Origin of the sequence: Actinomadura meyerae (assembly GCF_900188445.1) — a bacterium.
Lineage (GTDB): Bacteria > Actinomycetota > Actinomycetes > Streptosporangiales > Streptosporangiaceae > Spirillospora > Spirillospora meyerae.
In genome coordinates this window covers 1-57,671 of the sequence record NZ_FZOR01000050.1, presented here as the reverse complement: position 1 = coordinate 57,671, position 57,671 = coordinate 1, and the positions used below count along the sequence as shown (strand labels likewise).

Here is a 57,671-nt window from a genome sequence, read left to right as displayed (position 1 = left end):
AGCTTTTTCGCGGCCATCTCCTGGAATCCGTCGGGGCCCATTACCGGGTGCATCTTTTCTGTCGCGCGGAGCCGACCTGGGAAGGGCCGCACATCGTCGGCAGCACGGTCTTCGACGATGTCTTCGACGTCCCGGCGCTGATCCGGGAGGCCGTGCGGCTCGCGGCCGCGGCCGAGGTGCGGGGCGTGGTCAGCTGGTCCGACGACCTCGCGGTGCCGGCCGCGTACGTCGCGGAGAGCCTGGACCTGCCCGGCGGGAAGCCGGAGATGGTCATCGCCTGCAGCGACAAGCACCTCACGCGGACCGCCCTGGCCGCGGCGAACGTGCCGCAGCCCCTCTCGATCGCCGTGTCGCGGACGGAGGAGGCGCTGCGGGCCGCAGAGCGGACCGGGTACCCGGCCGTGCTGAAACCCCGCGGCCTCGCCGGCAGCATCGGGATCGTCCGGGTGGACGACGCCGCCGGACTCGCGTCCTGGTTTCCCTGGTCGTCCACCGCGCGGGCGGCGGGGGCGCCGCGCTACGCGACGCCGGTGCTGGTCGAGGAGTACCTGGACGGGCCGGAGATCAGCATCGACTCGGTGGTGCACCGGGGCCGGGTGCAGCCGATCTACCTGGCCCGCAAGGTGGTCGGCTACGAGCCGTTCTTCGCCGAGCTCGGGCACTACGTGGACGGCGCCGACCCGCTGCTGGCCGATCTGCGGGTCATGCAGGTGCTCCAGGCCGCGCATTCGGCGCTCGGCTTCACCGAGGGCGTCACCTTCACGGAGATGCGGCTGACCCGCCGCGGCCCCAAGGTCATCGAGCTGAACGGACGGCTCGGCGGCGACCTGCTGTCGCTCCTCGGCCGGTACGCGACGGGGATCGATCCCGGGCTGGTGTCGGCCGCCGCGGCGTGCGGGCAGGCACCGGTCCTCGCCCCGGACCGGAAGCTCACCGCCGGCATCCGGTTCTTCCATCCCGAGCGCGACGACACCACGATCAGGTCGATCCGCTTCGACGAGGAACGGCTGCCGCCCGAGGTGGTGCGCGCGGTGACGCTCGCCGAGCCGGGGGAGACGGTGTCCCCGCCGTCCCGGGACATCCGGTACGGGCGGATCGCCTACGCCGTCGCGGTCTCCGGGTCGATCGACGAGTGCGCTCAGGTCCTGGACGAGGCGGAACGCCTGCTGCACGTGGAGACGGCCTGACCCCGGAGGGACCCCATGAAACCCACGTTCGGGCTCTACCTGCCGCAGGTCCGCCGGAGCTTCGCTGAACTGGCGACGCTGGCGGAGGCGGCGGAGGACCTCGGCTTCGAGGCGGTGTGGTTCATGGACCACCTCGCGCTGCCGGGCGTGCCGGGCGGGGCCCTGGAGGGGTGGACGGTCGCCACGGCGATCGCGGCGCGGACCAGCGTCGTGCGGGTGGGGCACCTGGTGCTCTGCGAGTCGTTCCGGAACCCGGTGCTGCTCGGCCGGATGGCGGTGACGCTCGACCAGATCAGCGGCGGGCGGCTCAACCTCGGGCTCGGCTGGGGCTCGTCGCCGTCCGAGCTGACCGGTCTGGGGTTCACCCCGGACCCGCCCGTAGTGCGGCGGGCGCGCCTGGCCGAGTTGCTGGACGTCCTCGACCTCGTCGTCGGCGGGCGGCCGGTCGACCACGCCGGCGCCTTCTTCACCGTCCGCGATCCGCAGGGCGGCCCGGCCGCCGTGCAGCCCCGCATCCCGCTGACCATCGGAGGCGTCGGCAAGGGGACGATGGCGCTGGCGCGCGAGCGGGCGGACTGGTGGAACTGCTGGGCCCCGGACACCGCGCGGCTCGGCGAGCTGATCCCGCAGGCCGGCCCGGCGCGCGTCTCGGCGAACTACGAGATCGCCTTCTCGCATCGCGCCGACGTCCCCGGCTTCGTGCTGACCGGGCCGCCCCGCGATCTCGCGCGGCGGCTGTGCGCCGACCGGGACCTCGGGGTGCGGCATTTCGTCGTCCAGATGGTCGATCCGGCCGGAGGCGTCGGGGATCTGCGCCGCTTCATGGACGAGGTCGCCCCCGCCGTCACGGGAGGGTGACCGCGGCGGTCCTCACGCCTTGCGGTTGTCGACCCACCGCGTCGTGCTGGAGCCGGGCGTGATCCCGGCGAACGCGGGGCTCTTCGCCACGCCGGCCGGCAGGGATCCGGGGTCCACGCCCGCGCCGACCTCGTCCCGCGGGGGGCCGATCCGGGCGGCATGCCGGGCGAGGGCCTCCAGGTCGAACCCGAAGACGCGGGCGGCGTTGCCCGCGAGCATCAGCTCCACCTCGTCCTGCGGCACGCCGGCGTAGGCCAGCCGGATGGCCTCCTCGCTGTAGGGGTAGGTCGCCTCGGTGTGCGGGTAGTCGCTGCCCCACATGATCCGGGAAACGCCGATCGACGACCGGATCGCGGTCTCGGACGGGTGCATGAAACTGGCCCCCGCGTAGCACTGGCGCCGCCAGTACTCGCTCGGCCGGAGCGTCAGGTTCCTGGCCACGGTGGCGCCGTGGCTGAGGTCGCCGCTACCGGACGCCGTGCGCATCGAGGCGACGAAGCCGTCCATGGCCCGGAGCGCGCCGGGGATCCAGCCGAGCCCCTCCTCGGTGAAGACGACGTTCAGCTCGGGGTGGCGTTCCAGCACGCCGCCGAGGATCAGGTGCCGCAGCGTGCGCTGGTCCCACCAGCGCAGCTCCAGCATGAACAGCACGTGGTCCTCGGGGCGGTCGCCCGCGCGGGGCGCGGCGCTGCCGCTGTGCACGTTGACGGGCAGCCCGGCCTCGACGCACGCGCGCCAGACGGGGTCGTAGTACTCGTGGTAGTACAGCGGCGGCAGCCCGGACCCGGGCGGGGTGCCGGGCAGCAGCAGCCCGCCCCGCAGGCCCGCCGCCGCGGCGCGCCTGATCTCGGCGACGGCCTCGCCGATGTCGTGCAGCATCACCTGGAAGACGCCCGCGCGGCGTCCCGGCGCGGCGGCGCAGAAGCCGGCCAGCCACCGGTTGTGGGCGCGCAGGCCCGCCCAGCGCCGGCGCAGGTCCTCGGCGCTCTCGGCGGCCTGCTGGCTGCCGAGCGAGGAGGCGGAGAAGAACGGCGGGATCGTGTTGGGGAACAGGACCTCGGCGACGACGCCGTCCTGCTCCAGCTCGCGCAGACGGCGGCCGGAGTCCCAGTTCCGGGTCCCGTCCTCGCCCTTGAGGTCCTCGTAGGGCACCTCGTACGAGGCCGCCCAGGCGTCGAACTCGTCCCGGTACGACGGGTCCAGGTAATCGCGGTACTCCAGGAGGTCCGCGCCGCCGTGGCAGTCCGCCGAGATCACCGTGTAGCGCGTCCGCTCGGCCATCGCGTCTCTCGCTCCGTTCTCGTGCTGCGGGGTGGCGACCGCGTGCGAGGGCGGACGCGCCGCCCCCGCACGCGGACCGGCTAGATCCTGGCGTAGCCGTAGCTGAGTGACGCCGCCTCGACGGGGTCGGCCGACTCCAGCCGCTCGGCGCCCTCGACGAGGGTGTCGTCCTCGTCGACGTTCCAGGACTGGTCGTTGATCGTCAGCTCGCGCATGTCTCTCCTCCTCTCCCGGGATGGTGGGGGTTCAGCGCGGTGCTTCCGCGCCGCCTTCCTGGAACCGGTGCCCGCACTCGGCGACGACGAAGTCCATGTGCGCGCCCGTCATGCCCTCGCCGAAGCCGAGGTGCAGCGTGCCGGCCCCTTCGTTGAGCTGGGAGTTGAGCTCCCAGTCCACCTGCGGGAGGAGGTTCATGTTGGTGCCGAGGCCGAGTTCGAGCGTGTGCCCCTCGTAGGAGGGGTTGGTCACGTCGACCACGGCGTCGGTGTAGTCCACGCCGCCGGCCCGCACCGCGGTGAGCACCCCGTCGGCGAGGTGCAGCTCGATCGGCCCGCGCGCGGTGATCTCCTCACGCAGGCGGGCGGCCCGGCGGATCCGCTCCTCGCCCTCCGGCCGGACGCGCGCGTCCCGGGCGACGAGCAGGCCGGACGCGACCGCCGTGCCGGCGATGTCGAAGGCTCCGCGCCAGTCGGTGGACGACGGAGCGGTGATGGAGAACTCGCAGAAGCTCGCCACGCTGACCCACTTGCCGGGGCCGATGCAGGGGTCGAGCCAGGCGTCGGCGCTGAGCCGGTCGGCCAGCGAGCAGGTGAGGTCGGTCCCGTTGCCCTCGAACACGAGCGCGCCGGGCTGCTCGGAGATGCTGCGCGCCCAGTAGCGGTTCCACTCGCAGGCCGCGCCGTAGTCGGTGGCGCGGACCATCCGGAGCGTGTACTCGGCCACCGGGAGGGACGGGTCGAAGCTGGCGATCGGGACCAGCAGCACCCGCATGCGGCGGAACAGCCTGCGGATCTCGCGGCTGACGAGCCGCCCGCGCAGGAGCAGGACGACGTTGGCGTCGTCCGGCAGGCTGGCCACGCCGTCGAGCGGCACGTCCCGCATTCCCAGCCCGGCCGCGTACCGGTTCAGTTCCGCATCGTCCGAGACGACGAATATCTCGCCTTCCGGAAAGACCTGGCGCAGATTGTGCCCGGTCTCTCCGGACTCCGCGTGCGAACCGATTTCAGGAGTCACCGACATGCCTTCGATCATAGAAAAGGCCCGCCATTTCAATAATCCCCGAAACCACTACTTCCGAGGGCTGTCCCATAAATGGGACGGTCGTGGTCAGTGCTGGCCGAGCGCTCCCTCCGCGCGCATCCGGCGCTCCACCCGGCCGAAGAGGGCGCTGCCGCCGGCCAGGCAGAGGCCCGACGTCGCGACCAGGGCGCACACCTCCACCGCCGGCGGGTAGAGGGAGTCGGCGCCGAGCGCGGCACGGCGGCTCAGGTCGATCGCCCAGGTGGTGGGGATGAGGTAGGAGACGGGGCGCAGCGCGTCCCAGAGCACCGCCACCGGGAACGTGACGCCGGCGAGGACGGTCACGACGTAGCCGAGGTTGTCGGTGAGACCGACGGCCTGCCGCCAGAGCAGCGACAGTGACGCGCTGACGAGCCCCATCCCGGCGAGGCCCGGCAGCAGGGCGGCGAACACCGGCAGGGCCAGCAGCGTCCCGGGCCCGTAGCGGGCGCCGGCGATCAGGCTCACCAGCACGGCCATCGCCACCCCGGCGATCAGGCTCAGCCCGGTCATGCAGGTCATCAGGCCGAGGACCAGGGCGCGGCGGCTCACCGGCATGGCCCATGTCTGCTCCAGTGTCCCGAGGCCCCGTTCCGACGCCATGGCCTGGGCGGGCCCCGACAGGACGGTGCCGGTGACGGTCGCCCCCACCAGGCCGGCGGACAGCCATCCGCCGAAGTCAGAGGTGCCGGTGAACTCGTCCATCCCCAGGGACCGGCCCTTGACGAGGAACGCGGTGCCGAGGAGCAGCACGGGCAGGACGAGCTGGTACAGGGGCATGAGCAGCATCGTGTTCAGCAGGGTCAGCGGATAGCGCCGCAGGACGCGCAGTTCCTTGCGCGCAACCGCCAGGAGGGCGCGTTGGTCCGGGCTCACCCCGCGGCCTCCGGCGCGAGCCTCCCGCGCACCAGCCGGACGACCGCGTCGCGCGCCGACTCCAGGAACAGGTGGCCGCCCGCCACGAGCCGGACCTCGAAGGCCCCCCGGGTGTAGTCGGCCCAGGCGGGCAGGAGGGCGGCGGACACGGAGGCGTCGTCGAACCCGCCGAGGACGGTGAACGGGCAGTCCAGCGGCTCTTCGGCCGGCGGCCGGTAGTTCTCGAACAGCGCGAAGTCGTCGCGCAGCTTGGGCAGGAAGACCTCCAGCAGCTCGGGTTCGCGGAGCAGGAGCGAACCGGCGTCGTAGGTGCGCAGGCGTTCGAGGAACGCCGCCTTCGGCAGGCTGTGGGCGGGCGGGTCCGGATCGGGACGGTTCGGGGGGCGTCCGGCGGACGGGAACAGCCGCACCGGCCCGGGCAGGCCCCGTGACCGCGCCCCGTAGGCCAGGGCCAGCGCGATGCTGGCGCCCATGCTGTGCCCGAACAGGGCGTAGGGCGCCGTGCGGAGCGCCGGGCCGAGCTCGTCGAGCAACTCCTCGACGAGGTCCTCCATGGAGCCGGGGAGGTCCTCGTCGAACCGGTTCTCCCTGCCGGGCAGCTGGACGGGCCAGACGTCGACGCCCGCCGCGGCGAGCTCGCGCACCCACGGGCGGTACGCCGTCGCGCCTCCCCCCGCGCACGGCAGGCACAGGAGCCGGACACGCGGCGCGCTCGCCGGCAGCGTGAAACGCGTCCACCGGCCCGGCGGCGCCACCGGCTCAGGCAACGCAGACCGCCTTGAGGAAGCGGTCGAACGCGTCGGGAGTGTCCAGTTCCAGCGGCCGGTCGCCGATGGCGGTGGCCGGGACCGGCACGCAGCCGAGTGTCCGGTACTCCTCCAGCCGTCCCGCGATGTCGCCAGCGTCCCCGGTGATCGCGATCGCGTCCGCCATCGCCCGGTCGATCTCGCCGGCCGCCAGCCGGTCCCCGAACCCGGACGCCTCGAACACGTGCCGGTACGACGGCATCATGGCGTACTGGGTGATGAGGCCCTCCAGGTCGGAGTACAGGTTCGGATGGTCGTCGGCCAGGTAGACCGGCACCTCCACGAGGACGGGCAGCGTCGCGGGGTCGCGGCCGATCCGCGCGCACGCCTCCTGGACCGCGGGCAGCACGTGCTCCTCGACGTAGCGGACGGGAGCGAGCCACAGCAGGAGGCCGTCGGCCAGCTCCGCCGCCAGCTCGATCATCTTCGGCCGCATCCCGCCGAGGAGGATCGGGACGTCGGCGCCGTGCCCGGTCACGTTGGAGGCGTGCGCGGTGTGGTGGCGTCCGACGAAGTCGGCCCGGCCCTCGCGGAGCAGGGTCCGGACGATGGTCAGGTACTCGCGCATCGCCGCGACCGGGGGGACGGGGGCGAGGCCGAGCACGAACTCGTTGATGAACGGGTGCCCCGCTCCGAGCCCGAGGGCGAACCGCCCCCCGGACAGGTCGGCCAGCGCGGACGCCGTCTGCGCCGCCTGGACCGGATGGCGGCCCGCCACCGGGGTGACCGCGGTCCCGATCCGCATCGAGCGGGTCGCCGCGGCGCACCCCGCGGCCACGAGGGTCGAGTCGTGGTTGTCGGGGACCTGGCTCAGCCACAGCTGCCCGGCCCCCGCCTCCTCGGCCATCCGCGCGCGGTCGGCGGTGGCGCGCAGCCCGTGCGCGCCGGGGCCGAGGAGCAGCGGGTTCGCCGCCGTCCGCAGCTCGTCCGCCGCGATGAAGGATCCCGTCATCGTCGCCACCTTTCCCGGACGCTCAGCGCGCGCCCTGCTCGTTCTCCACCAGTTCGGCCAGGGCGCGGACGGTGGGGCGGCGGAACAGCCGCGCCACCGTGATCTCCACGTCGAAGTGCTGCCGGACGCGCCAGGCGAGCTGCACGGCCATGAGCGAGTTGCCGCCGAGCTCGGCGAAGTCGTCGTCCAGGCCGATCTCCCGGATGCCGAAGGCGTCCGACCACAGGGCGGCGATCCGCTGCTGGAGCGGCGTCTCGGGCGCGACGTAGGGGGTGTCGAGGAGCCGTTCGCCCTGGGCGTCCGCCGTCGTCACCGCCGCGCCGTCGCCGAGCTCCCGTTCGAGCACGTCGCCGGTGAGGGACTCGACGCGGCGCAGGTTCGCCTCCAGCCCCTCCGGGCACACCACGAGGTGCGGTGCGGCGCCCCACGCCCCGAGCAGCGCCCGCAGCGCGTCCATGCCGGTGGCGGGGGTGATCATCCAGTCGGCGCGGTCCTGCCCCGCGCCGGGGGCGGGCGTGCCGGCGCCCGGCCCGTGCGCCGCGGGAGCGTCCTCGGCGGGGCCGTCCGCGAACGAGGCGGGGTCCACCCGCCGCAGCGCGTACTGCTCGATCTCCGCCAGCTCGGTGCCGTCCGGGGCCATGACCCGGATGTCCGCGGCGACGATCTCGCCCTCCGCGTCGTCGAGCTCGCGCACGTCGACGTGGAAGCGGGGCGGGAGCGGGGCGCGGACGAGGATGCGCCGGTAGCTCAGCGGCAGGTACTTGTTGCCCTTGCGGATGCCCTCGATGACCCGGGCGTTGGAGACCGCGTCGTCGAAGAGCCCGGGGTGCAGCGCGTACTGGCCGCACTCGGCGCGGAACTCCTCCGGCAGCGCGATGGTGCCGAGCTGCCTGCGCGTCCCGATGTCGACCCGCTCGACGCTGTACCAGTGGGGCCCGAAGTCGACGATGCCCCTGGACCGGAACTCCGGGGTGGGCTCGAAGCGGAAGTCGGCGCACTCCGCCCGGACGGCTTCGACGTCGTGCACGGGGGCCGGTGTCGCGGGCACCGTCCGCACCCGCGCCCGGACCCGTTCCGTCCAGGCGGACGGGTCGTCGGCGTCGGCGGGCGCGACCGTGAAGGAGACGTCGTGGAACCCGTCCTGCGCGGGACGCAGGGTGATCCGCATCTCCTGGTCGGTGCGGACCTCGATGGGGCCGAGGAACACCACGTCCGTCATCTCGACGTGCCGCTCCTCCGCGCCCGCGCCGAACGCCGCGACGGCCGCCGCCCGGATCATCTCCAGGCAGCCCGACCCGGGCATCAGCGGGATGTCGCCGACCCGGTGGTCGGTGAGCATCCAGTGCGAGTCGGGGCCGAGCACCGTGGAGAACACCACGTCGTCGGAGAGGTGGTCGTGCAGGCGCCGCCCGAGCAGCGGGTGGTCGGCGGGCTCGGACCACTTGCCGCCCCGCATCTCACGGAACACGTTCGGGGTGATGCGGGCGGCGTCCACGGCCATGCCGACGTCGCGCCAGGCGCCCCAGCTCACCGACAGGACCCGGGCGCCCGAGGCGGCGCGCCGGCGGGCGTAGGCGTCGAGGAAGTTGTTCGCGGCGCAGTAGTCGACCTGGCCGAAGTCGCCCACGACCGACGTGATCGAGGAGTACAGGACGGCGAAGTCGACGCCGTCGCCGAGGACGCGGTGCAGGGCGAGGGTCCCGGCGACCTTGGGGGCGAGGACCCGCCGGGCGGCCTCCCGGTCCCGGACGGCGAGCAGCCCGCCGCCCGCGACGCCGGCCGAGTGGAAGACGCCGTCGATGCGGCCGAACCGCCCGGTCGCCTCGGCGACCACCGCCGCGAGCGCGTCCTCGTCGGTCACGTCGCAGGACCGGGCCAGGACGGTCCCGCCCAGCTCCTCGATCTCCGCGAGGTCGCCGAGCAGCCGCCGGGTGGCCTCGTCCGTCCTGTCGTCGGCGAGGAGGGCGGGCCACGTCTCGCGCTCGGGCGGCGCGGTGCGGCCGAGCAGGACGAGGTTCGCCCGCACCGTCCGGGCGAGCTCGCGCGCTGTGGTGAGGCCGATGCCGCCGAGCCCGCCGGTGATGAGGTAGGTGCCGCCCTCGCGGAGGATGGCGGGCCGCTCCTCGGGGACCTCCACCGGGACGCCGGTGTACGACCACGCCCAGCGCTTCAGCCCGCGCCACGCGACCTGCCGGTCGGCGTCGTCGTCGCGCAGGCACTCGCGGAGCAGCCGGTCGGCGACGGCCTCGGCCGGCTGGCGGGACGGGGCGGCGAGGTCCACGCTGCGGCAGCCGACGTGCCGCAGTTCCCGGTTCATCAGGATGGCGGGGCCGAGCAGCGTCGCCTTGCCGGGCTCGTTCGCGCCCTCGCCCGAGACGTCCTGCATGTTGGTGCTGACGGCGACGATCCGCACGGGTTCGTCGGGGAGGCGGTCCTCCAGCGCCTGCGCCAGCAGGAGCAGCGCGTAGAAGCCGAGGTCGCAGGCTCGTTCGACGGCCTCGGGGGCGAGCGGGTCGGGTTCGGCGGCGGTGGCCGTCCAGCCGTGCACCACGCGGGTGGGGAACGCGCCGTCGCCGAGCGCGCCGAGGAGGGCCTCGTAGTCGTCCCGTTCGGTGGGACGCACCGTGAACCGGTCCGTGCCCGTCTCGGCGAACCCCGGCCCGGCCGTCACGCGGACGACACGCGCCCCCTCGGCCTCCAGGCGGTCCGCGAGATCCTCCACCGGCCCGGTGCCGGGGGTCAGCAGCAGCCACCGGGAGCCTTCCGGCACCGGGGGGATCTCCGCCGGGATCGGCCGTTCCGTCCAGACCGGGGCGTACACCGCGCGCTCCACCGGCAGGGCGCCCTCGTCCGGGTCCTCCGCGTCCGGGCTCGCCGTCCCCGCGGGGTCGGGGTCCAGCCAGTACCGGCGGCGCTCGAAGGGGTAGACCGGCAGCGGCACGCGGCGGCGGTCCCCGCCCGCGGCGCCGTCCCAGCCCACGGGGACGCCGGCGCTCCATAGCCGCCCCAGGGCCTCCAGGGCGAGGGTCTCGTCGTCGCCCTCGCCGAGCGGGTGCCGCATCGAGGTGGCGAGGACGGTCCGCGCACCGGGAAGGCACTGCCGCGCCGCGCCGGTGAGCGTGCGGCCCGGCCCCGCCTCCAGCAGGACGCGGTCCGCGCCGTCCGTCAGCGTCCGCACGCAGTCGGCGAAGCGGACGGCGCTGCGCAGGTGCCCGGCCCAGTAGCCGGGGTCGGTGGCCTGCTCGGCGGTGATCCAGGTGCCGGTGACGTTGGAGAGGAACGGGATCCGCGGCTCGTTCAGCCGCACGCGCGCGACGCGCTCCCGGAACGGTTCGACGATCGGGTCCATCATGCCGCTGTGGAAGGCGTGCGAGGTGACCAGCCGGCCGCATCGCACGCCCCAGGGCGCGAGCCGCTCCTCGAACGCGTCCACGGCGCCGTCCGGGCCCGCGACGACGGTCGCGCCGGGCCCGTTGACCGCGGCCACCTCGACGCCGCCGAGGAGCATCGGGACGACGAGGTGCTCGGGCAGCGGCACCGCCGCCATGGACCCGCGCGGCATGCCCTGCATCAGCTCGCCCCGCGCGGCGACGACCGCGACCGCGTCCTCGAGGGAGAGGACGCCCGCCAGGCAGGCGGCCGCGTACTCGCCGACGCTGTGCCCGAGGAGCGCGTCGGGCACGACCCCCCACGACGCGAACAGCCGCGCGACCGCGTACTCGACGGCGAAGAGGGCCGGCTGGGCGAGCCGCGTCTGCGCGAGCGCCTCGCCGGTGGCGCCCCCGTAGAGGAGATCGCGGAGGTCGGTGCCGATCAGGGGCTCCAGCATCTCGGCGCATTCGTCGATCACGGAGCGGAACACCCGCTGGGTCCGGTAGAGCCCCGCCCCCATCCCCGGGTACTGGGCGCCCTGGCCGGGGAAGAGGAGCGCCACGCCGCGCGCGTCCGGCGGGACGGGACGGGTGGACGCTGACGCGCCGGCCAGGTCCCGCAGGGCCGCGGCGGCGTCCTGCACGGTGGACGCGACCACGGTGCGGCGGTACGGGAATTCCCGGCGGCCGTGCTGGAGCGTCCACGCCACGTCCGGGAGGGGCGGCGGATCCGGCTCGCCGAGGTGTTCGGCGAGCCGCGCGGCCATCGCGGCCAGCGCGCCGCCCGTCCGCGCCGAGAGCGGGATCACCTGCGGGGAAGGGCGCTCCTCGGGGACGCGCGCGTCCTCCGGCGCCTCCTCCAGCACGATGTGCGCGTTCGTACCGCCGATGCCGAACGAACTCACCCCGGCGCGCCGCGGCCCCGTCCACGCCACCGGCTCGGTGTTGACGTAGAACGGGCCGGAGGTGAAGTCGATCGCCGGGTTCGGCTCCTGGAAGTGCAGCGTCGGCGGGATCGTGCCGTGGCGGACCGCCAGGCAGGCCTTGATGATCCCGGCGACTCCGGCCGCCGCGCCGAGATGCCCCACGTTGGTCTTCACCGAGCCGAGCGCGCAGTACTGCCGGCCGGCCGCCCCCGCCGCGCGGAACGCGTCGCTGAGCGCCGTCACCTCGATCGGGTCGCCGACGAGGGTGCCGGTGCCGTGCGCCTCGACGTACCCGATCGAGTCGGGCGGCACCTGCGCGACCGCGAGCGCCTCCATGATGAGCCGCGTCTGCCCCTCGACGCCCGGCGCGGTGTAGCCGGCGCGGTCGGCCCCGTCGTTGTTGATCGCGGAGCCGCGGATGACCGCGTACACGTGGTCGCCGTCGGCCCGGGCGTCCGCGAGCCGCTTCACCGCGAGAACGCCGACCCCGCTGCCGAAGATGGTCCCGGACGCCGCGGCGTCGAAGGCGCGGACGTGCCCGTCCGCCGAGCCGATCCCGCCGTCCACCCGCCAGTGCCCGCGCCCGTACGGCAGCCTGACGTCCACGGCGCCGACCAGGGCCATGTCGCACTCGCCCATCTGCAGCGACTGGCAGCCCAGGTGGATCGCGACCAGGGCCGTCGAGCACGCGGTCTGGACGGTGAAGCTCGGGCCCCGGAGGCCGAGCCGGTAGGAGACCGTGGTGGCCAGGTAGTCGGGCTCGGTGGCCGTCGCGACGCTCATGCCGCCGGCCGCGTCCACCGCCGCGGCGTTGCGCCGCACGAAGTCCGAGCCGTACCGGTACTCTCCGGCCCCGCCGAACACGCCGACGGTCCCCGCGTAGCGGCCGACGTCGTATCCGGCGTCCTCCAGCGCGCTGTGGCAGGTCTCCAGGAACAGCCTTCCCTGGGGATCGCGCAGTTCGGCGTCGCGCGCGGTGTAGCCGAAGAAGGCCGCGTCGAAGCCGTCCATGTCGTCGATCATCGGGCAGGCCTTGACGTAGTCCGGGTCCCTGATGATGCGCTCGGGAACGCCGGCGGCGCGCAGTTCGTCGTCGGTCAGGAAGCGGATCGCCTCGACGCCCTTGACGAGGTTGTCCCAGTATTCGCGGACGTTGTTCGCGCCGGGGAAGCGGCACGCCATCCCGACCACCGCGACGTCGTTCTCCCGAATGTCGTCGGCCATTTACCCGTCACCTTCCGTCCGGCGGGCGCGTGCCGCGCCGCGCAGTGCCCGCTGGCGCCCGCCCGGCGCGGGCCGGCGTGCTCTCCCGGCCTGGGGGGAAGCGTCGCCTCCGCCTGTCAGATAGCGGGCCATGGCTCTGATGTTCTGATGGCGGTAGAACGCGACGAGCGGTATCTCGCGTCCGAGTTCCGCGCTGAGGTCGGCGCGCACCTCGGCGATGGTCCGGGAGGTTCCACCGAAGTCGAAGAAGTTCACGTCGACCCCGATACCGCGTTTTTCCAAACGTTTCTCCCAGGCGTTCCGGACGAGGGCCAGCATCGCCGGCTCCACCTCGTGCACGCTCGGCGTCCCTTCTGTGGGCGACACGGTCGATACCACCACGCCCGGCGGCGGCCGGACCAGTCTCTTTTTGGAGGTCTGACCGGGTCTGACCTGGTCAGCGCTGTGCGTCTCGGCGATGCGGGGGCATCGGGCGAGCGCGCCCGAACAGGTCCGCCAGATGGTGGTCCGGCATCTTCGCGAGGTGCTCGCGCACCAGGGTCCGTGCCTCCTCCTTGTCGGCGCGGGGAATCTCGTCGAGCGTCGACAGGAAACCGCCCGCGGTGGCCAGTTCGTAGAACTCGTCGCGCAGCACGGAGCACAGCGCGGCGTCCTGGTACTCGCCGTCGAGGTAGAAGTAGTCCCGCAGTATTCCTTCGAGCGTCACGTTCCACTGGGTCAGCGCGGGAAGCGCGTGCTTGTTGTACAGGCCGAAGATGAATTCGACCCGGTGCGCGTTCTTCATATGAAACAGGTAGTTCAGCAGCAGGATGCTGGCCTCCGCACCGAGCCCCCGATCGTAGAGTTCGGGATCGCCGACGCCGGTCCCGATCACGTAGCTGCCCTCGTACTCCTCCTTCGCGGTCCACGTGACCGCTCCGACCCGCCGCCTGCTGCCTTTCTCCACCACGATGAGGAAATGGGTCCGGCCGTGCAGGTTCTCGTTCTTGAGGTCGTCCGCGGAGAACAGTTTCTGCTTTCCGAGCGCGTACCATCCGGACGCCGAGGAGAACCACTTGGCGAGGCGTTCGTAGTCGCCGGGGAGGCAGTGTTCGAGCGTGGTCAGGGTGCCGATCATGAGTGCTCCTCGCTATCCGATCTTCGCCGCGGGGCCCGTCGCGGCGGCCCCGCCGGCCGCGACCTCCGCCGCGACGCGGCTCCGGTCGACCTTGCCGTTCCCGCTGACGGGCAGTGCCGCCCGGTGTTCGAACGAGTCGGGCAGCATGTGCGGGGGCAGCGCGCCGAGGACCAGCGCCGCCAGGTCCGCGGGCGGCACCGGGCGTCCGGTGCAGACGGCCGCGAGCCCGCGCTCGCCGGGCTCCCCGACCGGGACGACGACGGCGTCGGCGACGTCCGGGTGCCGCCGCAGCACCGCCTCGATCTCGCCCGGTTCCACGCGGTAGCCGCGCACCTTGACCTGGTGGTCGAGCCGGCCGAGGTGGACGAGCAGGCCGTCCTCGACGCGCACCAGGTCACCGGTCCGGTACCAGTACTCGGGGGCGTAGGGACCCGGCCGGCACGGCGTCCGTGCGGGCGCCCCCGCCGGAAGCGCGTAGAACCGCCCGGTGTCGGACCGCGGGTCGAGGTAGCCGGGGAAGCGCTGCTCGCCGCGCAGGCACAGCTCGCCCTCCGCCGCGGCCCGCCCGTCGGGGCCGAGGACGACGTGCTCCACCGTCGGCAGCGGGCGGCCGATGGGCACCGTGCCGTTGGAGGTGGCCGGCCAGTCCGACGGCGCGCGCGGCAGTTCGTAGGCCGTGCAGAACACCGCCGCCTCGGTGGGCCCATAGGTGTTCTCGATGGCGCTGTGCGGCGCGGCCGCGGCCCATGTGGCGGCCTGCCGCACGGTCAGCCGGTCGCCGCCGAGGCGCGTGCGCCGCAGGCCGGGCATGCTCCCCGGCTCGACCCCGCCGGCGCGGAGGCCGAGGGACACCGCGTACGGCACCGAGAACCAGTGCGTGATCCCCCTGCGGTTCACGTACGCCGACGGCCGCAGCGCCTCGTTCCCCACGGGGACGACCACGGTCGCGCCCCCGCTCCACGCCGTGAACAGGTCGCACACCGAAGGGTCGAAGGTCAGCTCGAAGGTGTGCGACACCCGGTCGCCGGCGGCGGCCCGGTACCGCCCGGCGCAGGAGCGCAGGAACGCGGTGACGTTGGCGTGCGTGACGGGCACGCCCTTCGGCGCGCCCGTCGAGCCGGAGGTGAACAGGATGTAGGCGGTGTCGTCCGGTTCCACGGGTGCGGGCGCCGGGGGCGCGGCGGTCTCCGCGAGGCCGCGGAGCGACCCCGGCAGCTCGACGGCCGTCGCCCCCGCCGCCGCCGCGATCTCGGCCGCCCGCGCGGCGCCGGACTCGTCCGCGAGCAGCGCGTCGATCCCCGTGGCCTCGGCCGCGGCGCGGTTGCGGCGGGCCGGGACGCCGGGAGCCAGCGGCACCACCGCGGCGCCGAGCCGCAGCGCGGCGAGGTAGCCGGCGTAGGCCAGCGGCGTGCGCGCGCACAGCAGCCCGACGCGCCGGGGCGGCTCGCCGCGGCGCCGCGCCAGCAGCCCGGCGACGCCGGCCGCGGCGCGTTCCAGCTCGGCATAGGTCCAGCGGTCGCTGCCGATCTCCAGGGCGACGCCGTCCGGATGGCGCGCCGCGCCCGCGGCGAACCAGGAGTACAGGGAGCCGCCGGTCACGGGGCGCTCCCGTCCGCGGCGCGGGTGACGTACGCGACGAGGCGCGGCCCGCCCGGGAGGTCGTCGCGCAGGACGACGGCCGCGTCGGCGATCCGGGGGTGCGCGCGGAGCGCCGCCTCCACCTCGCCCGGCTCGATGCGATGGCCGTGCAGCTTGACCTGCCGGTCCATGCGGCCGAGGTACTCCAGCTCGCCGTCGGCGCGGCGCCGGACGAGGTCGCCGGACCGGTACGCCGCGCCGCCCGCCGCGTCCGGGACGAACCGCTCCGCGGTGAGGGCGGGCCGGTTCCGGTACCCCCGCGCGACCCCGGGCCCGCCGATCCACAGCTCCCCGGCGACCCCGGGCGGGGCGGGCTCGCGCCACCCGTCGCGGACCGTCACGGCCGTGTCCCCGATCGGCGAGCCGAGCGGGACGACCGCCGCGCCGGGCCGCAGCCGCGCGGCCAGCGACCACACCGTGGTCTCGGTCGGCCCGTACAGGTTCCACGCCTCCTCGGCCAGCCCGGTGAGGCTGTCGGCGAGGCCGGGGTCCAGCGCCTCGCCGCCGCACCAGGCGCGCCGCAGCCACCGGCCCGCCGGTGCGGCGAGCAGCAGGTGCCGCCAGCCGGTCGGCGTGGCCTGGACGGTGGTCACCCCCTCGTCCCGGACGAGCCCGGCGACGGACTCCGGGTCGTGCTCGGAGCCCGGAGGGGCGATGACGACGCGGGCGCCCACGCTCAACGGGAGGATCAGCTCGACGAGGGAGATGTCGAACGTCGGGTTCGTCAGCGCCAGGACCGCGTCCGTCCGGTCCAGGCCCGGGCGCTCCGCCATCGCCCCGAACAGGTGCGCGACGGCCCGGTGGGGCACCTCCACGCCCTTGGGCCCGCCGGTCGACCCGGACGTGTAGATGACGTACGCCGGATCGTCCGGGCCGGGGACGCCGGCGCGCCGGCGACGGGCGGGCGGGGCGTGTTCCCCCTGCTCCGCTTCCTCCTGGCACCGCTCCACGAGCAGCACGGGCGGCCCGGGCGGCACCGGCGGACCGGACGGTGAGCTGACGACCACCGCCGGCGCCGCGTCGGCGAGGAGGGCCGCGACGCGTTCCGGCGGATGCGCGGGGTCCAGCGGGAGGTAGGCGGCGCCCGCCCGCCACACGCCCAGCATCGCGACGACCAGCTCGGCGCCGCGCGGCAGGTGGAGCGCGACGAGGTCGCCGCGTCCGGCGCCCGCCGCCGACAGCCGGTCGGCGAACCGCTCGACCCGCCGATCCAGCTCGCCGTACGTCAACGTGCGGGACCCGTCGGACACCGCGACGGCGTCCGGCGCGCCCGCCGCCGCCCGGCGCACCGCGTCCGGCGCCATCGCGGCCCGCACCGGTTCTGCCGGAGGCGGCCCGGCGTCCGCGGCCGCGCTCGTCATCCGCAGCTCGCGTAGCGGCGCACAGGGCCGGCCGAGGGCGTCGCGGAGGAGGTCCGCCAGGCAGCCGAGCAGGCGTTCCGCGGTCTCCGCGTCGTAGAGCCCGGTGCTGTAGTGCAGTTGGAACCGCAGTTCCCCGGAGTTCGGCATCGTCGCCGTCAGGGCCAGGTCGGTCTGCACCGCCTCCACGAGCCCGGAGACATAGCGGCAGCGAGCCCCCTCCAGTTCCAGCGGGCGGTGATCCGTCCGGAAGAGCGTGAAGAGGGTCTGGAACACCGGCGTCGTGTGGAGCTGCCGCGGTGCCCGCGCCGCGTCGGCGAGCTCCAGCATCGACACGTCCTGATGGGCCATGGATTCGAGCAGCTCGCGCCGGACCCGCGCCAGCAGCGCCTCGAACGGCTCCGCGACGTCGACGGCCACCCGGAGCGGGAACGGACTCGCGAACAGGCCGACGACCCGCTCCACGTCCGGCCGGTCCCGTCCGGAGGCGGGGACGCCGAACACCACGTCGTCCTGGCCCGCGTACCTGGCGAGGACGGCGCTCCACACGGCGGCGAGCACCATGAACGGCGACGCGCGCCGGGCGGTCGCGAACGCGGTCAGCCGCTCCCGCAGCCCGGCGTCGAGCCGGACCTCGCGGGTGGCGCCGCCGGTGGCCGCCTCCGCCGGCCGCGGCCGGTCCGGGCGGACGACGGTGAACGGCGGCGCCGTCGCCAGCCGGTCCCGCCAGAAGGCCGCCGTCGCGTCGCGGCGGCCGTCGCCGCGCGCGGCGTTCCGGCGCCGCGCGTGGTCCCGGTAGGTGAGCGGCGGGGGAGGAGGCGCCCACGGCTCACCGCGCAGGGCGGCGTTGTAGGCGTCTCCGATCTCCTCCCACAGGATGCCGAGCGACCAGGCGTCGGCCACCAGATGGTGGACCACCAGCATGATCGCCGAGCGGCCCGCCGGGCACCGCAGGAGCACGGCCCGCAACAGCGGCGGGCGCGCCAGGTCGAAGGGCCGGGTCGCCTCGGCTCTCGCCGGCTCCCGCCAGTCCGCGCATCCGGTCGCGTCGAGCTCCGCCAGCTCCACCGGCGCGCACGGGTGGACGCGCGCCTCCGGGCGCCCCGCCGCGTCGTGGAAGGTGGTGCGCAGCGCCTCGTGCCGGTCCGCGACCCGACGCACGGCAGCGGCCAGGACGCCGGCGTCCACGGGCCCGTCGACCTCGTGCGCCGCGGCCAGGTTGTGCATGGCGGTGCCGGGCAGCAGCCGCTCGCGCAGCCACATCGTCTCCTGGACGGGCGGGAGCGCGTACCCGGCCGCCGGCGGGGCGGTCTCCCGCGCGCCCGGCGTCACGAGGCCGCCCCTTCCCGGAGGACGCGGGCGAGGCGCCGGACCGTGGGCTCCTGGAAGAACCGGAGCGGCGGGACGCGGGTGCCGAAGCGCCCGGACATGCGCGCCAGCGCACGGACCACGTGCACGGACGTGCCGCCGAGGCGGAAGAAGTCGTCGTCGGCGCCGACCGCGGGGAGCCCCAGCACCTCGGCGAAGATCTCCGCGATCGCCGCTTCGCGCTCGTCGCCCGGCTCGCCTCCCGCGGAGGCGGGGGCGGCGTCCGGCCTGGGGAGGGCGGCCCGGTCCAGCTTGCCGCCGGGCGTCCTCGGCAGCTCCGGGAGTTCCACGATGATGCTGGGCACCATCGCCGCCGGCAGCAGCCGGGCGGCGTGCCGGCGGAGCTCCCCGGCGAGGTCGTCTCCGGGCGCGTGCCCGCCGATGCCGGGCTCAGTCATCCGCGGCTCCGAAGCGCCGGGCCAGCCGTGCCACGGTGGCGAGCTCGAACAGGTCGCCCATGGTGACGTCCGCGCCGGGCTCCGCGCGGAGTTCGGCGAGGAGCAGCGCGGCCGTCCGCGAGTCGCCGCCGAGCTCGATGAAGTCGTCGTGCACCCCGACCCACCGGCGGCCGAGCACCCGGCACCACAGGTCGGCGACGCGTCGTTCGGCGGCGGTGCGCGGCAGCTCGAAGCGGTAGACGCCGGGCCAGGAGGCCAGGCGTTCCCGCACGGCCGCCGAATCGACCGCCCCACCGGGCCCGCGGGGGATCTCCGGCAGCAGGGCGATGGTCGCCGGGATCGCGGCGACGCCGAGCTCCGCGGCCACGTGCCCGGCGAGGTCGGGTCCGACCGCGTACGCGACCGGCACCACCAGCGCCGTCTCGCCCGGACCGAACGCGCCGCGCGGCATCACGACCGCCTCGCGCACGTCCGGATGGGCCGTGAGCACCTCTTCGATCCGTGGTGTCCCGAGCTCCGGGACGACCGTGTCAGACACCCGTCACCTCCTCTTCGGCGAGGCGGCGCCGATGCAGCTTCCCCGCCTCCGTGCGCGGCAGCTCCGCCACGAACCGCACCGTCCACGGCACCTTGTGGGGAGCGAGGAGGCCGCGCGCGTGCTCCGTCACGGCGGCCTCGGTGAGCGTGCTGCCCGGCCGTTTGACCACCAGGGCGACCAGCCGCCCGCCGAGCTGCTCGTCCGCCCGGCCGGCGACCGCGACATCGAGGATGTCGGGATGCTCGGCGAGCGCCCCCTCGACCTCGGCGGGGTAGACGTTGCCGCCGCCGACGATCACCATGTCGTGGCGGCGGGCGGCGAGGTACAGGTAGCCGTCGGCGTCGAGGCGGCCGACGTCGCCGACGCCGGCGAAGCCGTCCACCGTCCAGCGCAGCCCGCTGGAGGGCGCGCCGCCGGAGGGCGCGCCGAGTTCTCTGCCGACCGAGTCGCGGCCGGCGGTGCGGCGCATGAACACCTCTCCCTCGACGCCGGCCGGGACGAGCCGTCCGCCCGCGTCGAGGATGCGGATCTGCGTGCAGAAGCCCCGGCCGACGCTTCCCGGCCGCTCCAGCCACTCGTCTCCGCGCAGCACCGTGGTCCCGATCGCCTCGGTGGCTCCATAGACCTCGTACAGGCGGGTCGGGCCGAGCAGGTCGATCCAGGCGCGCTTGACCTCCGCGGGGCAGGGCGCGGCGGTGTGCATCACCGCGTTGAGCGACCGCAGCGAGAAGGAGGACCGGCGCGCGGCCAGGAGGCCCCACTGGAGATGGACGGGGGTCAGCTGCGCCCACTGGACCGCGTGCTCGTCGATGGCGCGGAGCATCCGGCGGGGGTCGAACCTCGGCAGTACCACCAGGGTGTCCCCGTTCAGAAGGCCCTCCCAGCAGCACATGAACGGCGCGGCGTGGTGCAGCGGTCCCGCGATGAGCTGGCGCTGCCCGCTCCGCCACCCCACGGCCCGCAGCATCGCGTTCGGCACTCGTGCCGGGTCGTGGTCGAGCGGGCGCGGGTGCTCGATCAGGCGGGGAGCCCCCGACGAGCCTCCCGTGGCCAGCAGGTGGCCGCCCGTCGCGCCCGGCACCGGCCGTCCGCCCCCCGGCGCGCGTGCGGACGCGGCGTCCGCCGGCCGCACCGCGGACCGGTGCGCGGACAGCTCCTCCAGCAGCCGGGCCGACTCCGGCTCGGGCATCAGCGGGTCCACGGGCAGGAACGGCAGCCGCGCCCGCATGCACGCCGCGAACACGATCACGGTGCGCGCGTCGTTCGCCGCGTCGATCACCACCACGGGCGGGCGCGGGGCCGCGGCGGCCGGGACCGCCAGCCGTGCGGCGAGATCGGCCGAGGCCGTGTCCAGCTCCGCGCGGCTGACCACCACGTCCGGAGCGCCCGGCCCGCCGTCGACGATCAGCGCGGGCTCGTCCGGACGGTCGCGGGCCAGCCGCCGGAACCGCTCGTCCGCCGGAACGGCGCCGCCGGTCACCGCGCACCCCCGGACGGCATCCGGCGCAGGCCGGCCGCGACCGACCGCAGGCTCACCGGCGTCTCGACGTGCTCGGCGCGCAGCCCGCCGAAGCCGCGGCCGGCGAGCGAGCGCACCAGGCGGGGCACCCGTCGCAGCCGTCCGCCGGCCGCCACGTAGTCGTCGTCGAGATCCACGCGGTCCACTCCCTCGTGCGCGGTCAGGAACGCCTCGCGGAGCGCCCGCTCGGCGGCCGGGTCCACCGCGCCGGCCACGGCCGGGGCCGGCGGCGTGTGCGGTTCCCCCGGGGCCGCCGGGTCGAGCCCGATGGCCGCGCCGAACTCGTCGCGGCGCGTACCGCCGGCGGCGGCGTCGGCCAGCCGGAACAGCGCGCGGACCGTCCAGGACAGCAGCCGGTCGATCTCCGCGCGGGGCACGAGCGCGGTGTCCGCGTCGAGCGCGAGCGTCAGCTCCTCGCCCAGCACCCGCGCCTGGAACAGGGCGTAGCCCGGGCGGCCCTGGTCGCTGCCGGAGTGCTCGACCGGCGGTTCCGCGCCGTCCTCCCCCCGCCCCGCCGGGGGGCGTGCCGCGGCCGGACCGGGGAGGAAGTCGTAGTCGAGCTGGAACTCCGGGACGAACCCGCGCCCGCGCGCGGCGCGCACCACGGTCTCCCGGAACTCGTCGGGCGGGTACTCCGAGTGGGCGTAGGCACGCACGGACTCCCGCCACGTCCGCCGCACCACGTCCGCCATGACCGGGTCCCCGGACAGGTCGAGGAGGAGATGGACCGGCTGGTAGAGCCCGAGGACGCTCGTACGCTCGGCCGCCGTCGTCCGGTTCGCGCACAAGCTGCGGACGGGCACGCAGGCCCGTCCCGTGCGCAGGGCCAGAACCGTCGCGAAAGCCGCGAGCACGACGGTCGGGAGCGTCACCCGGTGGAGCCGGGCGGCCTGTGCGGCGCCGGCCAGCAGTTCCGGCGAGCGCGTCGACGCCTCCACGTACCGCGGCGTCCCGGGCGGCGCCGGCGGGCCGGTGAACAGCGGACCGGGCGCACTGCCGAACACCCCGGCGAGATGGGCCAGCGCCGCGTCGGCCTTGGCCCGTCCCGCGGCCGACCGCTCGTGGTCCGCGCGGGCGAGCGGTTGCAGATGCGCACGGCCCCCGGCCGGAGCACCGCCGCGGCCCCGGAGCGCCGCCTGGAACTGGCGCCGCAGCTCGACGACGGCCCCGCCGTCCATGACCAGCCGGTCGCCCGCGAAGCCGACGGCCGGAACCCGCCCCTCCTTGACTCCGAGCACCGCCCGCCACCGCGGCCGATCCGCGTCGGCGGCGCCGGGACGGCGGAAGCCGCCGAGCGTCCCCGCGACGTCCCGGCGGAACTCGCCCAACGGGACGGGACGCAGCGGCATCGGCACCGCCCCGGCGGCGTGGAGGCGCTGGCGGGGCAGGCCGTCGCCGCCGAGCGGCAGGCTGGTGCGCAGGATCTCGTGCCGGGCCGCGAGCTCTGCGAAGGCCGCGCGCACGACGTCGACCGTGGGGCGTTCCGGGAGGTACCAGACGTCCGGCATCGGGGGGTACGACTCGTCCGGCGGATTCCAGTACTGGCTCCACCAGACGGCCTCCTGGTACCAGGTGAGCGGGCCCTCGCGCCCGGCCGGCCCGGCCATCAGAAGAGCCCCAGCTTTCCCGTCCGGCGCGCGTGCCGGACGCTCACCCACAGCAGCCCCATGGCCAGCGCCCCGGCGACGACGGCCTCGCCGAGCAGGACCGCCAGACCCGGAAGCCGGGCCGTCAGCCCCTCGTGGCCGGACGTCACGGCGCGCAGGGCGTCCAGCACCCGCGTCGGCGGCAGCGCCTCTCCGACGGCGCGCAGCGGGTCCGGCAGGACGGCCAGCGGGTAGGTCACCCCGCACAGGAGGGTGAACGCTCCCCGCGTGATCTGCAGGGCGCCCGACGCGTCCTGCAGCGACAGCGACGCCGTGGCGAACACCGCGCCGAGCGCCATCAGCACCGGGAAGGCGAACGCGAGCACCGCCAGCCAACGGGCGAGGTCCGCCCCGTCCAGCGGGACGCCGAACAGCAACCGCATCGACGCCGCGGCGCTCACGAAGACCACCAGCACGGGGACGGCCTGCGCGGGGACGGCGCCGAAAAGCAGGGTGAACCGGGAGGCGGGGCTGGCGAACATGGTCTCGAACGAGCCCCGCTGGCGCTCCTGGCGCAACGCCAGCCCCGGCCCCCACAGGACCGCGGTGATCCACAGGTAGACGGACCAGCCGAGGTAGAGGAAGGCGACGTAGTCGCCGGTGCCCGCCCGGCGCTCGAACGCGGCGACGGACTCGGGCCCGCCGCCGCTGAAGGCCGTCGCCTGCGCGATGTACGCGAGCGGCAGCAGCAGCATCCACAGTGCCAGCGCCACGATCTCGGCGGGATAGCGGCGCATGAGCCGCAGCTCCTTGCGGGTCGTCGCGGCGATCGCGCGCAGCTCGCCCTCGACGCGGTTCACTCGGCCGCCCCGGGGGCGGTGACCGCGAGGAAGACGTCGTGCAGCGTCACCGGCTCGACGTCCACGCCGTGGATCGTCGCGCGGTGCCGGTTGCCCGCCTCCACCAGCAGGGGCAGCAGGTCCACCCCGGGGGCCAGGTGCAGGGTCATCTCGATCCGGGGGCCGTCGACGGACTTGTCCGCCACCGTGGCGAAAGCGCCGACGGCCTCCAGCAGGTCGCAGTCGCCGGCCGGATCCGCCAGGCTGAGCCGGACGCGGGCGACCTGGGTGGCCTTGACCAGCCGCTTCAGCTCGTCCGGGGTCCCGAGCCGGGCGACCCGGCCGCGGTCGACGACGGCGACCCGGTCGCAGATCTGCTCGGCCTCCGCCATGTCGTGCGTGGTGATCAGCACGCTGTGCCCGGCGTCCCGCAGCCGGCGGACGTGCATGCGGAGCCGCTCGGCCGAGCGCGGGTCGAGGCCGGACGTGGGCTCGTCGAGGAGCAGCACCGTCGGTTCCTGGAGGAGGGCCCGCGCGAGCGAGAGGCGCTGCCGCATCCCGGTCGAGTACCGCTCCGCGTAGTCGTCCGCACGGTCGAGGAGCTCCACGTCGTGCAGGACCTGCTCGATCCGTCGCGGCGTCTCCCGGGGCGGCAGGTGGTAGAGCGCGGCGAAGTACTCCAGGTTCTCCCTGCCGGTCAGCTTCCAGTAGACGCTCCGCTCACCGCCGAGCACCACGCCGAGATGCCGCCGCGCCTCCCGCGGCCGGGACACCGCGTCGACCCCGCACACCTCGACGGTGCCGCGGGTCGGCTCCAGCAGCGTCGCGATCACGCGGACGGTGGTCGACTTCCCGGCGCCGTTCGGCCCGACGAGTCCGAAGACCTCGCGGTGCCCGACCGTGAGGTCGACGCCGTCGATCGCCGGGACCTCGCGCCGGGTGTCGGGCGCCCGGCGCAGCCGGTGAGCGATGGTCCGCCGCCCCTGCCGGAAGACCTTGGCCACGCCGGTCAGCGCGACCGCGGCGCCGCCGCTCACTCGGCGCACCGCCGGACGCGGTCCCCGCGGCCGTTGATCAGTGCCATGCTCACGGGCCAAGTCGACCAACCGGGCGTCATACCGGACAAGTCACTCTTCGGAGGTCCACGTCCGGTCCGCTGATCCGATGTCACACAAGAGGGACATCCGAACAAGCGGCGACGTCTCATTTAATTGACAGGGAAGACCGGGATGGTGTCACTTACCATGCACACAAGTTGTTGATCATTCCGGGGAGGTCGCGGACGGCATGGCGGGCTACGCAGCGGCACCGGAAGGCACGGATGCCGGGTTGCGGACCATCTGGGAGGAAGTCCTGGGGGTCCCGGTCAGTGATCACGACTCGTTCTTCGAGCTCGGCGGAGACTCCCTGGCGGCGGCCAGGATCCTGACCCGGGTCCGCGAGCGCACCGGCGTTTCGCTGACGATCCTCGACATCTTCGACGCGCCCACCCTCGCCGAGTTCTCGTCCGTCCTCGGCCGATCGACGGCCCATCCCGGATGACCGGGGACGGCCTCTGGCTGACGCGCCTGACCGGAGCCTCCGCGGAACCCGCGATCCGGGTGTTCGCCTTCCCCAACGCGGGCGCCGGGCCCAACGTCTTCACCGGTCTCGCCCGGCACCTGCCCGCCTGGCTCGGACTGTGGGCGGTGGCCCTGCCGGGCCGCGAGGCCCGGTTCAACGAGCCCCCGCGCACGGAACTGGCCCCCCTGACCGCCGACCTGGCCGAGGCGCTGCTCCCGCACTCGACCCGCCCGTACGTCCTCTTCGGCGACTGCTCCGGAGCCCTGCTCGCCTACCTGGTATCGCACCGCGTCCGCGAACTCGGCGGCCCCGCGCCGGCCCGCCTGGTGGTGAGCGGGTACCCGCCGCCGGACCAGGCGAACCGCACGCCGGAAGAACTGCTCGCCCTGGACTCGGCGGAGTTCTGGAGCCGGCTCGTCGCCCTGGGCGGCATACCGCCGGAGATCGCGGCGGCCGACGATCTGCGCGAGGTCTTCGAGCCCGCGTTCCGCGCCGACTACCACCTGCTGGCGCAGTACGAGCACCGGCCCCTGCCACCCCTGGACACCCCCATCATCTCGCTGTCCGGGCCGGGAAGTCCGAACCGGCACCGGTACGCCGCCGGCTGGGCGGCGCACGGAAACGGAGGCCCCCACCACGAGGAGGTCGGGGACGGCGGCCGTACCACCGATTCGCCCGCCGCCCTCGGAGCGCACCTCGCACAGATGCTCGGAGACCTGGCACCCCCGAAGGATTGATGAGCTTGGGACAGAGACAGGACGACATCCGTTCCCCATCGGTGCACGAGATCATCGGCGCCGCCGCGGCGGACCGCGCGCCACAACTCGTCTTATTCCTGCACGACGGCTCGCTGCTGATGAGAGGCGTCCTCAGCGCACTGGAATCCGCTTCCCGGTTCTACCGCGTGACCGCGGTCCAGGCGGCCGCCGAGGTTCACGCGCTCCTCCGGGAGACGTGCGAACCGCCCATTCTGCTGCTCGCCCTCCCGCAGGTCATCGACGACCGGTTCATGAGCGACCTGCGCGACTGGACGCAGCGCTCCCTGGTCCTCGGCATCTCCCAGGGGCTCGACCGCGGCCGGCTCAGCGCGCTGGTCCACGCCGGGCTGCACGGCTACCTGGACATGACCACCGAGGCCAGAACCCTCATCGTCGCGCTCAGCATCGTCGCCCGGGACCGCTTCTTCCTGTCCGGATCGATCGGCGGGGAGCTGTTCTCCGAGGCGGCCGGGCCGCCCCCTCCCGCCCCGGTCGTCCTCCCGAGCGGACTGACCCAGCGGGAGGGCCAGGTGCTGGCGCTGGTGGCCGAGGGCTGGACGCACAAGCAGATCAGTTCGAAACTCGGCCTGTCGAAGGCGACGATCGACACTTACGTCCAGCGAATCCGGCAGAAACTCGGCCTTCGCAACAAGGCCGACCTCACCCGCGCCGCAGTCCAGTACGGTCTCGGCCCCGTGGAAAGCCCACCGGCTCCCGTGCACGTGCCGAAAATGTTATCCGTGCAGGTCAAACCACACATTGGGACCCGTTGAGGACTCCCCCCATCACCAGTAGGGCCATTCGTCGCAGTTCGCTCCCGCCAACGCGTCCAAGCGGCGGTACGGCGTCCCGCCCGGACGCTTCCGCCGCACCCCGACTGAACCGCCGAACGAACCTGCCGCGAGGCGCTGATGCGGGCGCCTGGACGGGGATGAGGCCGTCCGGGCTGCGTACGTCCGGCCGCCGGAGCGGTTCGGCGACGGTCTGGAGGGCATGTTCGTCCAGGCCATGACGGGCCGAGACCGGGCTGCGCCTCCTTGGCCTGGTCGGCCTGTACGATCCGCCGCGCCCGCAGGTCGCCGACGCCGTCCGGCGCTGCCATGACGCCGGACTGCGCGTCCACATCGTCACCGGCGACAACGGCGCCACGGCCGCCGCCGTCGCGGCCGAAGTGGGCATCGGCGTCCCCCGGCTGCACGTCGTCGCCATGGGACGTCGCCGCCGCCGCGGTCATGCCCGCACTCAGGAGGTGGCGGTATCGCGCACGATGCGGCGCGACAGCTCGGCGATCTCGGTGTGGCCGCGACTCATCGCCCCGGTGGGATCGGCGCCCGTCCACACCCCCGCGAACACCGTGATCGCGCCCCGCACGGCGGCCCGGCGGCGCACCCGCTCCAGCCAGGCCGGGTCGGCTTCGCCGGCCCGGCTCGCCTTCCCGACACTCACCTGACGGCCGCCCACAACGCCGCAGCGCCTCGGGGCCACGTCGCGCGATCTCATCCCGCATGTCCACCTCGCCGTTCCGTCGAAGCCCGGATTCTTCAGGCTGTCACCTCACTTGCTGTGCACCTTCATGCCGGTCGCGACAGATCATCCCTAATGGGCCTGGCACCTGATGGCTCAATGTTTTAGCATCCCCAGTGCAACATGTTCGGATGGGACGCGCGTGAGACGGGGCTTACCGCAGACCCTGGTCGACGGGAGTCGCAGTGCAACCAGTACGCAGGAACATCGGACAAGGCCGTCGCGCAGTGCACTGGGCCGCCATCGGGGTCGTCGCCCTGGCCTCGACCGCGGCGGCGTGCGGAGGGGAGGGCGGCAGCGGAAAATCCGCGAGCGTCCTGCAGGTCGCCACTCAGCAGACGCCGGCGCAGCTCGACTCGTGCGGAGCCAGCAACGGGTCCGAGCTGGCGTATGTCAACGTCCTGTACGCGCCGCTCATCAAGGCCGACGACAAGACCGGGAAGCTCGGCCCGGGGCTCGCGGAGAGCTGGGAGTTCTCCGGCGACAAGCTCAGCCTCAGGCTGACGCTCAAGCCCGGTCTGAAGTTCCAGGACGGCACCGTGATGGACGCCGCGGCCGTCGCGAAGAGCCTGACGCAGTGCAAGAAGATGGGAAATCAGGTTCCCGAGGAGGTCACCGCCATCACCGCCGAAGGCGACCGGACGGTGGTGTTCAAGCTCGGCAAGCGCTACGCGGCCCTGCCCGATCTGCTCTCGGGACGCATGGGCATGATCGCCTCGCCGACCGCCCGCGAGAAGGAGGGCGAACGGTTCGCGAGCCGGCCCGTGGGCGCCGGCCCCTACAAGCTCACGGACTACAAGCCGGGTGTCTCGGCGGAGCTGACCCGCTGGGACGGCTACACCGAGGCGGGCACTCCCGCCGCGAAGGTCGAGAAGATCAAATGGCGGATCCTGACGGACAACTCGGCCCTGGCCGGTGAGGTGGCCGCGGGAAACGTCGACTACGCCTGGGGCTTCAACACCACGCTGATCGCGCAGCTGAAGGACCAGCCGGGGATCACGCTCGGCGGCAACGACATCGCGACCGGCTGGACCTCGATCAACCTCAACCGTTCCAAGCCGCCCCTCGACGACGTGCGCGTGCGCCAGGCCATCAGCCATGCGATCGACCGCAAGGCCATGGCCCAGGCGGTGTCGGGCGGGGTGTGGACGACGCCCACCTGGGGCCCGTATCCGCCCAACAGCCCCTTCTATGACGCGAGCGTCGAGAACGCCCAGCCCCACGACCTCGAGAAGGCCAAGGAGTTGCTGAGGCAGGCCGGCCACGGCGACGGTCTCACCATCAAGGCCGTGGCCCTCAGTTCCTTCCCGTACGCCGACAACGCCGTGGTCCTCAAGGACCAGCTGGCGAAGGCGGGCATCGACCTCCAGGTCAAGACCATGCCCACGGCGGAGGCGACGAAGAACTTCTACCCCGGTACCGAGAACCTGATGCTGATCTCGGCGATGGGCGGTACCTCCCCCTTGTACGTCTACCCGAGGTTCTACGGGCAGGACTCGCCCGCGAACGTGGGCAAGGGCGAGACCGCCGAGACTCCGCTCGTTCGGGAGCTGCTCACCACCTACGGCGAGGAGGAGCAGAAGAAGATCATGAAGCGGATCAATGCCGTGGCCGCCGACGATGTGCCCTTCATCGGCCTGTACTTCATCCCCGAGCCGCTCGCGTGGCACTCCGACGTGACCGGTGCGAAGGAGACCACGTCCGTCCAGGGCAACGTGAACCTCGCGTACCTGGGGCTCGACCGATGAGCCGGCAGGCTGCGGCAGCGGGCGCGGGAGGCCGGCGCTCATGACGGAGACGACGGGCACGGGCGGCGGGACGCTGGCCGGAGAAGCGCGACGCCCTCGCAACCTTCACCTCACGGCGTCCGGCAGCATCCACGACGACGCGACCGCGCAGCGGCTCGGTTTCCGGGGCGGCACGATCGCCGGCAGCTACCACATGGAGCAGGCCGTGCCGCTGGTGCTCCGCCTCTTCGGCCGGGAGTGGTTCGAGAGCGGGACCATGGCCGCGTACTTCCGGCGCGCCACCGTCGACGGCGAAGCGGTGCGGGCGTTCGCGCGGCCCCCCGCGGCGGAGGCGGGACGAGCGGAGCTGTGGATGGACACCGCGGAGGGGCAGCGCGTCTGGGAGGGCTCGGCCACGGCCGGGAACCCCCGGGGACGGAGCGGCCTCGCGGACAGGATGACCGACCGCGGAGCCGACGAGGTCCGGATCCTGTCCTCCCTCCAGGTCGGGGAGGTGATCGATCTGGGCGAGCTGCGGCTCGACGGCGAGCGGCAGCGTGACCGCCTGCGCCGCGACCTGGTGACCGAGCCCCTCGATTGGTACGCGGAGTCTTCGCCCTGGGGCCCCGCCGTCGCGTCGCCTCCCACCGAGGTGTGGTTCACCTTCGAGTCGGTGAAGAAGGCCATCGCCGAGCGGCGCGGGGCCGGGGTGGGACTGTACGGGGCGATCGAGATCCGCCACCTGACCGGTCCGCTGCTGCTCGACGAGACCTATCACGTCTCCAGCACGGTGCGAGCGCTCGGATGCACTCCGAAGACGGAGTACATGTGGACCGAGACGGTCGCCAGTCGCCGCGGTACGCCGGTCGCTTCCGTGCTGATGATGAGCCGGGTCATGAAGGCGTCCTCGGATCTGTACTCATGAGCCGGCCGCCGCTGCGTGACATGTCCCGCCCCGCCGCGCTGGGGCACCTGAGCGTCGTCGACCTCAGTTCGGGTGTGGCCGGCCAGTACTGCGGGAAGCTGATGGCGGGCTACGGCGCCGACGTCACCCTGGCGGAACCGAGCGGGGGCACGCCGACGCGCCGGGAGCCGCCCTTCGCCGCGGACGACGACACGGGCTCTCTTCTCTTCCGTCAGCTCAACCAGGGAAAGGCGTCCGTGACGCTGCCGGACGAGGAGCCGGCCAGGGAGTCGCGGCTGCGAGCGCTCGTGGCCCGTGCCGACGTGGTCATACGGGACGCGGGGACCGTCCTGCCCCCGCTCGCTCCGACGGTCGTGGAATGCCTGGTGAGCGATTTCCCGGAGAACGGTCCGTACGGAGGCTGGAGCGCTGACGAGATGGTGCACCAGGCCCTGTCGGGCTACATGAACGCGACCGGCCGCAGCGACCGGCAACCCTTGTACGGCGTCGGCCGCCGGGCCTACTACGCCTGTGGCACCACGGCCTTCGTGTCGGTACTGGCGGCACTGCACGAGCGACGCCGCTCCGGACGCGGGCAAAGGGTCCGCGCCTCGGTCTTCGAGTCGATGGCCGCCATGGGGCAGAACTTCGTGACCCAGTACAGCTACAACGGCACGACCGAGACCAGGGCGCGCTATACCGGACTGCTGGCCACGCTCCGCTGCGCCGACGGCTACATCGTGATGTTCGCGATACGCGACCCCGCGGCGGTGTGCCGGACGTTCGGCGCCGAGGAGCTCGTCGACGATCCCCGCTTCGACCGGCCCGGGTCGCTCATCCGCAACTGGGACGAGCTGGTGAAGGTCTTCCAGGAACGCGCCCTGCGGATGACGACCGAGGAGGTGGTCACCCGGGCGCAGGAGCTGAGGGTGAGTTGCGAGCGGGTCTGGACCCTGGAGGAGCTGGTGGCATCCGATCAGTGGCGCGACCGGGGATTCGTGCGCAGCCTGCGGTCCTCCCGCGACGGCAGGGAGGAGCAAGCCCTCGGACCGGTGTTCCGCATTTCCGGCTCGCCCTACCTCGCCGACATGCCCAGCCCCGGCCTGGCGGACCCCGGGAGCCCGGGGGAGGACCGGTGATCGCCGAGGCGGCCGGCTCCCCGCTGCCGGAGGCCACCGGACCCCTCGCCGGCGTCCGGGTGATCGACATGACCACCGCGTGGGCCGGGCCCATGGCGACCCGCAGCCTGGCATGGCTCGGGGCCGAGGTCGTCAAGATAGAGCCGCCGCGCCGTCCCGACGGCTGGCGCGGGTTCCTGACCGGCGGTCCACCCCACCACTACCCCGACTTCGATCCCGGCGAGAAGCCCTACAACCGCGACCTGCTCTTCAACACCCAGGGCCACGACAAGCTCTCGCTGTCGCTGGATCTCAAGAGGCCGGGCGGGGTGGAGGTCGTGCGGCGCATGGCCGCGGTGAGCGACGTCCTGATCGCCAACTTCACTCCCGGCGTTCTCGACCGCCTCGGCATCGGCTACGAGGCGATCGCCGCGGTCAACGACCAGATGGTCGTCGTGGAGATGCCGGCCTTCGGGTCGACCGGCCCCATGTCCACCCACCAGGGCATGGGCAAGACGATGGAGGCGGCCTGCGGCATGGCGGGGCTGATCGGGTACGGCGACGACGACGAACCGGTGCTCACCGGCCCGGCGATCCTCGACCCGATCGGCGGGCTCAACGCGGCCGCCGCCGTGCTCACCGCCTTGGAGCTGCGAGCGCACGACGGTACCGGGTGCCACGTGGAGGTGCCGCAGACCGAGGCCGCGGCGCACTGGATCGGCGAGTTCGTCCTCGAACGGCTGGAGGGAGGGGCGCCGCCCGCTCCGGACGGCAACCGCGTGCCGGGCGCCGCCCCCCACGAGGCCTTCCCGGCCGCCGGCGATGACGAGTGGGTCGTCGTCGCGGTGCGCGACGACGCGGAGTGGCGAGCACTCTGCCGCGTCCTCGGCCGTTCCGACCTCGCCGCCGACGGACGCCTCGCGACGATCGAGGGCCGGCTGGCCCACCAGGATGAGATCGAGGAGGCGGTGGCGGCCTGGACCCGGACGCGCGGCAAGCGTGCGGCGGCCGAGGCCCTGCAGGCCGCCGGCGTGCCGGCGGCGCCCGTCTGCGACGGCACCGAGGTCGCCACCGACCCCGGGCTGCGCGCCTGCGGATTCCTCACCACGCTGACCCACCCCGAAGCCGGCACCCACGCCTACCCCGGGCTGGGCTTCCGGCTGGACCGCACGCCCGGGGGGATCCGGCGGCCCGCCCCCGTCTTCGGACAGCACAACCGGGCGGTGCTCACCGGCCTGCTCGGGATGACCGACGAGGAGGTCGCCGAGCTGTACGCGAGCGGCACGGTGACCGACGAACCCGTGATGGACGACCCGCCCCGCCGACCCCCGCGCCGGGTTCGCCGAGACCCGGCCGGCGGAGGACCCGCCCGATGACCCGACCCAGGAAAGGTGCCGTCATGACCGACCGCCCTACGGCGTACCGGCCGCTGCCGCCCACGGCGTCCGCCGTCGACCCGGGGCCCGAGGCCGAGCAGTTCCGCCGCGAGTTCCGCGCCTGGCTCGATGAGCACGCGCCCTCCGGGTTGCGCGGCGTCGAATGGCCGGCCCCGCCCGACAGCCCTCACACCGAAGCGCTCAAGGCATGGGGGAAGGTGCTGTGCGAGGCCGGCTACATGTGCGTCTCCTGGCCGCGCGAGTACGGCGGCCGGGGCCTGGGGCCCGTGGAGGTCGCGATCATGAATGAGGAGTTCGACCGGGCGGGGGTCCCGCGGGTGACCCGCGGACGGGCCGAGACGACCGTCGGCCCCGCCATCATCGCCCACGGCACCGACGAGCAGAAGGCCTACTTCCTCCCGCGGATCATCTCGGGGGAGCACGTGTACTGCCAGGGCTTCTCCGAGCCGGGTGCCGGGTCGGACCTCGCGGGCCTCCGGACGTCGGGCGTGGTCGACGGGGACGAGCTCGTCATCACCGGCCAGAAGGTGTGGACCTCCGGCTACTACGAGTCCACCATGATGTTCTGCCTGGTCCGTACCGACCCGGACGCCCCCAAGCACGCCGGGATCAGCTACGTCCTGCTCCCCGTCGCCGACAACGGGCCGGGCAGGGGCGTGGAGTTCCGGCCGATCCGCCAGCTCAACGGCCGCTCGGGCTTCGCCGAGACCTTCCTCGAAGGGGCGCGGGTGCCCCTGTTCAACGTCATCGGCGGCCTCAACCAGGGCTGGCGGGTCACGGTGACCACCCTCGGGCATGAGCGGGGGAACCGGGCGACGATCGCCCATGTCGGCTACGCGCGGGACTTCTGGGCCCTCGTCGAAGAGGTCCGGGCCCGCGGCCTCGCAGACGACCCGGTCGTCCGGGAGAGGCTGGCCTGGGCCTGGACCCAGATCGAGACCATGAGGTTCTCCGGTCTCCAACTGCTCGCCGCCCTGGCCGCGGGGCAGGACCCGACGGCGCGGGCCGAGAACGGCTCCGTCACCAAGATCCGGTGGTCGGAGTACGCCCGCCGGTTCGGTGAGATCGCCCTCGATCTCCTGGGCCCCGAGGCCCTGACCGCGGGCGGGGCCGACGAGGAGGGGCCGGGACGCTGGCAGGAGCGGTTCCTCTCGGCCCGGTCGGGGACGATCTGGGGCGGCACCGCGGAGGTGCAGCGCAACATCATCGCCGAGCGGGTCCTCGGGCTCCCCAAGGAGCGCACGGGGGCGGGCCGATGAGTCTCGCCGTCACCGCCGAACAGGAGGATCTGCGCGCCGCCGTCGGCCGGTTCCTCGACACGCGCTCACCACTGGCCCGTGCCCGCGAGCTGATGGGGCGACCGGTGCAGCACGACCCGGACGTCTGGCGCGCCCTCGCCGTCGACCTCGGTGTGCACGGCATAGGCATACCGGAGAAGCACGGCGGCACCGGAACGGATGTGCAGACGCTCGCGCACGTCTTCGAGGAGACCGGCCGGGTGCTGCTTCCCGGTCCGCTGCTGACGACCCTCGGCCTGGCCGTCCCCCTCCTGCTGGCCAGCGGCGACGACGAGGCCCAGGCCCGCCACCTGCCCGGCATCGCCGCCGGGGAGAGCGTCGTCACGGTCGGCTGGCTGGCGCCCGGCGCGGACTGGGACGCGGTCGGAGGCGCCGCGACCGCCGTCTCGCGCCCCGGCCGCGGATGGACCGTCAGCGGCCGGGTGGCACTGGTGCTCGACGGGCTCGCCGCGGACGTCTGCCTGGTCGTCGCCGGCACGCCGGCCGGGCCGTCGGTGTTCGCCGTCGACACCGCGGGCCCCGGCGTGACACGGCATCCGGTGCGGGCACTCGACCCGACGCGCGGGCTCGCCGAGATCGTCCTGGACGACGCGCCGTGTTCCCCGATCGGCGAGGAGGGGGCCGGGAGCGCCATGCTCGCCGCCGCCCGCGATCGGGCGTACGTCCTGCTGGCCGCGGAGATGGTGGGTGCCGCCCAAGCATGCCTGGACATGGCCGTCGGCTACGCCCGGCAGCGCCGCCAGTTCGGCCGCGAGATCGGCTCCTTCCAGGCCATCAAGCACAAGTGCGCCGAGGTCCTCGTCGAGATCGAGGGCGCGCGGTCCTGCGCCCGGTACGCCGCGTGGGCGTGCGGGGCGAGCGCGGAGGAGGTGCCCGTGGTGGCGGGCCTGGCGAAGGCGGCGGCCGCCGAGGCGTTCTTCCGCGCCGCCGCGGAGAACCTGCAGATCCACGGAGGGATCGGCTTCACCTGGGAGCACGACGCGCACCTGTTCCTCAAGCGCGCCAAGGCGGGCCAGGTGCTGTTCGGCGACACCACGGCCTTCCGGCTGCGGCTGGCCGACCGGCTCGGGATCTGAGACCTCGGGAATCGAAACCCGGGGAGCCGAGACGGGCGCCGCGGGCCGACGGCCGTCGGCCCGCCCCGGCCGGGCGGTCCCGGCCGCCCGGCCGGCGGCGTCGTCTCAGCGCTCCTCGTCGTCCCGGACGACGAGCCGCATGCCGGCGCTCGCGAGGAGCGGCCGCATCCGCTCCAGCACCTCCAGCATCGCTTCGACCTGCCGGCGGGCCGCCCGCGCCGTGCGCTCCTTGGCGATCTCGCGGCGGGCCTCACCGATGTAGCTGGTGACCAGCCACACCAGGACGCGGTTCACCGGCTCGTCGGTGGCGCCGAGGAGCCGGAAGTTGCGGTTCAGCCACGCCCTGCCGCTGCGCCGCTGCTCCGCGGAGAAGCCCGGGGGCGTGTCGCCGTCCTGGAAGATGCGCACGAGGTCGCGGCGGGGCCAGGTGGCCTCGAGGTAGGCGCGTGCGCCGGCGACGAGCAGGTCGAAGGGATCGGTGACGCCCGCCGCCTGCGCGTCGGTCACGGCCTGGCGCACGATCGTGACCTGCTCGTCGCGGTGCCGCTCCCACAGCGCCATGAACAGGTCGGTCTTGCTGCCGAAGTGGTGGTAGATGCTGCCGACGCTCGCCCCCGAGCGCTCCACGACCTCGCTGATGCTCGCCTCGGCGAAGCCCCGCCAGGCGAAGACGTACCGGGCGGCGTCGAGGATCTCGGTGCGGACCGTCTCGGTCGACCGCCACCGCCGGGTCCCGCCGCCGGGTGACTGGCCTGAGGCGGTTCGTCGTGGCATCGAGTGGGCCTGTTCCGTGTCGGTTCGCGGGTTCGGGGGAGGGCGGAACCAGGCTACTGGACGGAGTCCCCGCCCCCAGCGGGCACGAAGACGGGCACGCTGAGACCGTCGTGGTCCTCCCAGCCGACCCGGACCCGCATCCCGATCCGGATCTCCTCGGGGTCCGCATCGATCTCGGCGAGCATGCGGAAGCCCTCGTCGAGATCGATGAACCCCACGACGTAGGGCAGGCGCGCGCGGAAGAACGGGTGGCCGTGCTGCCGGAGGACGGTGTGGCTGTAGACGGTGCCGGCCCCGGCGGACTCCCGCCACCGCACGCCGGGCCGGATCGCGCCGGGCTCGACCAGCCTCGGATAGAAGACGGGACGGCCCGACGCGCCGGCCTGGTAGAGCAGGCGGTGCTCGGCGGTCGCCCGCCACCAGGGCTCGGTGTCGGGCTCGGGGAAGAGCGGGAGCGGACGTCGCGGGTCCGGCCGGCCGGTGCCGGAGGTGCCCGTGCTTTCGGCGTTCATCGCCGTCCTCCTCAGTCGGTGCCCAGAATGACGGTGCCGGCGGCGTGGCGGGTGCCGAGGAGGCCGCCGTTGCCATGGGCGATGGCGTGCCGGGCGCCCGGCACCTGCGACGTCGACTCGCCGCGCAGCTGGCGGGTCGCCTCGATCAGCAGGAAGATCCCGCGCATGCCGGGGTGGTTGGAGGACAGCCCGCCGCCGTCGGTGTTGAGCGCCGGGGCTCCGGGCCGGTCCCAGCGCAGGCGTCCGCCCTCCACGAGGGCTCCGCCGCCGCCCTTCTCGGCGAAGCCCAGGTCCTCCAGGATCGTCAGGACCGTGATGGTGAAGGAGTCGTAGACCATGGCCACGTCGATGTCGGCGGGCGTGAGGCCCGCCTCGGCGAACGCCGCCGGGCCCGAGCGCGCGGCCGCGCTGGTGGTGATGTCCCGGTCGTTGCCGGGGTAGCCCACGGCCTCGCCGGCCCCCAGCAGCCACACCGGCGGGCGGCGCAGGTCCCGGGCGACGTCCTCGGCGACGATCACCACCGCGCCGCCGCCGTCCGAGACCAGGCAGCACTCCAGCAGGTGGAGCGGGTCGGCGATCCGGCGGGAGGACAGGACGTCCCCGACGGTGATCTCGCCGGTGCGGCGGATGCCGAGCGCCCGCAGCGCGGCCACCGCCTCGGGGTTGCGCACGGCGTGGGCCCGGGTGGTCACCGCGATCTCGGCGAGCTGCTCCGGTGTCGTGCCGTGCTCGTGCATGTGGCGGCGGGCCGCGAGCGCGTAGTTGGCGATCAGGTTGAGGCCGTACGGCGTCTCCATCGAGCTCGCCGGCGTCGCCTGGCCCGCGCGCCCTCCCGTGCCGATCGCCCGGGACTCGCTCCTGGCGGTCGAGCCGTAGGTGAGCAGCGCGACCCGGGCGCGGCCGGCCGCGATGTCGCGCATGGCATGCGCGGCGTGGAACTGGTAGGAGCTGCCGCCGACCGCGGTGGTGTCGATCACCCGGGGGGTGATGCCGAAGTACTCGGCGACGGCGATCCCCGCCATGGGACCCGTCTCACCCGCGTCGTACAGCGCGTCGACGTCGGCCCAGTCCAGGCCGGCGTCGGCCAGGGCCCGTCCTGCGGAGACGGCCTTGATCTGCAGTCTGCTCATACCCGGGATCAGGCGATCCGGATACTCGTGGATGCCGGCTACGGCCGCTCGACGGGTGGGCACCGGGACCTCGTCTCTGGAGGGTCTCAGGAGTGGTGGGCGACGCCGCGGTCGATGACGACCGTGCCGTCCTGGGTCTCGGTCTGGAACAGGGTGCGGTCGTCGCCGTCCCGCCAGAGGTTCACCACGAGCACGTCGCCGGGGAAGACGGGCCGGCTGAAGCGGCCGTACATGGAGTGGAACCTTCCCGGGTCCGAGCCGCAGACCGTGTGCAGCAGTGCCCGGCCGGTGAAGCCGTAGGTGCACAGGCCGTGGAGGATCGGGCGGTCGAAGCCGCCGCGCGCGGCGAACGCCGGATCGGAGTGCAGCGGGTTGCGGTCGCCGCTGAGCCGGTAGAGGAGCGCCTGGTCGGGGCGCGTGCGGTAGACGACGCGGTGGTCGGGTTCGCGCTCGGGCCGGCTCCAGGGGCCGTCCCCGGGCAGCGGCCGGTCGCCGGAGCGTTCGGCCGACACCGAGCCGGCGCCTCCCTCACCCGTGATGTAGGCACCGCTCCTGGCCGTGACGAGCGGGCGGCCGTCGTCATCGGTGGCGACGCTCTCCGTCCGGACGAGCGCTCCCCGGCCCTTGTCGAGCATGTCGGTGACCGTGGAGGTGACCGTCACCGAACCGGCCACGGGCAGCGGCCGGTGCAGGTGGAAGGCCTGCTCGGCGTGCACCAGCCGTGCGGGGTCGAAATCGCCCAGCCGGCGGCGCGGGCCGCCCTGCGCCTGTGCGACCAGGACGGCGAACGTGGGCAGCACCCGCTGGTCGACCCCTTCGGTGTTCTCCGTGGTGAACGCCAGCTCCTGCTGCGGGTCCTCGGCGCCGGCCCCGACGCCCAGCGCGTACAGCAGCGTGTCGATGCCGTCCCATGAGCGGGTCGCGGACTCGCTCGGGACCCCGACGAGCGCGTGATTCAGCGCCATCCCTCGGCTCCTGTCGGTTCGCCGGCGCCATCGCGTGGGCTCGGCCCGATCGGTCAGTTTAGAATTGAGTTCTAGAACTACTGGCCCCGGCTTCACCTGTCAACCCATTGACAGGCGATAGGGCAGTGGCGCAGGCTCCAACTTAGAATCGAATTCTAAGTTGGCGGGCCGCTCGCAGGGCCGACCGGGTGCGCGGCGGCGGCCGGGGAAGGGGCGTTCGATGTCCGGCACAGTCGACGGTGCGGCACCGGCCGGTCCCGCCGAGCGCGAGGCGGCACGCCGCCGCCTGGCCCGGCCGGCGCGCCTGCGCGCCCTGTTCGCGCCGCGGAGCGTCGCTCTCGTCGGCGCCAGCGAGTCCTCCGGCTGGTCCCGCCTGGTGGTCGCGAGCCTGCGGGCCGGCCGCCTCCCGGGGCGCATCGTGCCGGTGAACCCGCGCCACGCCTCGGTCTTCGGGCTTCCCGCCGTGCCCGGCCTCCGGGCGCTGGACGAACCGGTGGACCTCGCCTTCTGCCAGGTCGCCACCGAGCGGGTGGACGCGGTGATGGAGGAGGCGGCCGAGGCGGGCGTGCGCAACCTCGTGGTGCTCGCCTCCGGCTACGGCGAGAGCGGCGCGCACGGTCATCGCCGGGAACGGGAACTGCTCGACCGCGCGATCGAACTCGACCTGACCGTGCTCGGTCCCAACACCCTCGGCTACATCAATCCGCGCGCCCGAGCCGCGCCGTTCGGGCTCCCGGTCACCTCCCCGCTGCGGCCCGGCGGTGTCGGGGTGGTGCTCCAGAGCGGGGCCCTCTCCAGCGCCGTGCTGGACTTCTCGAGCCGCCACGGCATCGGGCTGAGCCTGCTGTCCTCGATGGGGAACGAGACGGTCGTCACGGCCACCGACGTCCTCGCCCACCTCCTCGAAGACGACCGCACACGCGCCATCGCGATGTTCCTGGAGACCATCCGCGACGCCGGGGGCTTCGTGGACCTCGCCCGCCGCGCCCTGAGCGCGGGCAAGCCGGTCGTCGTGCTCAAGGTCGGCCGCAGCGACGCGGGCCGCGCCAGCGCGCTGGCCCACACGGGTGCGGTCGCCGGCGACGACGCGGTGACCGACGCCGTGTTCCGGCGCTCGGGGGTGGTGCGCGTGCGGAGCCTCGAGGAACTGCTGGTGACCGCGGATCTGCTGGCTCAGGGGCTTCCGCTCGCGGAGCCGCGCATGGGCGTGGTGAGCGCGTCCGGCGGCGCCTGCGACATCATCGCCGATCGGGCCTGCGACGAGGGCATCGAGGTGCCCGAGCTCGCATCCGGGACGTGCGACCGGCTCACCGAGCTGCTGCCGCCGTTCGCGGTGGCCCGCAACCCGCTGGACGTCACGGGGTTCGTCCTCGCGCGCCCTCCCTCGGGCGGCCGGGGGCTGGCCGACCTGTGCCTGGAGGCCATGGTGGACGACCCCTCCGTCGACTTCGTCTTCAATTCGCTCAGCCTGCCGTCGCGGGAGCCGCCGGACCCGGAGCCGCTCGACCGGCGGCTGGCGGCGCTCGCCGAGACCGCGAGGTCGGCGGCGAAACCGGTCGTGCACTACTCGACGACGTGCACCGACCTCGCGCCGTACGCCCGTGAGGCGCTCGACCGGCACGGCCTCCAGGTCCTTCCGGGCATCGAACTGGGGATGACGGCCGTCGGCCACGCCCTGCGCTGGAGCCGCGCGCGGCGGCGGCTGCTCCGGCACGCGCCCGGTCCCGCCGAGGACTCGCCGGCCGCCGTGCCCGCTCCGCGCCCGCCCGCCCGCACCGGTCCCTGGTCGGAGGCGGCCGCCCGGGACCTGCTCGCCGCCCACGGCGCGCCGCTGGTCCCGGCGGCGCTCGTGCGCACTCGGGAGGAGGCCCAGGCGGCCGCGGACGCGCTGGGCTGTCCGGTGGCGCTCAAGGTGTGCTCGGCGGGCATCGCCCACAAGTCGGACATCGGTGGAGTGGCGCTGGCGGTGACCGGACCGCGGGAAGTGGGCGCCGCCTTCGACCGGGTGCACGCCGCCGGCCGGGCACACACCGGGGACGTCGAGGGCGTCCTGGTCACGCCGATGCGCCGCGGCGGCATCGAGCTGTTCGCCGGCGTGACGGTCGACCCGGTCTTCGGGCCGGTCCTGGCCGTCGGCCTGGGCGGCGTCTTCGTCGAGGTGCTGGACGATGTGAGCCTGCGCGCCCTGCCGGTGGACCCGGGCGAGGTCGAGGAGATGCTCGGCGAGCTGCGCGGCGCCGCCATCCTGCGGGGCGTCCGCGGCGGGACGCCGGCGGACGTCGGCGCGGTCGCGCGCGCCGTGTCCGCCCTGACCCGGGCGGCCGCGTCCCTCGGTCCGTCGCTGCGCGCCCTCGAGGTCAACCCGTGGTGGGTGCACGGTTCCCAGGTGGAAGCGCTCGACGTCCTGGTGGTGACCGCGTCGCCCGAGGACGGTGATCCGCGGCCGTGATGAGGCAGACCCAGCACGATCGGTCACGAGACAGTCGGAGGATGCGAAGCGCATGAACGGTCTAGAGGGAAGAGTCGCGGTCGTCACCGGTGCCGGCCGGGGCATCGGCGCCGGCATCGCCCGCCTCTTCGCGCAACAGGGCGCCGCGGTCGTGGTCAACGACCTCGGTGTGGACCTCGACGGAAGCGGCGGCGACGCGGGGCCCGCCGCCGAGGTGGCCGCGGAGATCACTCGCGCGGGCGGATCGGCGGTGGCCGACCACGGCGACGTCTCGCGGCCCGCCACCGGGGAGCGGCTGGTGCGCACGGCGGTGGAGCGGTTCGGCCGGCTCGACGTGCTGGTCAACGCGGCGGGCATCCTCCGCGACCGGATGATCTTCAACATGTCCGAGGAGGAGTGGGACGACGTCGTCCGGGTGCATTTGAAGGGGCACTTCAACACCATCAAGCCGGCGGCCGCCCACTGGCGCGAACGGCGCGGGGAGGGCGGCCACTTCCGCATCATCAACTTCACCTCCGTCTCGGGTCTGCGCGGGGCTCCGGGCCAGCCGAACTACGCCGCGGCCAAGATGGGCATCGTGGGGCTGACCTACTCCTGCGCCAACAGCCTCGCGCGGTACGGCGTCACGGCGAACGCGATCTCGCCGGTCGCCGCCACCCGGATGACCGCGTCGATCCCCAGCGGCCGGAAGAAGGCCCGCACGGTCACCGAGGACGAACGGGCCGCCGAGAACGTGGCACCGGTGGCGGCCTACCTCGCCAGTGAGGCTTCGGACTGGCTGACCGGCCGCGTCATCGGCGCCAACGGCTACGACGTCACGCTCTATAGCGACCCGGAGCCGCTCCGCGTGCTGTCCGGAAGCTCCCGCTGGGACGCCGCGGCGCTGGGGGAGTCCATGGAGAGGCTGTTCCGTCCCGTCGTGACGCGGGCGCGCTGAGGGCCCCGGCTGAAGGCGGCGCGGCCCGCCGGCACGCGCGAGTGCCGGCGGGCCGCGATCCGGGCCGATCCCCGGTCGCGGATCAGTGCTGGAAGCCGATCGTCTTCTTCTCCAGGCTCCGCGTAGCGGCCAGACCCGCCGCGAGCAGCGGCTCGACGGCATTCCCCACCTTGTCGAACCCGGCCCCGACCGTCTCTCCCCTGAGATGGCGGTAGTGGATGCCCTCGAGGATGACGGCGAGCTTGAGATGCGCCAGGCCCAGGTGGAGTTCCAGGTCGCCGAGCCGCCGGCCGCGGACCCGTTCGTAGTGCCCGAGCTGTTCCTCCGGCCCCGGATAGCCGGGGGCCAGGCTCGCCGTGGCGTCGCTGGCGCCCTGCGAGATCGCGGAGAGCCTGTCGTAGACGAGCAGCAGCGCGAGGTCCGTGAGGGGGTCGCCCAGGGTCGCCATCTCCCAGTCGATGACCGCGGCGACCGTCTCGTCGCGCACGAGCAGGTTGTCCAGGCGGTAGTCGCCGTGGACGATCGACGCCTCGTCCCGGCCGGACGCCCGGGTCGCGACACCGGCCTGCAGGCGGCGCAGCAGCGTGTCGGCGTCGGGGAGGTCGCGGGTGCGGGACCCGTCCAGCTGCCGTCCCCACCGGCGCACCTGCCTGGCGAGGAAGCCGGCGGGTCGCCCGAAGCCGGTCAGCCCGACGCCGGCGGGCACCACGGCGTGCAGTTCGGCCAGGACACCGATCATCTCCAGCGCCACGCGCCGGGTGCGCTCGGGTCCGAGCGGCTCCAGCTGCTCGCGACGCCGGTAGGCCGTACCGCGCACCTCCTCCATGACGTAGAACGGGGCCCCCAGCACGGTGTCGTCCTCGCAGAGGGCGAAGGTCTCCGGGACCGGTACGGCGGTGTCCGCGAGCGCCCTGATGACCGTGTACTCCCGGGCCATGTCGTGGGCGGTCGCCTGGACATGGCCCAGCGGGGGCCGCCGCACGATCCGGGTGGTGGTGCCGTCGGACACGGCGTAGGTGAGGTTGGACTTCCCTCCGGACAGCATCCGGACGGTCAGGCCGGGGCCGAGGTCGCCGGGGCGCCGCGCCCGGTACCAGGCGGCGAACCGTTCGAGGTCCAGTCCGGGCACGGGCCCGGCGCTCGGGGACGCCATCAAGCGCCACCCCCCGACGCCGCGCCCCCATCGAGGACGACCGTGCGGCCGGTCGGCCAGGACGCGTCCGCAGACCGCGGGAAGGCGTCAGGCATGCGCGGACTCTCCCGCCCGGCCGGTCCGGCCGGTGGCGACGGACACGGCCTCCGTGCCGGCCGTCGCCTCCGTGCCGCGGGCGGCGGGCGGTCCGGACCGGAACCGGATGACCATCTCCTGGGCGCTGGTCGCCACGAGCCGGCCGTCCTCGGAGAACATCGAGCCGGAGCCGAGCGCGCGGGCCGCCCCAGCCGACGGGCTGGTGCTGACGTAGTGCACCCACCGGTCGGCGCGCCCGCTGCGGTGCAACCACACGGCGTGGTCGAGGCTGGCGCCGGAGGTCGTCTCCCGCGGCACGGCATGTCCCCGGAAGGCGGCGCGCAGGATGGTGTAGTCGGACATGTACACGACCAGGACGCGGTGCAGCAGCGGGTCGTCGGGCAGTCCGGTGGGCACGCGAAGCCAGACCTCCGATGGAGCCAGCGGGCCGGGCGGTGCGCCCTGGGGGCCCTCACGCAGTTCGACCGGGCCCGCCGGCGTTCCGTCGTCGGAGGCGCGCTCGGCGAAGGGGTACCGGGCAGGCGCGTCTTCGGGTGGCGTCGACGACCCCTGCTCGGGCACCTGGTGGGCGAGGTGGTCGGGCTCGCCGCGCTGCATCGAGCAGGTCACCGTCCCGATGATCTCCTCGCCCTGCCGGGCGTCGACACGCTGGAGGTGGAACGAGCGGCCCGCGCGCAGCGTGGTCACCTCGTACCTGATCGGGGCGGCGGGGTCGCCGACACGGGCGAAGTAGCCGTGCAGCGAGTGCAGGGCCACGTCCCCGGGAGCGGTTCGCGCCGCCGCCACGGCGGCTTGGGCGAGGAGCTGCCCGCCGAAGACCCGGTGCGTGGGCCGGTCCATGCTCAGCCCCACGAAGGTGCGCTCGCCGACCCGGTCCACGTCCAGTACCCGCAGCAGGCGGTCGACGGCCGCGGAACCCGTCCTGAGATCCCGCCACCGGTCCCTGCTCGGCAGGACCAGCCGTCCGTCGGCGGGCCCGCCCGGGAGGCGGTCCGCACGCAAGGCGGACCGGCGTACCTTGCCGGCCTCGTCGCGCAGCGGCCGGTCCACGAACTCGTAGGCCCGCGGCCGCTTGTACGCCGCGAGCAGCGGCCGGAGGTACTCGTCGAGCTCGTCGGCCGGGGGTGGAGGCCGGTCGCCGACCGCCTCCACCAGGGCGACCGTCCGCTGGCCCAGGTCGTCGTCCGGCAGCCCGACCACCGCGCAGGCGCGGACGCGGGGATGCGACTCGAGGGCGCCTTCGACCTCGGCGGGGTAGATGTTGGCTCCGCCGCTGACGATGCAGTCGGTGGACCGGTCGGCGAGGTACAGGTAGCCGTCCTCGTCGTACCAGCCCAGGTCGCCGAGCGACTCCCACCCCTTCCGGCCGCGCGGCTCCGCGCCGATGTAGTGGTAGGTGGATCCGGGGCCGCCGGCGGGCATGAGGAAGACCTCGCCGACGACGCCCGGCGGCACGACCCGGCCCTCCTCGTCCTGGACCTCGAACCGCGAACCGCGGATGGCGCGCCCCACCGATCCGCGGTGTTCGAGCCACTCCCGGCCGGTGATGCGGGTGACGCCCTGGCTCTCGGTTCCGGCGTAGATCTCGACGACCCGGTCGGGTCCCAGCCAGTCGATGAACTCCAGCTTCAGCCGCGGCGGACACGGGCCGCCCACGTGGACGAGCGTGCGCACGGAGGAGACGTCGGCGCCGGCGAGGCGTTCCTCGGGCAGGCGCCGCAGGCGGTTCATGTGGGTGGGGACCATCTGGAGCCACGTGACGCGATGCCGCTCGATGAGATCGAGGGCGAGCCCCGGATCGAAGCGGGGCATGATCACGAGCCGGTTGCCGGAGAACAGCCCGCGGGCCGAGTAGATGAACGCCGCATTGTGGTACAGCGGGCCGCAGACGAGGTGCACCCCGTCGGCGTGCATGTAGTCCACGTCGGGGGACTCGGGGTCGTAGTGCGGGTCGTCGTGACTGACGATGAGCTTGGGCTTGCCGGTACTGCCGCCCGAGGTGAGGGCCTTCCAGTACGTCGGGACGACATCGGGCAGCTCTCCGTCGCCGAGGCCCGGGTCGGGGACGAAGCCGGCCGGAAGCGTGGCGAGGCCCTCGACCGCCTCGCTCCCCACGAGAAGGGCGGGACGGGCCAGGTCGAGCACGCGCCGGCGCTCGGCCTCCGGGAACTTGTGCGACAGCGGCATGACGGTGCCGCCGAGCTTCCAGGCGGCCACGCAGGCGCAGAAGAACTCCGCGCAGTTGGGCAGGGCGATCGCGACCGTGTCGTCCTTCGCGACGCCGGCCGCGGCGTAGGCGCGCGCCAGCCGGTTGGTACGGCGATGCAGTTCGGCCCAGGTGATCTGCTCGGAGCCGTCGCCCGCCACCAGAGCAGGCTCGTCGGACTTGGTGGTGGCGAAGTGGGAGAAGAGCCGGCCGATGCTCATCCGAGAGGCCATGTACGTCCTTCCGTCGACGACTCGTCCGTGCCGGACGAAGCGGTGATGGGAGCATCACCCGGCGGACTTTATTGCATCGCTAGTGCATATTAGTCGGCGCGGGGATGGCCTGCCAATCCCCGTTGCCAGCCCTTGACGTGCGCCCGATTCGCATGTTCAGCTGCAGTTTTAGTGCATGTTCCTGGCGAGGGGGTGGCCGAGCTTGGCGCACCTGCGGTCTCCGTCCGGTCGGCCGCGCCCGCCGACCCGCGTGGAGCGCGGTGCGGGCCGCCTCGCGCGGCGGTGAAGGAGCGACTGCGGCCTGGCCTGCCCGGGATCGCCGCGGCGGGCGCGGCGCCGCCCGGCCGCGACCGGGCGCCGGGTGGCACTGGGCGGGCGCGAACCTCGGGCCAACCCCTTGACAACCTGTGACGACGGCCACAATAGTTTATGCACTGTCGATGCATATTTGCCTTCGATCGGAGGTGGCCCGATGGCCACAACGGGTACCGTCCCGCACGCCGACACGACCGGGGACGCCGGCGAGGCACTGCTCGAGGTGCAGGACCTCGCCGTGTCCATCGGCGGCCACCAGCTGCTGTCCGAGGTCTCCCTGACCGTCCGGCCGGGCCAGATGGTCGGGCTGGTCGGCGAGTCGGGGTCCGGCAAGACCCTGACCGGGCTGAGCCTCCTCGGGCTGCTGCCGGCCCACGCGTCGGTCCGGGGAAGCGTCCGCTTCGACGGCGTCGACGTGCTGAAGGTCGACGAGGACCGCCTGCGGCGGATCCGCGGAAGCGAGATCAGCATGATCTTCCAGGAACCGCGCGCGTCGCTGCATCCCTCGCGCCCGGTGGGCAAGCAGCTCGTCGACGTGATCCGGGCGCACGAGCCGGTGCGCGTCGCCGACGCGCGTCGCCGGGCCGTCGACATGCTCGGCATGGTCGGCCTGCCGAACCCGCGGCGCACCATGGACTCCTACATCCATCAGTTGTCGGGCGGCATGTGCCAGCGGGTGCTGATCGCCATGGCCCTCGTCTGCCGGCCGCGGCTGCTGGTGGCCGACGAGCCCACCACCGCTCTGGACGTCACGATCCAGGCCCAGGTCGTCGCCCTGCTCCGGCGCCTCGCCCGCGAGCTGGATCTCGGCGTCCTCCTCATCACCCACAACCTGGGCGTGGTCTCCGCACTGTGCTCGCGCGTCGTGACCATGTACTGCGGCCAGGTGGTCAACGACGACGATGCCGAGCGGCTGCTGAGTTCACCGCAGCATCCCTACACCGCGGCGCTGGTGCGCGCCTCGGACGTGAGCCTGGAGAACCCGGACGACTGGAGCGGCATCGCCGGGGCACCGGCCAACCCGGCCCACCCTCCGGAAGGATGCCGGTTCCATCCGCGCTGCCCCTATGCGGAAGAGCGCTGCGGCCGGAGCGCGCCGGCCCTCGAACCGGCCCGGCACGGTGGCCGGACCCGATGCCTGCGCAGTGACGACCTGGTGCTTCCGGGGGTCGGAGCATGACCGTCGACAGCACTCCGGCCGCCCGCGAGCGGCACCAGCGGCAGGCGCCCGCGTTGCGGGTCCGTGACCTCGTCGTGCGCTACGGCGGCCGCCGCGACGCCGTGCACGCCGTCGACGGCGTCGACATCGACGTCGCGCGCGGCACGACGCTGGGCGTCATCGGCGAGTCGGGATCGGGAAAGTCCACGCTCGCCAAGGCCATCGCGGGACTGGTCCCGGTGACCGCCGGGACCATCGCGATCGCCGGCCCGGACGGGGACCTGGTTCCGGCGGACTCGTCGGTGGGACGCGGCGGCCAGGTTCAGATGATCTTCCAGGACCCCGTGCTGGCGCTGAACCCCGGCCGGCCGGTCTGGAAGAGCGTCGTCGAGCCCCTGACTCCGCACCGGCCGACCGTCCCCCGGCAGTTGCGCGACCGTGCCGTGGAACTGCTGGGAGAGGTGGGCCTCGGCCCCGAGATCGCCGACCGGCGCCCCGGCCAGATGTCGGGCGGCCAGCGCCAGCGAGTCACCATCGCCCGGGCGGTCGCCTCCCGTGCCCCGCTGATCATGTGCGACGAGCCCGTGGCGGCGCTGGACATCTCGCTCCAGGCCGGCGTGCTGCGCCTCCTCGACGAGCTGCGCGCCGCGTTCGACCTCACCTACGTCTTCATCTCCCACGACATGTCGTCCATCGCCCGCATCGCGCACGACGTCGGTGTCATGTACCTCGGCCGGCTCGTCGAGATAGGCCCGGCGCGCGAAGTGCTCCAGGCGCCCCGGCACCCCTACACGCAGGCGCTGATCCGGGCGGTGCCGCGAGTCGCTCCGGACGCCCGCGGGTCGGAACCGCACCTCCTCGAAGGAGAGATCCCCGACGCGCGCCGCCCGCCCTCCGGCTGCCGCTTCCGCACCCGCTGCCCGTTCGCCCAGGACATCTGCGTCCGGGAGGAGCCGCGTCCGGAGACGGTCGACGAGTCCGAGGCGGCCGGCGGCTCGGCGCACCGGGCCGCCTGCCACTTCTGGCGCGAGATCCGCGCCGGGACCGCCGCGAGGTCGCGCTGACGCCGGCGCACCGACGCCGACGGCGACCACCCGGTAGAGGCCACAACCGTCCGAACCCCATCCCACCCGACCGTCGTTCCGGAGAGCCCAGACCGATGAAGGAGTATCTCCGATGAAGCAGCGACCCCACCGTCACGGACTCGGCATCGTCCTCACCGCCGTGCTCGTCTCCACCCTCGCCGCCTGTGGCTCCGGCTCCGACGGCACGGAAGGCAAGACCACGCTGCGGACCCTGCAGAGCCTCAATCCGAGCCAGTTCGACCCCTGCGGGCCGGCCAACGGATCCGAGCTGTCCTACATGACGGCCATCTACGCTCCGCTGATCCGCACCGATCCGGGCTCGGGCAAGCTGTCCCCCGGCATCGCGACGTCCTGGAACTTCTCCGACGGGCTGAAGACCCTGACGCTGAAGCTCAAGACCGGTCTGAAGTTCCAGGACGGCACCACGCTCGACGCGGCGGCCGTGAAGAAGAGCGTCGAGCAGTGCCTCGCCCTCAAGAACCAGCAGATACCGGGCTTCGAGTCCGTTGAGGCGCAGGGCGCCGACACGGTCGTCTTCAAGCTGTCCGAACCCGGCGCGGGCCTGCCCGACCTGCTCGGGTCGCGCATCGGCCTGATCGCGTCCCCCACGGCGCGGGACAAGGCCGGCGACAAGTACGGGGCCAGACCGGTGGGCGCCGGGCCGTTCCGGCTGACCGGGTTCGTGCCCGGCTCGTCGGTGACCCTGGACAAGTGGGACGGCTACCAGGAGGCCGGTCTGCCCGCGGCCAAGGTCGACCGCATCACGTCGCAGATGATCAGCGATCCCTCCGCGCAGGTGGCGGCGCTCACCGGGGGCCAGGCGGACTTCGCCTGGCGCCTGGACTACTCGGCCCCCCAGGCGCTGCAGGGCACGGACGTCCACTCCGAACACAGCCTCGGGGTCTCGTTCAGCGACCTCAACGTCGACCGGAGCCAGGGACCGCTGCGGGACAAGCGGGTGCTCCAGGCGATCAGCTACGCGATCGACCGCTCCGCGCTCGCCAAGACCAACACCAGCGGCCTGAGCGACGTGGGGGCGCTGCAGCCCTACCCGCCGGGCCACGCCTTCCACTTCGACGAGCTCGACGGCCGCTACCCCTACGACCCCGCCAAGGCCAAGCAGCTGCTCGCCGAGGCCGGCCACCCCGACGGCCTGACCCTGAGAGGCGTCTCGCTGAGCTCCCCGGCGTTCGTCAACAACGGCGTGGTCATCTCCGACCAGCTCGCCAAGGTGGGCATCAAGGTCCGCTTCGAGTCCAAGGACATCGGCGACGCGACCAAGGGCTTCTACACCGAGCACAAGTACGACCTGATGTCGACCGGCATGAACTCGGGGCCCGACTGGCTGAGCATCTACCGGCGCCTGCTGACCACGAAGTCCAGCGGGAACGCGGGCAACGTCCCGGTGCCCGGCGGCGAGGAGGCCGTGGCGCGGGCGAACGCGGCGCAGGGCGACGAGCAGCTGAAGGAGGCTCTCAAGAACGCCCACCGGGTGATCCAGGAGGAGCTGCCGATCATCCCGCTCTACTATTCGCCCACGGTCACGGCCTGGACCGGGCGCGTCACCGGCGGTGCGGCGGCGATAGCCATCAACGGTGAGGCCGACCTGACCGCGCTCGGACTGAAGTGATGGCGCGGCCGACCGGCGCCGCGGCGGCGCGAGAGGACTCGGCCGGCGACCTGAAGCGGCCGGCCGCGACCGAGGCGGCCCCGACCCCGGAAACCGAGCACCGCGGCCGCGGCAGGGGCCTGGGAGGCCGGGGGACCTTCGGCAGGTTCCTCCTCGTGCGGCTGCTGCTGTTCCCGCCCACGGCGGTCGGGGCCGGCCTGTTCACCTTCCTCCTCGTCAAGATCATTCCCGGCGGCCCTGCCTACGCCCGGCTGGGCGAGAACGCGACGCCGGAGTCGGTGGCCCTGGTCGAGCACCAGCTCGGGCTCGACCGCCCGCTGCCGGAGCAGTTCCTGGGATGGCTCGGAAAGGCGCTCATCGGTGACTTCGGGACGTCCTTCCAGACCGGCTACCCGGTGTCGGAGGCGATCGCGGAGACCCTGCCGGTGACGCTGGAGCTGACCTTCATCGCGATCCTGGGGACCTGCCTGCTCGCCATCCCGCTCGGGGTCTTCGTGGGCAAGCGGGCCACCCGGCGGTCCGGCCGGTGGATCCGGAGCGTCTCCGGGCTGGGGCTGGCCGTCCCGGACTTCTTCGCGGCCCTGGTCCTGATCACGGTCTTCTCGGTGTGGCTGCGGCTGCTGCCGAGACTCGGCTTCACACCCTTCTCGCAGGATCCCGTGCAGAACGTCTACCACATGATCCTTCCGGCGATGCCGATGATCCTCGGCGGCGGCGCCATCGTGATCCGCCAGGTCGGCGCCGCGATGGCCGACGCCATGGCCAGCGACCATGTCCGGACCGCGCGGGCCATGGGACTGTCCGACCGGAAGGTCACCTGGCATTACGCCTTCCGCTCCGTGCTGCCGACGATCCTGAACGTCGTCGGCCTGCTGGCGCTCGGGCAGCTCGGGGCCACCCTGATCCTCGAGCAGATATTCGTGCTGCCCGGCCTCGGACGGACCCTCGTCACCGCCATCGGCCAGCTCGACTTCCCGGTCATCCTCGGTGTCGTCCTCGTCTTCGTCTTCATCGCCCTGCTGGTGAACCTCGTCGTGGACATCCTGGCCGGGCTGGCCGATCCGGCGATCCGGAAGGGGGCGTCATGAGCCGCGGGCCGGCGCGCGGGCAGCGGGCGGTGCCCCTCGGCGCGTGGATCTCGATGGCCGTGCTGGCGGTGCTCCTCCTGGCCGCGGTGCTGGCGCCCTGGATCGCTCCACACGACCCGCTGGCGCAGGACCTGGCGAACAAGCTGCAAGGTCCGAGTGCCGACCACCTGCTCGGCACCGACCGCTTCGGCCGCGACGTGCTGAGCCGCCTCATCTGGGGCGGGCGGAACGCCTTCGGGGGCGTGGCGGTCTGCATCGCGGTCGCCATGCTGCTGGGCGTGCCGTGGGGGACCATCGCCGGTTTCTGGCCCCGCTACGTCGGCACGGTGCTGATGCGCATCTCCGATCTCATGATCGCGTTTCCGCTGCTGGTGCTGGCGATCGCCATCACCGGTTCGCTCGGCGTCGGCCTGATCACCTCGATGGTCGCGGTCGGGCTCGTCCTCGCCCCCAACACCGCGCAACTGACGCGGGCGGGCGTGCTGGCGGCCCGCGAGCAGGACTTCGTGGCCAGCGCCCGGCTCTCGGGGGTCTGGACGCCGATCGTGCTGATCCGGCACGTGCTGCCCACGGCGCTGCGGCCGGTCGTCATCCAGATGACCATCTATACCGGCCTCACCTTCGTCATCCAGGGAGCCCTGGCGTTCCTCGGCCTCGGTCCCCAGCGGCCGACGCCGAGCTGGGGGAGCGACCTCAACGACGCCTACTCGCAGATCCTGTCGGCGCCGCTCCTGATCCTCCCGCCCGGCCTGCTCCTCGGCGCGGTGGTCCTGTGCGTCTACCGCATCGGCGACTCGCTGCGCGACCGGATGAGCTCCGACCTCTCCACGGACCACCGAAAGGAGAACGATGTCGTCGTCGCCTGAACCGCTGGGCCGGGCGGTCTCCCCGCTGGAGGGCGTGGTCGTCCTCGACCTCAGCACCTCGGTGGCCGGTCAGTACGCCGGCCGGATGCTCGCGATGAACGGGGCGGACGTGGTGCTGGTCGAGCCGCCGGGCGGCACTCCCACCCGCCACCGGGGACCGCGCGCCGACGGCGACTCGTTCCTCTTCCGGCACCTCAACCAAGGCAAACGGTCCATCGTGCACGATCCCGGCTCCGCGGCCGACCGGAGCGCCCTGCGGGAGCTGGCCGGCCGCGCGGACGTGATCCTGCGCGACCAGGGGACGGAGGCACTCGGTGGAGCCGGGGAGCAGCTGATCGACTGTGTCGTGGGAGACGCCCCCGAGGGCTCCCTCTACGGCGGCTGGCAGTTCTCGGAGATGATCCACCAGGCGCTCGGAGGCGCCATGAAGACCACGGGCCTCGCCGATCGCGCACCGCTCTACGGGATCGGTGAGCGAGCCTCCTACGCCGCCGGGACCACGGCTTACATCTCCGTGGTGTCGGCCCTGTACGAGCGCCGCCGCTCCGGAACCGGGCAGCGCGTGAACGCCACCGTCTTCGAATCGCTGGCCGCGATGGGGCAGAACCTCGTCAGCCAGTACAGCTACAACGGCACCCACGGCACCCGCCGCAGCTACCCGGGCTTCCTGGCGATGCTGCGCTGCGCGGACGCGTGGATCGTGCTCTTCGTGATCCGGAACTGGCCCACGGTGTGCAGGGTCTTGGAATGCGAGCACCTCCTCGACGACGCGCGGTACCAGACCTCGGCGGACCGGCTGCGGCACTGGGAGGAGATCGTCGCCGTCCTGCAGGAGCGCGCGGCGGGGCGCCGCGCCGACGAGGTGGTCGAGGCGTGCCAGCGGGGACGTGTCAGCGTCGAGAAGGTCAGCGGCCTGGGCGATCTCCTGGAATCCGAGCAGTGGCGGATCCGGCGGGTGATGTCGCGGGTCCGCGGCCCCGGCGGCGAGGAACCGGCCGTGCGGTCGCTCTTCACCATCGACGGCGCCGTCACGGAGGTCCGGTCGCCGAGCCCCCGGCTGCCGGCAGCCCGCTCCGAGAACCGGCGGAGGTCCGCGTGACCGCCGCCCCGACCGCGCCGCCGCCCGGATCCCGCACGCCGGCCGGGCCCCTCTCCGGCGTCCGCGTCCTGGAGTTCACCACCGCCTGGGCGGGGCCGTTCGCCGGGCGCTGCCTGGCCTACCTCGGCGCCGACGTGATCAAGGTCGAGGCACCCGGGCACCCCGACTCCTGGCGCGGTACGCGCCGCGGCGGCGCGCCGATCTACTATCCCGAGTCCGAGCCGGGGGAGGACCCGCAGAACCGCAGCGTCCTGTTCAATTCCCAGAACCTCGACAAGCGGTCGCTCGCGCTGGACCTCAAGCAGGCCGGGGCCATGGACGTGATGCACGACCTGGTGCGCCGCTCCGATGTGCTGCTGGCGAACTTCACCCCCGGCGTCCTGGACCGCCTCGGCATCGGCCGCCGCGACCTCGCCCGGGTCAACGACCGCATCATCGTCGTGGAGATGCCTGCCTTCGGGCCCGGAGGGCCGTCCTCCTCCCACCAGGGGATGGGCAAGACGATGGAGCCCGCGGCCGGGATGACCTCGCTCATGGGCTACCCCGACGGCATGCCCGTCCTCACCGGGCCCGCCCTGATGGACCCGGTCGGAGGGCTGAACGCCGTCGCCGCGGTCGTCTCGGCCCTGGAACTGCGGGAGCGCACCGGGCGGGGCTCGCAGGTCCTCGTGCCCCAGGTCGAGGCCGCGGCCTCCTGGATCGGCGAGTACATCCTGGAGCAGGTCGAGACGGGATCGACGTGGGCGCCCGACGGGAACCACGTCCCCTACGCCGCCCCGCACGGGGCCTACCCCTGCGCGGGCGAGGACGAATGGGTCGCGATCGCGGTGCGGGACGACCGGCAGTGGCGGGCCCTGTGCACCACGCTCGGGGCGCACGGCCTCGCCGACGACCCCGCCTTCCGCCGTCTCGACGACCGCCGGTCCGCCCAGGAACTGATCGACGCCGTCCTGGCCGAGCTCACCCGTGAGCACGACAAGGCGGTGCTCGCCGAGCGCCTCCAGGCGGCGGGGGTGCCCGCGGCCCCGGTCCTCGGCGGAGACGAGATCGCCGAGAGCCCCGCGATGCGCGAGTGCGGGATGGTGGTCGATCTCGACCACGCCGCGGTCGGCCGGCGCGCCTACAGCGCGCTCGCCTTCCGGCATTCCCGGACACCGGGCTCGCACCGCCGCGCCGCGCCCCTCTTCGGTGAGCACAACGACGAGGTCCTGCGGGACCTCCTCGGCTACGACGCCGGGCGCGTCGCGGCCCTCCGCGGCGCCGGCGCCGTCGCCGACGCCCCGGCCGCCGACACCGACACGCCGCACGTACCCCGGGCCGATCCCGCACCGGCCCGGACCGCACGAGAGGAAACGAGCCGATGACGGTGCTCGAATCGGACATCTCCCCGATCCCGTACAGCGACGTCGCGCTGGAGTTCCGCGCCGAGATCCGGGAGTGGCTGGAGCGCAACGCCCCGGCGCATCTGCGGGGGGCGGAGGTGCCGCGCGTCCCCGATCCAGAGCTCAAGACGCACCTCGACAGGTGGGCGGACACGCTCACCGAGGCGGGTTACATGTGCGTCGCCTGGCCCCGGGAGTACGGGGGCCGCGGGCTCTCGGGCGTGGAGGTCGCGCTGATGAACGAGGAGTTCGCGCGTGCGGGCGTCCCCCGCCTGACCCGCGGCATGGGGGAGAGCCTGGTGGGCCCGGCCGTCATCGCGCACGCCACCGAGGAGCAGAAGCGGCGGGTGCTGCCCCCGATCATCAGCGGCGAGCACGATTACTGCCAGGGCTTCTCCGAGCCCGGTGCCGGCTCGGACCTGGCCGGGTTGCGCACCCGCGGTGAGATCGACGGCGCCGACCTGGTGATCAACGGCCAGAAGATCTGGACCTCGGGCTACTACAAGGCGAACTGGATGTTCTGCCTGGTCCGCACCGACCCCGCGGCGCCGAAGCACCGCGGTATCAGCTATGTCCTGCTGCCACTGCGGGTGGACGGCGAGCCCAACGGCGTGGAGTTCCGTCCGATCAAGCGGATGACGGGTCAGGCGCTCTTCGCCGAGACCTTCCTCACCGACGCCCGGACGCCGCTCACCAACGTCATCGGCGGCCTCAACGAGGGCTGGCGCGTGGCGATGACCACGCTCGGGAGCGAGCGCGGCGGGAGCGCCACCACGCAGCACGCCGCCTTCGAGAGGCAGTTCTGGCGGCTGGTCGGCGAAGTCCGCGAGCGCGGGCTCGGCGACGACGTCCGGGTGCGCGAGCAGCTGGGCTGGGCATGGTCGCAGATCCAGGTCATCCGGGCGACGGGACTCGGGCTGGTCGCCGACCTCGCCGCCGGAGGCGCCGGCCAGGGGCTGGCCAACGGGTCCACGAGCAAGATCCGGTGGTCGGAGTTCCAGCGCCGGCTCACCGAGATCGCCCTGGACCTGATCGGACCGGACGCGCTGCTCACCGGACCCGGCTACGAACTCGACGAGTGGCAGGACGACTTCCTGGCCGCCCGTTCCCACACGATCTGGGGAGGCACCGCGGAGGTGCAGCGCAACATCATCGGAGAGCGCGTCCTCGGCCTTCCCAAGGAGCCCGCGCCCGCGAAGGAGGCCGCGCGATGAGCCTGGCGATCACCGAGGAGCAGGAGGCGCTCCGGGAGACGACCCGGCGCTTCCTCGCCGCCGCGAGCCCGCTGACCCGGGTGCGGGAGATCATGGAGACCGAGACCGCCTTCGATGGCGAGCTGTGGCGGCGGATGTCCACCGAGCTGGGAGCGGCCGGCCTGGCCGTGCCGGAGGAGCACGGAGGCGCGGGACTGGGCTTCCAGGAGGCCTCGTACCTGGCCGAGGAGACGGGCCGCGCCCTGGCCCCTAGTGCGCTGCTCGCCACGGTCGGCCTCGCCGTGCCCGCCCTCAGGGCGGGGACCGGTGACGCCGCCGCCGCGCTGCTGCGGAGGATCGCCGACGGGTCGGCGGTCGTCAGCGTGGCCTGGCTGGCACCCGGCGCCCTGTGGGACTCGACCGCCGAGGCCGCCCGGGCGCGTGACGGCGAGTCCGGGTGGACCGTGTCGGGAGGCTTCTCGCCCGTCCTCGACGGGGCGGCGGCCTCCGTGCTGCTGGTGCTCGCCGAGGGCCGCGACGGCCCGACCCTGTTCGCCGTCGAGACCGAGGCGCCGGGCGTGCGCGTCCGTGCGCTCCCGGCCCTCGACCAGACGCGGGGATTGGCGCGGGTCGACCTCGCCGACGCGCCGGCGACACCGGTGTCCGCTCCGGGACGCGGCCGCGATGTCCTCACCCTCGCGCTCTCCCACGCCGAGGTCCTGCTGGCCTCGGAGATGGTCGGCGGAGCCCAGGCATGCCTGGACATGAGCGTGGCGTACGCCAAGGTGCGAGAGCAGTTCGGCCGTCCGATCGGGTCGTTCCAGGCCATCAAGCACAAGTGCGCCGAGGTCCTGGTCGAACTGGAGGGCGCGCGTGCGATGACGCGGTACGCCGCCTGGTGCGCGGAGGCCGCGCCGCACGAGCTGGGCGAGGCGGCGGCGATCGCCAAAGCCACCGCCGCCGACGCTTACTTCCGCGCCGCCGCCGAGAACCTCCAGATCCACGGGGGGATCGGCGTGACGTGGGAGCACGACGCCCATCTCTACTTCAAACGGGCCAAGGCCTCCCTGATGCTGTTCGGCGACGTGGGCGCCTACCGCCGGCGCATCGCCGACCTCATCGGCATCTGACCCCGGCCGGCCCCGGCCGCCCCTTCCTCAGGAGGACGCGTGACAAGCACCCCTGCACCCGACTACGAGTCGATCCTCGTCGACCGTGATGGCCCGATCGGCATCATCACCCTCAACCGGCCCGACCGGCTCAACAGCTGGGACTGGCTGATGTCAGCGGAGATCGGCCACGCACTGGGCCGTTTCGAGGCCGACGACGCCGTCCGGGCGGTCATCCTGACCGGGGCCGGCCGGGCCTTCTGCGCCGGAGCCGGCCTGCTGCCCGCCGGCCGCACGTTCGACGGCTCGCTGACGCGTGCCGAGGCCGAGGCGCGATACCCCGGCCCGCACCGCCCCGCCGACCGCATCCGCACCCCCGTCATCGCGGCCGTGAACGGGCACGCGGTCGGGGCCGGGATGACGATGGCGCTCCGCGCCGACATCATCGTCGTGGCGGAAGAGGCCAAGCTCGGGTTCGTCTTCAACAGGCGGGGGGTGATCCCCGACGCCGACCTGCTGTGGAGTCTGCCGCGCCTCATCGGCTACTCCCGGGCCATGGACCTGCTGCTGACCGGGCGCATCTTCTCCGGGGCGGAGGCGGTCGGGCTGGGCATCGCGTCCCAGGCGGTGCCGGCCGAGGAGGTGCTGCCGGCCGCGACCCGGATCGCCGCCGACATCGCGGCGAACGTCGCGCCCGTCTCGGCCGCCATCACCAAACTCGTCGCGCGGCGCTTCCTCGAGGAGACCGACCGGAGCGCGGCGCTCGAGCTCGAGCGGGAACTCTTCCGATGGGCGGGGCGGCAAACGGACGCGCCGGAGGGAGTGAACGCCTTCCGAGAGAAGCGGCCGCCGCGGTTTACGCTCTCCAAGACGAAGGACTTTCCGGTCCACCTTGTCGATGACAATATTTGATCGCCACCGGCGAATGTCCAGAGGCAGGACCACCGAGTGGTCCTGCCTCCTGGCGTCCGCCGCTCATGGGAAAATCCCTTCAGGAGGTATTACGGCATGAGTTCGCGCGAGGCGGCGTCGTCCGGGAAGCCGGCGGCCGACGGCCGGACGCTGAGGGCGCAGCGGACGAGAACATCCATCGTCGACGCCAACATGGCACTGATGATGGAGGGCAACCTGCGGCCGACCGCGGCCCAGGTCGCCGAGCGTGCCGGCGTATCCCTCCGTACGCTGTGGAGCCACTTTCCCGACCTCGAGAGCCTCTTCGCCGCGACGGGGGAGAAGACCCTCCAGGTCCAGTACGCCCACTATGCAGTCATTCCCGCCGATCGGCCCCTGGAGGAGCGCGTCAACGACTTCTGCCGGCAACGGGCGGCGATGCTCGAATCGATCGCCGGCGCCTCCCGTGCCGCGCAGGTGCGCCTTCCGTTCTCGGCGCAGCTGAGGCGGAACCGCAGACGGCACAACGAGCGGCTGCGCACCGACATCGGCCTGACATTCGCCCCGGAGATAGCGCTGGCCGGCGCGGAGGCCGACGAACTCGTGAGCGCCCTGATGGTGGCCTGCACGTGGCCGACGTGGATGGGCGGCCGCGACGATCTCGGCCTCTCCGTCGCGGAGGCCACGCAAGTCATGATCCGCATGGTGATGGTCATCCTCAAGGACGTCAAAGAACAGGCCAAAAGGGACGGGAATGATGTCAACTGACCGAATGCGCCCGATGTAACGCATGCGAGCGTTTTCCTTCAGTTCATCCCGGAGCCCATTCCAACCTGAGTGTGCAGGTCACAGGTTCGTCGTGGGTGACGGAAGTGGGCTGCGAATGAGTGAAGCTCCTGCTAGATGAGGTTGTC

The 57,671-nt window shown here is 73.6% G+C and carries 48 protein-coding genes and 1 pseudogene; 25 read left to right on the top strand and 24 right to left on the bottom strand.

From position 1 onward, the window contains the following. Positions 1-47: 47 nt before the first annotated feature. Together CHF16_RS34510 and CHF16_RS34505 are read left to right on the top strand one after the other, a co-directional pair. Positions 48-1,187, top strand: coding sequence for an ATP-grasp domain-containing protein (locus CHF16_RS34510; RefSeq protein ID WP_143228228.1), 1,140 nt, complete (start codon positions 48-50; stop codon positions 1,185-1,187). 15 nt (positions 1,188-1,202) lie between these two features. Beyond that, positions 1,203-2,045, top strand: a complete 843-nt coding sequence (locus tag CHF16_RS34505; RefSeq protein ID WP_089330383.1) for an LLM class flavin-dependent oxidoreductase — start codon at positions 1,203-1,205, stop codon at positions 2,043-2,045. A gap of 12 nt (positions 2,046-2,057) precedes the next feature. Here the strand turns inward: CHF16_RS34505 and CHF16_RS34500 are convergent, their stop codons facing one another. From CHF16_RS34500 to CHF16_RS34425, 17 genes are all read right to left on the bottom strand, one after another. Then, positions 2,058-3,326 (bottom strand): amidohydrolase family protein, encoded by a 1,269-nt coding sequence (locus CHF16_RS34500; RefSeq protein WP_089330382.1) that lies wholly within the window; start codon positions 3,324-3,326, stop codon positions 2,058-2,060. A gap of 80 nt (positions 3,327-3,406) precedes the next feature. Continuing rightward, positions 3,407-3,541 (bottom strand): hypothetical protein, encoded by a 135-nt coding sequence (locus tag CHF16_RS42005; RefSeq protein ID WP_264159645.1) that lies wholly within the window; start codon positions 3,539-3,541, stop codon positions 3,407-3,409. Between the two features lie 31 nt (positions 3,542-3,572). Next, entirely contained in the window at positions 3,573-4,565 is a 993-nt protein-coding gene (locus tag CHF16_RS34495; RefSeq protein WP_089330381.1) for a CgnE/CgnB domain-containing protein, read from the bottom strand. Positions 4,566-4,652: 87 nt separating this feature from the next. Next, positions 4,653-5,480: an ABC transporter permease gene (locus CHF16_RS34490; RefSeq protein WP_179271844.1), complete on the bottom strand. Its 828-nt coding sequence runs from the start codon at positions 5,478-5,480 to the stop codon at positions 4,653-4,655. Further along, the gene (locus CHF16_RS34485) at positions 5,477-6,247 is read right to left on the bottom strand and encodes a thioesterase II family protein (RefSeq protein WP_179271843.1); all 771 of its coding nucleotides are present in this window, start codon (positions 6,245-6,247) and stop codon (positions 5,477-5,479) included. The genes CHF16_RS34490 and CHF16_RS34485 overlap by 4 nt, the downstream gene beginning before the upstream one ends. Continuing rightward, complete coding sequence (locus CHF16_RS34480) at positions 6,240-7,238, bottom strand: LLM class flavin-dependent oxidoreductase (RefSeq protein ID WP_143228227.1); 999 nt, start codon at positions 7,236-7,238, stop codon at positions 6,240-6,242. The genes CHF16_RS34485 and CHF16_RS34480 overlap by 8 nt, the downstream gene beginning before the upstream one ends. 22 nt (positions 7,239-7,260) lie before the next feature. Next, complete coding sequence (locus CHF16_RS34475; protein WP_089330378.1) at positions 7,261-12,759, bottom strand: type I polyketide synthase; 5,499 nt, start codon at positions 12,757-12,759, stop codon at positions 7,261-7,263. Further along, on the bottom strand, positions 12,760-13,098 hold the full coding sequence (locus CHF16_RS34470) for an acyl carrier protein (RefSeq protein ID WP_089330377.1): 339 nt from the start codon (positions 13,096-13,098) through the stop codon (positions 12,760-12,762). It abuts the gene before it with no gap. Between the two features lie 97 nt (positions 13,099-13,195). After that, complete coding sequence (locus CHF16_RS34465) at positions 13,196-13,876, bottom strand: GNAT family N-acetyltransferase (protein ID WP_089330376.1); 681 nt, start codon at positions 13,874-13,876, stop codon at positions 13,196-13,198. A gap of 12 nt (positions 13,877-13,888) precedes the next feature. Beyond that, complete coding sequence (locus CHF16_RS34460) at positions 13,889-15,475, bottom strand: amino acid adenylation domain-containing protein (RefSeq protein WP_089330375.1); 1,587 nt, start codon at positions 15,473-15,475, stop codon at positions 13,889-13,891. Beyond that, a complete protein-coding gene (locus CHF16_RS34455; protein ID WP_089330374.1) occupies positions 15,472-18,204 on the bottom strand; it encodes a non-ribosomal peptide synthetase in 2,733 nt (910 codons plus the stop codon). Before CHF16_RS34455 ends, CHF16_RS34460 begins: the two co-directional genes overlap by 4 nt. Next, positions 18,201-18,638, bottom strand: a complete 438-nt coding sequence (locus tag CHF16_RS34450; RefSeq protein WP_089330373.1) for a phosphopantetheine-binding protein — start codon at positions 18,636-18,638, stop codon at positions 18,201-18,203. The genes CHF16_RS34455 and CHF16_RS34450 overlap by 4 nt, the downstream gene beginning before the upstream one ends. Beyond that, the gene (locus CHF16_RS34445; protein WP_089330372.1) at positions 18,631-19,176 is read right to left on the bottom strand and encodes a phosphopantetheine-binding protein; all 546 of its coding nucleotides are present in this window, start codon (positions 19,174-19,176) and stop codon (positions 18,631-18,633) included. The genes CHF16_RS34450 and CHF16_RS34445 overlap by 8 nt, the downstream gene beginning before the upstream one ends. Next, positions 19,169-20,656 carry an AMP-binding protein gene (locus tag CHF16_RS34440; RefSeq protein ID WP_089330371.1) on the bottom strand — a complete coding sequence of 496 codons (1,488 nt, stop codon included), beginning with the start codon at positions 20,654-20,656 and terminating at the stop codon, positions 19,169-19,171. The genes CHF16_RS34445 and CHF16_RS34440 overlap by 8 nt, the downstream gene beginning before the upstream one ends. Beyond that, entirely contained in the window at positions 20,653-22,302 is a 1,650-nt protein-coding gene (locus tag CHF16_RS40630; protein WP_089330370.1) for a condensation domain-containing protein, read from the bottom strand. Before CHF16_RS40630 ends, CHF16_RS34440 begins: the two co-directional genes overlap by 4 nt. Continuing rightward, positions 22,302-23,141, bottom strand: a complete 840-nt coding sequence (locus CHF16_RS34430) for an ABC transporter permease (protein WP_089330369.1) — start codon at positions 23,139-23,141, stop codon at positions 22,302-22,304. Before CHF16_RS34430 ends, CHF16_RS40630 begins: the two co-directional genes overlap by 1 nt. Then, positions 23,138-24,157: an ABC transporter ATP-binding protein gene (locus CHF16_RS34425; protein WP_218826981.1), complete on the bottom strand. Its 1,020-nt coding sequence runs from the start codon at positions 24,155-24,157 to the stop codon at positions 23,138-23,140. The genes CHF16_RS34430 and CHF16_RS34425 overlap by 4 nt, the downstream gene beginning before the upstream one ends. A 292-nt stretch (positions 24,158-24,449) precedes the next feature. Between CHF16_RS34425 and CHF16_RS34420 the strand changes: the two genes are divergently transcribed. From CHF16_RS34420 to CHF16_RS42000, 4 genes and pseudogenes are all read left to right on the top strand, one after another. Then, positions 24,450-24,662 carry a phosphopantetheine-binding protein gene (locus tag CHF16_RS34420; protein ID WP_179271842.1) on the top strand — a complete coding sequence of 71 codons (213 nt, stop codon included), beginning with the start codon at positions 24,450-24,452 and terminating at the stop codon, positions 24,660-24,662. Then, a complete protein-coding gene (locus CHF16_RS34415) occupies positions 24,659-25,420 on the top strand; it encodes a thioesterase II family protein (RefSeq protein WP_089330367.1) in 762 nt (253 codons plus the stop codon). The genes CHF16_RS34420 and CHF16_RS34415 overlap by 4 nt, the downstream gene beginning before the upstream one ends. 41 nt (positions 25,421-25,461) lie before the next feature. Then, entirely contained in the window at positions 25,462-26,214 is a 753-nt protein-coding gene (locus CHF16_RS34410; protein ID WP_179271841.1) for a helix-turn-helix transcriptional regulator, read from the top strand. Between the two features lie 254 nt (positions 26,215-26,468). After that, positions 26,469-26,609, top strand: a pseudogene (locus CHF16_RS42000) (HAD family hydrolase); the annotation flags it as partial. 74 nt (positions 26,610-26,683) lie between these two features. Here CHF16_RS42000 and CHF16_RS41670 read toward each other — a convergent pair. Continuing rightward, complete coding sequence (locus CHF16_RS41670) at positions 26,684-26,887, bottom strand: hypothetical protein (protein WP_143228225.1); 204 nt, start codon at positions 26,885-26,887, stop codon at positions 26,684-26,686. A gap of 305 nt (positions 26,888-27,192) precedes the next feature. On the opposite strand from CHF16_RS41670, the gene CHF16_RS34400 reads away from it, so the two are divergent. From CHF16_RS34400 to CHF16_RS34380, 6 genes are read left to right on the top strand one after another with little or no spacing between them, the layout of a single operon-like run. Further along, the gene (locus CHF16_RS34400; protein WP_179271840.1) at positions 27,193-28,713 is read left to right on the top strand and encodes an ABC transporter substrate-binding protein; all 1,521 of its coding nucleotides are present in this window, start codon (positions 27,193-27,195) and stop codon (positions 28,711-28,713) included. 40 nt (positions 28,714-28,753) lie between these two features. After that, positions 28,754-29,617 (top strand): hypothetical protein, encoded by an 864-nt coding sequence (locus CHF16_RS40625; RefSeq protein WP_179271839.1) that lies wholly within the window; start codon positions 28,754-28,756, stop codon positions 29,615-29,617. After that, a complete protein-coding gene (locus CHF16_RS34395) occupies positions 29,614-30,735 on the top strand; it encodes a CoA transferase (protein WP_179271838.1) in 1,122 nt (373 codons plus the stop codon). Before CHF16_RS40625 ends, CHF16_RS34395 begins: the two co-directional genes overlap by 4 nt. Continuing rightward, the gene (locus CHF16_RS34390; RefSeq protein ID WP_089330363.1) at positions 30,732-32,090 is read left to right on the top strand and encodes a CaiB/BaiF CoA transferase family protein; all 1,359 of its coding nucleotides are present in this window, start codon (positions 30,732-30,734) and stop codon (positions 32,088-32,090) included. Before CHF16_RS34395 ends, CHF16_RS34390 begins: the two co-directional genes overlap by 4 nt. A gap of 23 nt (positions 32,091-32,113) precedes the next feature. Beyond that, a complete protein-coding gene (locus CHF16_RS34385; protein ID WP_089330362.1) occupies positions 32,114-33,370 on the top strand; it encodes an acyl-CoA dehydrogenase family protein in 1,257 nt (418 codons plus the stop codon). Beyond that, the gene (locus CHF16_RS34380) at positions 33,367-34,485 is read left to right on the top strand and encodes an acyl-CoA dehydrogenase family protein (protein ID WP_089330361.1); all 1,119 of its coding nucleotides are present in this window, start codon (positions 33,367-33,369) and stop codon (positions 34,483-34,485) included. Before CHF16_RS34385 ends, CHF16_RS34380 begins: the two co-directional genes overlap by 4 nt. A 105-nt stretch (positions 34,486-34,590) precedes the next feature. On the opposite strand, the gene CHF16_RS34375 is transcribed toward CHF16_RS34380, so the two are convergent. The 4 genes from CHF16_RS34375 to CHF16_RS34360 all read right to left on the bottom strand — a co-directional run bounded on the left by CHF16_RS34375 (position 34,591) and on the right by CHF16_RS34360 (position 37,866). Beyond that, entirely contained in the window at positions 34,591-35,259 is a 669-nt protein-coding gene (locus CHF16_RS34375) for a TetR/AcrR family transcriptional regulator (RefSeq protein WP_089330360.1), read from the bottom strand. 53 nt (positions 35,260-35,312) lie between these two features. Then, positions 35,313-35,771 carry a Zn-ribbon domain-containing OB-fold protein gene (locus CHF16_RS34370; protein ID WP_089330359.1) on the bottom strand — a complete coding sequence of 153 codons (459 nt, stop codon included), beginning with the start codon at positions 35,769-35,771 and terminating at the stop codon, positions 35,313-35,315. 11 nt (positions 35,772-35,782) lie between these two features. Beyond that, positions 35,783-36,901 (bottom strand): thiolase C-terminal domain-containing protein, encoded by a 1,119-nt coding sequence (locus CHF16_RS34365; RefSeq protein WP_143228224.1) that lies wholly within the window; start codon positions 36,899-36,901, stop codon positions 35,783-35,785. 86 nt (positions 36,902-36,987) lie between these two features. Next, a complete protein-coding gene (locus tag CHF16_RS34360; RefSeq protein ID WP_089330357.1) occupies positions 36,988-37,866 on the bottom strand; it encodes a MaoC/PaaZ C-terminal domain-containing protein in 879 nt (292 codons plus the stop codon). Between the two features lie 220 nt (positions 37,867-38,086). Here CHF16_RS34360 and CHF16_RS34355 point away from each other — a divergent pair, with 220 nt between their 5' ends. After that, positions 38,087-40,315: an acetate--CoA ligase family protein gene (locus tag CHF16_RS34355; RefSeq protein ID WP_089330356.1), complete on the top strand. Its 2,229-nt coding sequence runs from the start codon at positions 38,087-38,089 to the stop codon at positions 40,313-40,315. Positions 40,316-40,367: 52 nt separating this feature from the next. Next, positions 40,368-41,252 carry an SDR family NAD(P)-dependent oxidoreductase gene (locus tag CHF16_RS34350; RefSeq protein ID WP_089330355.1) on the top strand — a complete coding sequence of 295 codons (885 nt, stop codon included), beginning with the start codon at positions 40,368-40,370 and terminating at the stop codon, positions 41,250-41,252. Positions 41,253-41,334: 82 nt separating this feature from the next. Here the strand turns inward: CHF16_RS34350 and CHF16_RS34345 are convergent, their stop codons facing one another. Together CHF16_RS34345 and CHF16_RS34340 are read right to left on the bottom strand one after the other, a co-directional pair. After that, complete coding sequence (locus CHF16_RS34345; RefSeq protein ID WP_089330354.1) at positions 41,335-42,405, bottom strand: phosphotransferase family protein; 1,071 nt, start codon at positions 42,403-42,405, stop codon at positions 41,335-41,337. 87 nt (positions 42,406-42,492) lie between these two features. After that, entirely contained in the window at positions 42,493-44,940 is a 2,448-nt protein-coding gene (locus tag CHF16_RS34340; protein ID WP_143228223.1) for an AMP-binding protein, read from the bottom strand. A gap of 472 nt (positions 44,941-45,412) precedes the next feature. Here CHF16_RS34340 and CHF16_RS34335 point away from each other — a divergent pair, with 472 nt between their 5' ends. The 11 genes from CHF16_RS34335 (at position 45,413) to CHF16_RS34285 (ending at position 57,525) form a co-directional block, all read left to right on the top strand. Next, the gene (locus CHF16_RS34335; RefSeq protein WP_089330352.1) at positions 45,413-46,435 is read left to right on the top strand and encodes an ABC transporter ATP-binding protein; all 1,023 of its coding nucleotides are present in this window, start codon (positions 45,413-45,415) and stop codon (positions 46,433-46,435) included. Next, on the top strand, positions 46,432-47,478 hold the full coding sequence (locus tag CHF16_RS34330; protein ID WP_089330351.1) for an ABC transporter ATP-binding protein: 1,047 nt from the start codon (positions 46,432-46,434) through the stop codon (positions 47,476-47,478). Before CHF16_RS34335 ends, CHF16_RS34330 begins: the two co-directional genes overlap by 4 nt. Positions 47,479-47,590: 112 nt before the next feature. Then, positions 47,591-49,129 carry an ABC transporter substrate-binding protein gene (locus tag CHF16_RS34325; RefSeq protein ID WP_089330350.1) on the top strand — a complete coding sequence of 513 codons (1,539 nt, stop codon included), beginning with the start codon at positions 47,591-47,593 and terminating at the stop codon, positions 49,127-49,129. After that, entirely contained in the window at positions 49,129-50,217 is a 1,089-nt protein-coding gene (locus tag CHF16_RS34320; RefSeq protein WP_089330349.1) for an ABC transporter permease, read from the top strand. The genes CHF16_RS34325 and CHF16_RS34320 overlap by 1 nt, the downstream gene beginning before the upstream one ends. Continuing rightward, a complete protein-coding gene (locus tag CHF16_RS34315) occupies positions 50,214-51,083 on the top strand; it encodes an ABC transporter permease (protein ID WP_089330348.1) in 870 nt (289 codons plus the stop codon). The genes CHF16_RS34320 and CHF16_RS34315 overlap by 4 nt, the downstream gene beginning before the upstream one ends. Further along, positions 51,067-52,182 (top strand): CaiB/BaiF CoA transferase family protein, encoded by a 1,116-nt coding sequence (locus tag CHF16_RS34310; RefSeq protein ID WP_089330347.1) that lies wholly within the window; start codon positions 51,067-51,069, stop codon positions 52,180-52,182. Before CHF16_RS34315 ends, CHF16_RS34310 begins: the two co-directional genes overlap by 17 nt. Beyond that, entirely contained in the window at positions 52,179-53,546 is a 1,368-nt protein-coding gene (locus tag CHF16_RS34305) for a CaiB/BaiF CoA transferase family protein (protein ID WP_089330346.1), read from the top strand. The genes CHF16_RS34310 and CHF16_RS34305 overlap by 4 nt, the downstream gene beginning before the upstream one ends. Then, entirely contained in the window at positions 53,543-54,778 is a 1,236-nt protein-coding gene (locus CHF16_RS34300; RefSeq protein WP_089330345.1) for an acyl-CoA dehydrogenase family protein, read from the top strand. Before CHF16_RS34305 ends, CHF16_RS34300 begins: the two co-directional genes overlap by 4 nt. Then, entirely contained in the window at positions 54,775-55,887 is a 1,113-nt protein-coding gene (locus CHF16_RS34295; protein ID WP_089330344.1) for an acyl-CoA dehydrogenase family protein, read from the top strand. Before CHF16_RS34300 ends, CHF16_RS34295 begins: the two co-directional genes overlap by 4 nt. A gap of 39 nt (positions 55,888-55,926) precedes the next feature. Further along, positions 55,927-56,778, top strand: a complete 852-nt coding sequence (locus CHF16_RS34290) for an enoyl-CoA hydratase/isomerase family protein (RefSeq protein WP_089330343.1) — start codon at positions 55,927-55,929, stop codon at positions 56,776-56,778. A gap of 96 nt (positions 56,779-56,874) precedes the next feature. Beyond that, on the top strand, positions 56,875-57,525 hold the full coding sequence (locus CHF16_RS34285; protein WP_089330342.1) for a TetR/AcrR family transcriptional regulator: 651 nt from the start codon (positions 56,875-56,877) through the stop codon (positions 57,523-57,525). Positions 57,526-57,671 lie beyond the last annotated feature (146 nt).

Excerpts from the sequence above, each read along its gene's own strand:
- CHF16_RS34505 (WP_089330383.1), top strand. The coding sequence starts at position 1,203 with ATGAAACCCACGTTCGGGCTCTACCTGCCGCAGGTCCGCCGGAGCTTC.
- CHF16_RS34500 (WP_089330382.1), bottom strand. The coding sequence starts at position 3,326 with ATGGCCGAGCGGACGCGCTACACGGTGATCTCGGCGGACTGCCACGGC.
- CHF16_RS42005 (WP_264159645.1), bottom strand. The coding sequence starts at position 3,541 with ATGCGCGAGCTGACGATCAACGACCAGTCCTGGAACGTCGACGAGGAC.
- CHF16_RS34495 (WP_089330381.1), bottom strand. The coding sequence starts at position 4,565 with ATGTCGGTGACTCCTGAAATCGGTTCGCACGCGGAGTCCGGAGAGACC.
- CHF16_RS34480 (WP_143228227.1), bottom strand. The coding sequence starts at position 7,238 with ATGACGGGATCCTTCATCGCGGCGGACGAGCTGCGGACGGCGGCGAAC.
- CHF16_RS34475 (WP_089330378.1), bottom strand. The coding sequence starts at position 12,759 with ATGGCCGACGACATTCGGGAGAACGACGTCGCGGTGGTCGGGATGGCG.
- CHF16_RS34465 (WP_089330376.1), bottom strand. The coding sequence starts at position 13,876 with ATGATCGGCACCCTGACCACGCTCGAACACTGCCTCCCCGGCGACTAC.
- CHF16_RS34450 (WP_089330373.1), bottom strand. The coding sequence starts at position 18,638 with ATGACTGAGCCCGGCATCGGCGGGCACGCGCCCGGAGACGACCTCGCC.
- CHF16_RS40630 (WP_089330370.1), bottom strand. The coding sequence starts at position 22,302 with ATGGCCGGGCCGGCCGGGCGCGAGGGCCCGCTCACCTGGTACCAGGAG.
- CHF16_RS34415 (WP_089330367.1), top strand. The coding sequence starts at position 24,659 with ATGACCGGGGACGGCCTCTGGCTGACGCGCCTGACCGGAGCCTCCGCG.
- CHF16_RS40625 (WP_179271839.1), top strand. The coding sequence starts at position 28,754 with ATGACGGAGACGACGGGCACGGGCGGCGGGACGCTGGCCGGAGAAGCG.
- CHF16_RS34395 (WP_179271838.1), top strand. The coding sequence starts at position 29,614 with ATGAGCCGGCCGCCGCTGCGTGACATGTCCCGCCCCGCCGCGCTGGGG.
- CHF16_RS34385 (WP_089330362.1), top strand. The coding sequence starts at position 32,114 with ATGACCGACCGCCCTACGGCGTACCGGCCGCTGCCGCCCACGGCGTCC.
- CHF16_RS34380 (WP_089330361.1), top strand. The coding sequence starts at position 33,367 with ATGAGTCTCGCCGTCACCGCCGAACAGGAGGATCTGCGCGCCGCCGTC.
- CHF16_RS34375 (WP_089330360.1), bottom strand. The coding sequence starts at position 35,259 with ATGCCACGACGAACCGCCTCAGGCCAGTCACCCGGCGGCGGGACCCGG.
- CHF16_RS34370 (WP_089330359.1), bottom strand. The coding sequence starts at position 35,771 with ATGAACGCCGAAAGCACGGGCACCTCCGGCACCGGCCGGCCGGACCCG.
- CHF16_RS34365 (WP_143228224.1), bottom strand. The coding sequence starts at position 36,901 with ATGAGCAGACTGCAGATCAAGGCCGTCTCCGCAGGACGGGCCCTGGCC.
- CHF16_RS34360 (WP_089330357.1), bottom strand. The coding sequence starts at position 37,866 with ATGGCGCTGAATCACGCGCTCGTCGGGGTCCCGAGCGAGTCCGCGACC.
- CHF16_RS34355 (WP_089330356.1), top strand. The coding sequence starts at position 38,087 with ATGTCCGGCACAGTCGACGGTGCGGCACCGGCCGGTCCCGCCGAGCGC.
- CHF16_RS34350 (WP_089330355.1), top strand. The coding sequence starts at position 40,368 with ATGAACGGTCTAGAGGGAAGAGTCGCGGTCGTCACCGGTGCCGGCCGG.
- CHF16_RS34345 (WP_089330354.1), bottom strand. The coding sequence starts at position 42,405 with ATGGCGTCCCCGAGCGCCGGGCCCGTGCCCGGACTGGACCTCGAACGG.
- CHF16_RS34340 (WP_143228223.1), bottom strand. The coding sequence starts at position 44,940 with ATGGCCTCTCGGATGAGCATCGGCCGGCTCTTCTCCCACTTCGCCACC.
- CHF16_RS34335 (WP_089330352.1), top strand. The coding sequence starts at position 45,413 with ATGGCCACAACGGGTACCGTCCCGCACGCCGACACGACCGGGGACGCC.
- CHF16_RS34330 (WP_089330351.1), top strand. The coding sequence starts at position 46,432 with ATGACCGTCGACAGCACTCCGGCCGCCCGCGAGCGGCACCAGCGGCAG.
- CHF16_RS34325 (WP_089330350.1), top strand. The coding sequence starts at position 47,591 with ATGAAGCAGCGACCCCACCGTCACGGACTCGGCATCGTCCTCACCGCC.
- CHF16_RS34320 (WP_089330349.1), top strand. The coding sequence starts at position 49,129 with ATGGCGCGGCCGACCGGCGCCGCGGCGGCGCGAGAGGACTCGGCCGGC.
- CHF16_RS34315 (WP_089330348.1), top strand. The coding sequence starts at position 50,214 with ATGAGCCGCGGGCCGGCGCGCGGGCAGCGGGCGGTGCCCCTCGGCGCG.
- CHF16_RS34310 (WP_089330347.1), top strand. The coding sequence starts at position 51,067 with ATGTCGTCGTCGCCTGAACCGCTGGGCCGGGCGGTCTCCCCGCTGGAG.
- CHF16_RS34300 (WP_089330345.1), top strand. The coding sequence starts at position 53,543 with ATGACGGTGCTCGAATCGGACATCTCCCCGATCCCGTACAGCGACGTC.
- CHF16_RS34295 (WP_089330344.1), top strand. The coding sequence starts at position 54,775 with ATGAGCCTGGCGATCACCGAGGAGCAGGAGGCGCTCCGGGAGACGACC.
- CHF16_RS34285 (WP_089330342.1), top strand. The coding sequence starts at position 56,875 with ATGAGTTCGCGCGAGGCGGCGTCGTCCGGGAAGCCGGCGGCCGACGGC.